This window comes from Francisella sp. 19X1-34 (genome assembly GCF_041102755.1).
Taxonomy (GTDB): domain Bacteria; phylum Pseudomonadota; class Gammaproteobacteria; order Francisellales; family Francisellaceae; genus Francisella.
Map to the genome: position 1 here is coordinate 1 of NZ_JBGCTX010000009.1, position 45,286 is coordinate 45,286.

Sequence of the window (45,286 nt, forward strand, 5' to 3'; positions counted from 1 at the left end):
TTGCACATTTTATGATTAAATTTGAAGATAGGATTGGTAGCCTATGAAAAATTTACACAAAAGTCTGTAAAGGGTCGCTTTTAGCTTTAGGCTTTCTGGAACAGTGAATGTTGATAGTTGATTATTTGTATTAATTGATGCCATTTGTATACTCTCTAAGTTTTATTGCCATATTGAATTTAGTTTATATAGTTTGATAGCTAGGTTCTTCTGATCTGAAGCTATAATCTTCATTGTATCCTTTATGTCAGTAGAGCGTTCAAATCTCATAGTTATAGACTCTTGACCTTTATTAACGAAAAGCTCAATACTTGTTGTATCTAAAAAGATATCTACAGTTATATTTTGTGAATTTATATCTTTTATAAAGGCTTTATCCATAACTTGATTTAGACTATTTTCTACCGAGATCTGATTGTTTTGATAGCAAATGCTAATCACAAATTCTTGCTTATTTTCTAAAAGGTCTAGTTGCCATTGATTACCCGAAGTAAACTCTAGATTTAACTCAATAAGTTTTGCTGGTAGGATAGTATTTTGATTAAAAACTATTGGTTGTAAGTGTTGTACCCTAAGGTTTTTGTAAGTATCAACAGGGTAGGAAATAAGCTTGTTATCCTTTACTTTGAACTGTCTCATTAGACTCATTGCGCCAGCTGAATCTTCTTTGGCACGATTTTTATGATCTTCCCAAGAGTTCATCCAAGCAATAGCATATCTATTACCGTTTGCTTCAAAAGTCTGCGGAGCATAAAACTCTTTTGCAGAGTCTATGTATGTAGCAGGAGTTTTAGCAGAGAAGTATCTACCATCAAAATCACCAATATAATAGAAAGATTGGTAATCAAAATCTTTTTTATTTTCTGTTGTAAAAATTGATAGCACTAACACATATTTACCATCTAGATAAAATAAATCGGGACATTCTAGTGTTCTACCTGAGATAGCTTTTTCTTGAAATAATATGCTATGATAATGCCAGTTTTTAGCATCATCAGATCTATACAGTGCAACGCTTGGATAGTTATTCGCATAAGTGCCAATCACCATATAATAGCAGTTAAAATTTTTATCAAACCATATTTTAGGATCTCTAAAATCATAAGAGCAAAAATCAGGCTTACGATTAATAATACTTTCAGGTTTTGAAAAATGTATACCATCTTTACTTTTTATTAGATTTTGCTTTTCTATAAAAATATCTGGAGAGTTTTCTAGGTCTTCAAAATGCTCTGTATAGGCAAGAAAAAGTTCGTCATCTACAACCATAGCACTACCTGAGAATGCACCACCTATATATCTATCATCAAGGTCATTTTGCGGATAAATTGTAATAGGTAAATGTTGCCAATGTACCATATCTTTAGATACAGCATGTCCCCAGTGTAAAATTGCTGTATGCTTACCATAAGGATAATGCTGGTAGAACATATGATACTTACCTTTAAAGTAAACTAGGCCATTAGGATCGTTTAACCAAGCGTCTTTAGCTGTAAAGTGATACTGTAGGCGCTCAGTATCTTTTAGATTAGAGTTGTCATGAGAGTGATGTGACTGAAATTGCCCATATTTAAGACTAAAGCATACTCCTCCATACTCAAGTAGCGTATCATCATATACCCAGCCATTTTGAATATCTAGGTTCTTGGTATCACAGATGATTTTAAGAATATATTCTTTATTTGACTCTAATAACCATTCAATATGGTAATACTTTGTTTTTAGTGGTGTAGTTCGTATCTTGCAACACTCGACAACATTACTGCCATCATAAAGTTTAAATTGACCATGATCATTTGTATTGTAGTCAAAACAGATTACAGCATCATTCGTAGCATGGATCCGAAAGGATTTCTCATCAAGCTTATCTATAGCCATTTCTTTAAAATAAAGTATATGTATATAAAAAAGTTTATGTGACTAGGTGATTAGAGTCAATTTTATAAGCAGTAAAATAAAATCTACTTTAGATTTAGCAATATTTAGGTTAAATTATCCCCTTAATCTAAAAAATAATTAATAAAGGAATGATTTTGATAAAAGATCTAAAAGTAAGGCAGTTTTCTGTATTATGGTTTGTGGAGTTATGGGAGAGATATGCTTTTTATAGTTTCCAAGCCCTTTTTATGCTTTTTATAACAGCTAGTCATATTAGTGAGTCACAAGGGTATTTAGTCTTTGGGATATTTGCTTCGCTAATTTACATTACACCGACGATAGGTGGATACTTATCGGATAAGTATATTGGTGTTAAAAATGCTTTGGTTATAGGAGCTGTATTTTTATTATTAGGCTATATAATTTTGGCTAGCTCAACTAGCTTGAGTCATGTTAGTTGGGCGCTATCTCTTATAATTGTTGGTAATGGACTTTTTAAACCTGCGCCAACTTCACTAATTTCAAGAATTTTTGATGATAATCCATCGCAATCACACTCTGCATTTACACTATATTATATGGGTGTAAATATAGGTAGCTTTCTTGCTATTGCATTCACCCCCATAATTGCTAAATATACCAATTATTCATATGCTTTCATAGTATGTGTTATAGGTATGTTTTTGGCAATATCAAACTATCTTTGGAGAGCTAAGCTTTTAAGCAATATAAGTTCAGATTTACCTCCAATGACTATGAAGATTAAATTGTTTATATCTTTAGCATGTTTAGCTCAGTTATTTATCTGTTATGGCTTATTTCAAGTTACAGATATTTCTCTATATCTAATAATATCTTTATGTATTTTAACATTTGTATATATGTTAGTAGACGCAAAAAATACTAATGATGTCAAAGAAACCATTCTACAAATAATAGGTGTAATTTTAGTTATTGAAGCAGTTATTTACTTTATTGTATATAGTCAGATGTTTTAACTTTAGTACTATTTGCTAAACATAATGTTAAGCTTAATTTGATAGGTTTGAGTGTATCTCCAGCAACTTACGCATCGTTAGACTCTTTTTGGCTAGTTGTTTTAAGTCCGATATTAGCTATTTTTTATAAAAATAGCATAAAACATTTATCAATTCCATATAAATACTCTATAGGAACTGTAATTGCAGGGGTAGCTCCTTTAAGTTTATATTTGGTGATAAAGCTGACACAGGTTGATGGTTTTGTTAATGGTAATTGGATGTTTGTTTACTTCTTCTTTGGCGCATTAGCAGAGCTTTTAGTTGCAGCATTAGGTTTTTCTCTAATAGCGATCTATTTTAGAAAAGAAATAGTAACTTTAGGTATGGGATTTTTTATGCTAGCAGTTGCTTTAGGAGGTGCTTTATCTGGTAAATTAGGTCAGCTTGTAGCTATGCCAGATGGTAAGATTAACCCGGTAGTAAGTTTAAGTACTTATGAAAGTTACTTCCTATGGTTAGGTGTAATTACGATTATCTTAGGTGTCCTATATGCTGTAGTAGCCAAGATTGTGACTACTATAGCTAGTAGATATGATATTTCATTAGGATAAATAAGATTATAATCTTTTTATAATCTCATCAGTAAACTCTTCAGTAGAAGATAGTTTAGTTCCTTGAGTATAGATATCTTGAGTTCTAAATTTATCTTCAAGAGTTAAATTAATTGCATTTGCAATAGCTTCAGCTTCAGCTACTAATCCAAATGAATAAGAAAGCATTAGAGAGGCTGATAATATTTGTGCGATAGGGTTCGCCTTGCCTTGGCCTTTAATATCATATGCAGAACCACCAGAAGGCTCATAAAGACCAAAGCCATCTTTATTTAAGCTAATAGATGGAACTAGGCCAATAGATCCTGGTAGAACAGAAGCAAGATCAGAGATAATATCACCAAACAGATTGCCTGTAACCATTACATCAAATTGACTTGGGTTTAGAACCATCTGCATAGCACAGTTGTCTACATACATATGGTTAACAGTAACACTTGGATAGTCTTTTGCTACTTCATTAACTATATTTCTCCATAGTCGTGATGTATCTAAAACATTTGCTTTATCCACAGATGTTAATCTATTTGATCGTTGTGTAGCTCTTTCGAATGCTTGAGTAACAATATTTCTAATAGTGTGCTCATCATATTCAGCAATATCTGTAGCACATCTTGTACCATTTTCATCAGTAAAAGTTTTATGTTCGCCAAAGTAGATATCTCTAGAAAGCTCTCTAAAGATTTCAATATCAGCTCCATTTGCAATACGGCTATCTTTTAAAGGACATGTTTCTTTTAACGATGGAAATATTTGGCTAGGGCGAATGTTTATATTAAAACCAAAGTGTTTTCTAAGAGCTAAAATACTATTAGCTTCACAGCCTTGCCATTTTTCGTCATTTTGAGCTTCAACAGGGCCTCCAACTGAGCCAAAAAGTATGGCATCAGAGTTTTTACAGACCTCTAATGTTTCTTCTGGGCAGTGGCTTTTATATTTATCGTAAGCTGCACCACCAACTAAAGCTTCAGTATAATTAAATTTGTGATTATATTTTTTAGCTATAGCATCAAGAGCCTTAATTGCTGACCCCATAACTTCAGGGCCGATTCCATCACCAGCTAATATAGCAATATTTTTTTCCATTTTAATCTCTTCTTGATTGTTCAAATTGTTTGATTATATCTAAGTTGTCGATAAGGTAAGTCATGTCATCAAGTCCTTTGATAAGGCAATTCTTACGGAAAGGATCATAATCAAAATTATAAGTATGTCCATCAGCAGAAACTGCTTGGTTTTCAAGGTCAATAGTTACATTAAACTTTGGATCCTCTGCTTTGTCACATAAACCTTTAACAATATCCTTATCTAGCGATATTAATAATAGGCCATTTTTAGCCGCGTTATTGAAAAATATATCAGAAAAAGAAGGTGCTATTATTGCTCTGATACCAGCTTGAGTAAGGGCCCAAACAGCATGTTCTCTAGATGATCCACAACCAAAATTACTACCAGCTATTAATATTTGTGAGTTAGAGTAATTAGGATTGTTAAAAATAAAATCACTATCTTTTTCTTTTAGATTGTGAAATAAACTCTTACCATAACCATCTTTTGTTATTTGCGTTAGGAAGTTAGCAGGGATAATCATATCTGTATCAATATCACTTAGCCATAAAGGAATTGCATTAGATGTTAATTTTTTAAAAGCTTGCATTTTCTTATAACTCCTTATTTATAGTTTATCAACACTGCATATTTTGCCCATAACAGCACTGGCAGCTACTGTTTGAGGTGATGCAAGATGAGTTATACTTCCTTTACCTTGACGTCCGATAAAGTTTCTATTTGATGTGCTTATACATCTTTGACCTTCTGGAACTTTATCATCATTCATTGCTAGACACATTGAGCAACCTGGCATTCTAAATTCAGCACCAGCATCTATAAAGATTTTATCTAAGCCTTCTGATATTGCTATTTTTCTAACTTGTTCAGAGCCAGGAACTATATACATAGTTACATTTTTAGCGACTTTTCTTCCCTTTAGTATTTCAGCTACAGCACGCATATCTTCAATACGGCCATTTGTACAACTACCTACAAATGCCCATTGAATCTCTTTACCAAGGATATCCTCATCAGCATTAAATTTAGTATAATCATAAGCTTGCTGAGCTAACTTATGTTGGTGAGTTGGAATGTCTTTAAGATTTGGAATCTTGGCAGATATACTAATTGCATGTTGAGGGTTTATTCCCCAAGTTACCATAGGCTCTAGGTTGTTTATATCTACTTCTATGCACTTATCGAAGTATGCATTTTCATCACTTTCTAGATTTTTCCATTTTTCAATAGCTTTATCAAAATCAGAGCCTTGAGGGGCGTATTTTTTGCCTTTTAAATAGCTAAAAGTTTTATCATCTGGAGAGATTAGACCAGCTCTTGCACCACATTCTATAGACATGTTACATAGAGTCATACGCTCTTCCATAGTCATATCCTTAACTACGTCACCTGCATACTCAATTACATAGCCCCCAGCACCACCAATACCAATATTAGCAATTAGTTTCATTACAATATCTTTTGCTGTTGCTAGCTTTGAAGGTTTTCCTACAAACTCAACTTTCATTGTCTTTGGTCTATATTGTAGGATACAGTTTGCAGCAAGCACATGCCCAACTTCAGATGTTCCAACTCCAAATGCTAAAGCACCAAATGCGCCATGTGTTGAAGTATGAGAATCACCACATACAAGAGTTGTTCCTGGTAAAGTAAATCCTAACTCTGGGCCCATTACATGAACTACACCTTGATGTTGGCTTTCAAAGTCATAAAAATCAATTCCAAATTCTTTAACATTGCTACGAAGCTTTTCAACTTGAGCTTGAGCAACTTTATCTTCCATCTCTAAACGATTAACTGTAGATGTTGATATACTATGATCTACAGTAGCAATGATTGATTTAGTGTTATTTATAGGTACATTTAATTCCCTAATTCTATCAAATGCTTGAGCTGAAGTTACTTCGTGCATAAGCATTCTATCTATATATAAAATATCTGGAAAATCAGGTATTTGTTTTACAACATGAGCATCCCAGATTTTATCTATAATATTCTTTGCCATATTATATTTCCTACATTTTGTTTTACTTGCTTCGTTTTATGTTATCGTATTTTTTGCTATATCAAGCACTATAGTTTGTTTCTACATATAATTTATTTGTAGCTGTAATTAGAGCTTTAAGTGTCGAGACCTCTATATCTTGATCAGTAGCAACACCTTTAAAAGTAGGACTATTATCACCTGTTTTAATTATGATTGTACTTTCTGATTTAGAGTTAATACCATCATCTTTTAATGATCTTGAGAAGTAGTCTGAAATATTAACCCCAGGAATATACTCTTGTATACCTTTTAGTAAAGCAGATAATGCAGAGTTTTCACCATGGTCAGTGATTCTAAAGACTGTATTACCAAAGAAGCTTCCTTTTAGCTCAACATATGTTTCACCATTAGACTTTCCATAGTCAATACTTGTTACATTTATTGGTGATTTGATTTCTTTATAAGCAGTAATTAGCTCTTCATCGGTAATACCTTTTCTACGTTCATGATAAATATCTTTTATTTGTTGAGCAATTTTTGCTTTTTCTTTGTCATCACAAATGTAGCCATTTTCTTCGATAATCTTTTTAGCATGATTACCTCCTGAAAGAGGACCAAAGACAAAGCTAATTTCGTTACCAACAGATTCTGGGTGAAATGGTTGGTATGCTAGAGGATTACTTAATATAGCATTAGTATGGCCACCAGACGTATGTCTAGCTGAATTTAGCCCTGTAATAGGGTAGTGAGGTTGTCTTGATAACATTCTATCACCAATAAAATCAGAGATATTTTTAAAGCTAGAAATATCAATATCATTGTAGTAGTGACAGTCTTTTTGTTTACCAAAAAGGTTTAGAAACATAATACATTGCTCTAAAGAGGCGTTACCAGCTCTTTCACCGACACCATTAATACAACCTTCAATTTGTCTTGCAGGACCATCAAAAACCGCATTCATAGAATTTTCTAATGCCAAACCTAAATCGTTATGACAATGAGCTGACCAGATTATGTCTTTATCAGGAAATTCTTTTTTAATAATTTCAGCATGCTTAGCCATATTTTTGACAAAATAATTATCGCCTTCTCTTTCACATGCGCCACCAATTGTATCTGGACAGTTAATTACAGAAACTCCAGCTGAAACAGCAGCTCTAAAAACATCCGTTACATAGTCAAATGTATCGCCAAGTTTAGAATATCCTTCAGCACTAAACTCAACCTCAAAGCCCTCATCACTTGCAAGCTTAACTAGTTCGTAAACATTCTTGATATTCTGTTCATTCTCATTTTTGCTACCTAAGCTTGCTTGGGCTAAATTAGGATCTACCGGTAGATACATATGTACTCTTGCTTTGCCTATTTCTAGAGAAGGGCGTAAAGCATCCATTGTGATTTCAACTTGGTTCTTGCGTAACTGACATAATCCAGCAATAGTCATATTTGACTTTCTATCAGTCATTCTCTTTGAAATAGTATTCACTATTTCAAAATCAGTTTTACTTGCCGATGGGAATCCAGCTTCTATGATGTCAATATTTAGTTTATCTGCAAGATCAGCATATGTAATGTTATCCTCAAAAGACATACCTGCACCAGGGGATTGTTGACCATCTCTAAGAGTTGTATCAAAAATATGAATTTTCTTCTTACTCATAATATTTATGACTCCTCTATATATGTTAAAAAATCTTTGTAAGCTTCTCCTTTATTGAGTTTTTCAAAGATTTCTTTTATCTGTACCGTTATTTTATGATCGGAGTCTTTAAGCTGATTATCATCAACACTTCCAACAGGAATTAATTCAGCAGCAGTTCCTGATAAGAAGGCTTCATCAGCATCAATTAGTTCATCTACCTTATATAAGCGTTCTGTGACTTTATAACCTAAGTCTTTAGCAATTTGTATGATGATTTGTCTAGTAATTCCATTTAGTATTGTCCCTGGAGGGGTCGTTATAATTTCTTTATCTTTTACAATGAAAATATTCATAGCACCAGCTTCAGCAATATTTCCATCTATATCAAGCATTACAGATTCATGATAGTTAGTACCTCTAGTTTCTCCTGATGCTAATATGCAATTTACATAAGTTCCACTAAGTTTTGCATCACAGATTGTAGACTGAGGGTGAATACGAATATATTTACTGATTTTAATATTAGCAAGTTTGATATCAGTATACTTATTTAGATCAAGGCACATAATAACAATATCTACAGGATGAGCATTGGATGGTAATACACTTATACCTCCTTCAGCATAATATGCTAAAGGTCTTATATAGCATGATTTTTTGCCACTAGCTTTTACTATATCGATTACACCTTGACATAGAGCATCAACGCTATATTTACTTTCCATTCCAAGAACACTCATTGAGTATATAAATCTTTCCATATGTTCTTTTAATTTTAAGATACCAACACCATTAGGAGTTTCATAGGCTCTTACGCCTTCGAATACAGCAGAACCATAATGTAGAGCATGGGTATCTATTCCAACTTTTGCATCTTCATAAGAGATGATTTCACCATTTTTCCAAATTTTATCTATCATTTTTATCCTCGGTATTTAATTATTTTTTTAAGTTAAATTTTAAATAGTTTTATTTAGTGTCTGCTATTAGAGACATAGAGTATTTTTTGAGAGGGAGAGGAGTGCTTGAGAAGAATTACTTTGAGATTTGCTTTTTTTAAAGAATACAGTAGTAAAGACTTTAAAAAAAGCTTTACTATTACCTGACATCTTAGCTATAGGACCAATATCTATATGTATTGCCGTCGGCATACATGAATTCACTATTTTATGCATTTTCCCTTATCTTTTGAGTATAAGAATACTTTAGGCAAGATACTCTTAGTAAAAGTTAATATAGTTATTGTAGCCATATAATATTTTAGTGTAAACCTAGTTTTAGCATAACAGTTGATTTTTTTGAGAATAGTTAGGAAGTAAAATAATTTAAAAGAACTACTTACGATCTGCATAAATTTTTGCTTGAGCTGCTGATAATCTTGCAATTGGCACTCTAAATGGAGAACAAGATACATAATCAAGATCTAAATCATGGCAGAAACCGACAGAGTATGGCTCACCACCATGCTCACCACAGATACCCATTTTAGCATTAGGATTTACAGCTTTTACGCCTTCTTTAGCTATTTCCATTAGCTTACCAACACCTTTAGGGTCAAGTCTGGCAAATGGATCAAAGCTTAAGATACCATGCTCAAGATAATCTTTTATAAACTTATTGGCATCATCTCTACTAAATCCAAAAGTCATTTGAGTTAGATCATTTGTACCAAATGAGAAAAACTCACTACCGGCTTCAGCAAGCATACCTGCACCAATAGCACCACGAGGAGTCTCAAGCATTACGCCGATTTTATACTCAATTTCCATTTTTTCACGTTTTAAGATATTATCAGCAACTTCCCTAACAATTCCACTTAAAAGTTTAAACTCACCAAGAGTACTTACTAGAGGTATCATTAGCTCAGGCTGAACATCGATGCCCATACGTTTGCTTGAAATTGCAGCATATATAATAGCTTTTGTTTGCATTTCTATGATTTCTGGATATGTAACAGCAAGCCTACAGCCACGATGTCCCATCATAGGATTCATTTCACTGAGAGACTCAATTCGTGCTTCTAGCTCATTGTAGCTAATATTAAGTTCTTTTGCTAAAGCATCTATTTCATCAATTTCATGTGGCAAGAACTCATGAAGTGGAGGGTCGATAAATCTGATTGTTACAGCTAGTTTGTCCATAGCTTCAAATAGCTCTTCAAAGTCTTGTTGCTGTACAGGAAGTAATTTATCTAGAGCTTTTTGTCTTTCTTTTTTATCTTTTGCTAAGATCATTTGTCTAACATATGAGATACGATCTTCTTCAAAGAACATATGCTCAGTACGACATAGTCCAATACCTTCAGCGCCAAATGCTCTAGCTATAGAAGCATCTTTATATGTATCAGCATTACATCTAACGCGAAGCTTACGTACACTATCAACGAACTTCATAAAATCTTCAAAGTCTTGAGTCACTTCAGGATCTACAGTTTTGATAATACCTCTATAGACATTACCTTTTGTTCCATCAAGAGATAAGTAGTCACCTTCTGTAAAAACTTGGCCTCTTTCGAAAGTAATAGTTCTTTTTTCCTCATTGATCCTTGCTGACTCTAGTCCAGAGATACAGCACTTACCCATACCACGAGCAACAACAGCAGCATGTGAAGTCATACCTCCACGTAATGTAAGAATACCATTACAAGCATTCATACCAGCAATATCCTCGGGAGACGTTTCAACCCTAACTAGTATGGTTTTCTCTTGACCACGAGCTTTTGCTGCAAGTAGTGACTCAACATCAAAGTAAATTCTTCCACTAGCTGCACCAGGAGAGGCTCCAAGAGCTGATCCAAGAGGGCGTTTTGATGCTAGGGCTTTTTCATCAAATTTAGGATGAAGGAGTTGTTCTAATAAGTGTGGCTCCACCATCATCACAGCTTCCTCATTGGTGATTAAGCCTTCTTTTGCCATATCAACTGCTATTTTTAATGCCGCTCTTGCTGTTCTTTTACCATTTCTTGTTTGTAGCATGAAAAGCTTACCATCTTCGATAGTAAACTCCATATCTTGCATATCTTTATAGACTCTTTCTAAATTTTTAGCAATTTTTACAAAATCTTCAAATACTTGTGGCATTTTGTCTTTAAGGGTCGATATATGTGCAGGAGTTCTTACACCGGCAACCACATCTTCACCTTGAGCATTGATTAGGTATTCACCAAAGAGTTTGTTTTCACCAGTAGAAGGGTTTCTTGTAAAAGCCACTCCAGTACCAGAGTTATTACCAGAGTTACCATATACCATTTCCTGAACATTAACAGCAGTACCCCAGTTATTTGAGATATTATTGATTTCTCTATATATAATAGCCCTTTCAGCATTCCATGATCTAAATACTGCTTCGACTGCAGCTAGCAGCTGCTGTACTGGATCTGTAGGGAATTCTTTACCGACTAGATCTTTATAAACTTTCTTATATTCAGCAACAATATCTTTGTAATCAGTTGCACTTAAATCACAGTCATTTTTTACTTTTCTTTTTTCTTTTTTATCATCAAGTATTTTATCAAAAGGTTTTTTCTCACAGTCCATGACAACGTCAGCAAACATCATTATAAATCTTCTGTAGCTGTCATAAACAAATTGTTCATTGTTTGTCTTAGCTACCATAGCTCTAGCAACGTCATCATTTAAACCTAGATTTAGAACGGTATCCATCATACCAGGCATAGAAACTCTAGCTCCAGAACGCACTGATACAAGTAGAGGGTTATTGCCACCACCAAAAGTTTTACCTGTTCTTTTTTCTAAATTAGCAATGTGAGCAAATATCTGTTCTCTAACATCTTTACTTAGTTTTTGACGGTCATCGTAGTATTTAAGACAAGCCTCTGTTGTTACGGTAAATCCGTCAGGTACAGGAAGACCACTATTTAGCATTTCACTAAGATTTGCACCTTTTCCACCTAATAAATCACGCATAGACTTATTGCCTTCACTAAAGGCATAAACAAACTTTGACATAAAAACTCCTCTCAAGCTTTTTATAAATTAAATTGATGTTGCTACACCCTCAAGTGCAACTATTTTTCATCGTATCATATTTTTATAGAGAGATTAAAGAGTTTTGTTAAAGAAATTATAAAAAATAAATAGAAGAGGTTGGTTATTTAATTAAGTTAAGAGCATTTAGTGTTACAACTTGAGCATCCTGTAAGGTTAGCAACAAATCTTATCTTAGTTGATAAATACTTCATCGTGAAAACAATAATTAAAGTATAAATAATAGCACCAATAATATAACTTACTGATTTTATAGGAGCATTAATAATATTAGCTGTTTGATAAACTAATAATGCAGCTACATAAGCAATTGAGGTGCTCCAGATTATTGATAAAATAGCCCATCCTCGCGTAGCTTCTCTAACTGTGGCACCTATTACTGATATACAAGGGATATATAATAGTACAAAAAGTAAGTATGAGAAAGCTGCAATACCGGAGCCAAATTTACTAACCATATTACCCATAGCTGCAGTACTCATATTTGCATCGGCCTCATTTGAGGTTATTGGGTTAAAATCAATATGCTTAAAGTTATTGATGGTAGTACTCACAGCCTCCTTAAAGCTATCAATAGCGCTAAAGCTTTTGGGAATACCATCATCATCTGCTTGTGTGTAGATCGTGTTTAAAGTACCCACAACAACCTCTTTTGCAAGTGTTCCTGTTACTAGACCAACTGTCGCTGGCCAGTTATTATCACTAACCCCAATAGGGTTTAATATAGGGGTGATTTTCTTACTACCATAACTAAGAAGTGATTCATTTTTCGCTACGTAAATACTATTTAGACTCCCGACAATAATTGCCACTGGGACAATAACTTTTCCCGCGCGAATAAGGAATGATTTTAATCTATTCCAACTATATATCATGATTGTTTTAGCATGAGGAAGATGATAGTTTGGTATATCTAAAATAAATGGAGAAGTATCTCCTTTTAGAAAGGTAAATTTAATAACATAGCCAGTTATTATGGCACCTATGATACCTGTGATATAGAGTAAGAATATTATCGATGCACCATGGTTTGGGAAGAAAGCAGTCGCAAATACTGAGAATATTGCTAGCCTTGCACCGCAAGACATAAAAGGTGACATCATAATAGTCATAAGTCGGTCTTTTCGTGTCTCTAGAGTTCTAGCAGCCATTACTGAAGCAACATTACAACCAAAACCAACGATTAATGGTACAAAAGCCTTACCAGATAAGCCAATAGACTGCATAAATTTATCCATCACAAATGCTGCCCGTGACATATAACCTGAGTCTTCGAGTATAGATAGAAATATAAATAGGAAGCCTATCTGAGGTATAAATGCTAAAACGGTATTAATACCAGTGCCAAAGCCTTGTGATAATATTTCAGTAATAGGTATTGGTAAGCCAATTAAATTTGAATAGTAAGCGACACCATCAATAAATATAGCACTAGAGAAATCATCAAATAGAGGCTGTACAGCAGCCCCTAAAGTAATGGAAAATAGGAACATCAGGTACATCATCAGTAAAAATACTGGGACTCCTAGATATTTGTTCATACATATTGCATCTAGAGTATTTGTTAGATTAATGCGTGATACTTTTTTACTCTCAGTTGAGGCATTTATAATCTCTGCAACTGCTTGATAACGAGATTTAGCAATATCAAAATTTTGCTTTCTATCTATAGATTTCTCTAAAGCATCTAAGTCTTTAGCTTTAACTTCTTGCGCAATTTGAATATTTCTACCATCAAGTAGCTCTGTTGTTAGCCACAAGTTACCTATATGATTATTACGCAATTCACTAATTTGATTTTCTAAATCAAAGACCTCTTTAGGGTAATGTTTAGTTAGGTCAAAGTTTGGTGTGCTTTGTGCATTTGCTAAAGTTTGTTTTAGGTCTTGAATACCAACATTTTTTGAGCCAACTATAGGTAAAACTTTACATCCTAGAATTTTTTCTAGCTTATCATAGTGTATAACAATACCTTTTTTAGTTGCGACATCTACCATATTGACAGCTAAGATTACTGGCAAGCCAAGCTCTATAAGCTGGACAGTTAAATATAAGCTTCTATTTAGATTTGAGGCATCTACTACATTAATGATTGCATTTGGTTTTTCTTTAACAATAAAAGAGTATGCTATTTGCTCATCGATAGAATTCTCATCAGATACAGATAAAGAGTAAATACCAGGGATATCTATGACTTCTATTTTTTTATTATTTGAATTAAAAGTACCTATTTTCTTATCGACTGTTACACCTGACCAGTTACCAACCTTCTGATTAAGTCCTGTTAAAGAGTTAAATATCGTTGTTTTACCACAGTTTGGGTTGCCAACTAAAGCATATTTCATAGTGATTTCTCAAGAATATATTTTTTAAAGCTAATTTGGTGTAACAAGTATAGCAAAAGATATTTAATTGTGATACACGATAATGAGAATTGTTATCAAATATTTATTGCAGTGTTGTGGTTCATTGCTGCTATTACATTATTTTTATAAATAATATTGTATCTGATAGACCTTTGATGACTCTGTAGTTTCCACTAACTTTAATGGTTTTTCTGCATCAATGTAATTTTCTAGACAGTAATAATGAAAGTAGTGTTGATTTGTTTTTTATATTATCTATTCTTAAAGTGATAATAGTTTTTTTCTATAAAACTTTAGCTCTGCGATAGATTCTTGGATATCATCAAGTGCCTTATGTGTCGCTTTTTTATTAAAAAATTCACCATCACCCCAATATTCATTTAGAAGCTTCAAGCTTGTAACGTCTAGCATTCTATAGTGACAATAGTCATCTATTTTAGGCATATATTTAGCTAAAAACCTTCTGTCTTGCCATATTGAATTGCCACATAAAGGAGAACTTTGGTATGGTACATATTGCTTGATAAACTCAAGAATCTTTAATTCAGCTTCTTCAAGAGTTATTGTACTATCTTTAACTCTTTGAGTAAGTCCAGTTTCGCCATGAGTTTTTATGCACCACTCATTCATGGTTTCTAAAACTTCATCAGGTTGGTAGATAGCTATAGGTTCTGCTTCTGCAACAACATTTAAGTCTTTATCTGTTATAATCGCAGCTATTTCAATTATTTGGCATTGTTCTACATCAAGACCTGTCATTTCTAAGTCGATCCAGACTAAGTTGTTTGAAGATTGCATATTTTATCAGTCCTTAACTCTAGATACGTAGCTAGATGTTCTAGTATCAACTTTAATAACTTCACCAGTTTGTACAAAAAGAGGAACTCTTACAACAGCCCCTGTAGATAATGTTGCAGGTTTGCCACCAGTACCCGCAGTATCACCTTTTAGGCCAGGATCTGTTTCAACAATCTCAAGGCTTACGAAATTTGGTGGGATAATTGATATCGGTTGGCCATTAAATAAAATTACTTGATACTCATCTTGGTCTTTTAACCACTTTTTAGTTTCACCAAGCCCTTCTTCAGAAACCATATATTGTTCGAATGTTTCTGGGTGCATAAAGACATAGCTATCACCATCAAAATATGAGTATACAGCAGTTAACTCTTCTACATCTGCTGCTTCAACAGATTCACCTGATTTAAAAGTTTTTTCTATAACTCTATCGTTAAGTAAATTTTTAAGTTTAACTCTATTAAAAGCTTGTCCTTTACCAGGTTTAACAAATTCATTTTCAACAATAACCATAGGGTTGCCATCTATTAAAACTTTTAAGCCACCTTTGAATTCATTTGTGCTATAGTTTGCCATTTTTGTAGTCCTTGCTTTATTAATTAAGTAATATTAGTTCCAACATGCTACAGGAGTTTTATCAATAATAGCTCCACTAACTTGTAGTTCAATATTTGTACAAGGAGTATCTGCTGTTTGTGCTCCTTGTGCTGTAGCTGTAATTGTATATCCTGAGCCTGAGTTTATGCTAGCATATGCTAATCTATAAAGTCCGCTTTGCGAATTCTCATGATAGAAAGAGTTTATATTGCTACCAGATGGGAATGAGCCGTTACGAATTTCATAGCTATCTGCAGCATTTGATGCTGATAATAGTTCAGAAGTTGCCTCGCTGCGATGACTTCTTAATGTATAGTTGTTATACATGGGTATTCCTATAGATGCAAGAATAGCTATGATTGCTATTACAACCATCAGTTCAACTAAAGAGAACCCTTTAATAAATAAATTTTTCTTAAACATATTAACAAAACTCTAGTAAATTTGTGGTTCGCCGTTTGGTCTGGTTCTATAGCGACGATGTTGCCATAAGTATTGTTCTGGGTATTTACGAATAGCATCTTCAAGAAAACGATTAGTAATTTCGGCATCTTTATAAGCATCTCCGGTAAACTCTAATGGCTCTCCAGTTACAATCTTATATTTTTCTAAACATTTTTCTCTTACATAATAGACAGGTAATACAACAGCTCCTGTTTTTTGAGCAAGCCATGGAGTTACTGTAAGAGTAGAACAAAGTCTACCAAAAAATGGCGCAAAAACCGAGTTTTCAATACCAGAGCTTTCTAAGCCAAAATCTTGATCTGGAGCATACCACATACTGTAGCCTTTTTTTATACTTCTGATCACAGCTATAAAGTTTTTACTATCTAAGCATTTATATAGATTTTTTTCACGATAGCTTTTTATCAGATCCTCTATAAGATCATTACCATTTTTTTGATACATTACCGTGAAAGGGGGAAACTCTTGACCGATATAACGACCAATTATTTCAATACAGTGAAAGTGAAATCCTAATGTAATTAATTTTTGATTAGGGTCTGTGTGGTATTTCTCAAATCTTTCTCTAGATCCTTCGCCCCATTCAAATGTTATTTTATTAAATCTTTTTTTTGATAAAAACCAAGCTGCTGTAGTTTCTGCCCCAGAGAGTACCATAGAGTAGTAACTTTTCTTAACTAACTTTTCTATTTCTTTATCTGATTTCTCTAGATAAGCGATTTTAAGGTTTTCTCTAGCAATCGCATTTCGGCTTTTTAGGAAAGGCTTAATTATAAATCCAATAAATAGGACAATGTATTTATGTGTAAATAAAGGCAGTTTCGAAGCATATCTCATTATGCCGACTATAATCCATATTCCCCAGTTTTCAGGTTTAAGGTTTTTACTGCTCACATTATACTCTTACGGTTAAGATACTATTTTAAAGTTTAACATATACTCCATCAATCATAAATAATTAATAGATTTTTTCTTCGCCAGGAGGTCTTGTCTTATAACGCCTATGTTGCCATAAGTATTGTTCTGGATACTTACGAATAGCACTTTCGAGAAATCTATTGGTCATGTTAGCATCTTTGTATGGATCTCCTGTAAACTCAATTGGCTCACAAGAAATTAATTTATACCCTGAGAGATCTTTTTTTCTAATGTAGTACATCGGTACTACCGTAGCGCCTGTTTTTTGTGCAAGCCACGGTGTAACTGTCAAAGTAGAGCAAAGCTTATTGAAGAAGTCTACGAAAATAATATGTTCCTTGAAATCTTGGTCAGGGGCATACCACATAGTCATACCTCTTTTTAAGCTCTTTATTACAGAAACTATATTTTTACGTTGGAAGCATTTATCAATATACTTCTCACGAGAAGTAGTTATGATGTGTTCCATTAAAGGGCTACTATGTTTTTGATACATTATCGAAAGAGGTTTAATATTGTTGCCGACATATCTTCCAGCAATTTCTAATGAGTGAAAGTGAAACCCTAATGCTAAAAGGGTTTTATTTGGATCATTATGGGTATCAATAAAAGTATCAAACTCTGAGATATCTATATTTAATTTTTTGAAATTTTTATCTGACATAAACCAAGCTATTAGGCTTTCAAAACCTGCCATGCACGCAGATTTATAGCTTTCATCAGCAAGTTTTTTTATTTCTTGGTCTGATTTTTCAGGAAAAGCTATCTTTAAGTTAGTGATGGCAATTTGATTACGCTTTTTTGCAAGAGGCTTCGCTAAGAAACCAATACCAATAGCTAGTCGCATTAAGGCTTTGTATGGCAGGATATTCACAATAGCTTTACATAAGCCAACTAATATCCAAATTCCCCAGTATTTTGGTTTTAGAAAAGTTTTATCCATATGTTAAATAAATACTACTTTTTGTGTGTTGCTTGATAGCGTCTCGTTATCATCCACTGCTGTAGGATACTTATTAGGTTATTTGTTAACCAGTATAACACAAGTCCAGATGGGAATGATGCAAATAGGAATGTGAATATTACAGGTAAGAACATCATTATCTTAGCTTGCATAGGGTCAGCCGGAGCTGGAGAAAGTCTTTGCTGTAAGAACATTGATAGACCCATTAAGACAGGAAGTACAAAGTAAGGGTCTTTCATCGATAAGTCATGAATCCAGAAAATAAAAGGAGCATGTCTTAATTCAACAGACTCTAGTAATACCCAGTATAATGAAATGAATATTGGAATTTGGATTACCATAGGTAAACATCCACCAAGAGGATTTACCTTTTCTTCCTTATACATTTCCATCATTTTCTTACCAAGAACTTGACGGTCATCTTTATAAGTTTCTTGAAGGCGCTTAATTCTTGGTTGTAGCATTCTCATTTTTGCCATAGAACGGTAGCTCTTAGCAGAAAGAGGGTAGAATATTGCTTTAATAAGCACAGTAACCAAGATGATAGATAGACCCCAGTTGCCAACTAATGCATGAATATGACTCATTACCCAGAAAATAATTTCTGAGAAGAATGAAAGCATGCCATAATCTAGAGTTTTTTCTAAGTTAGGGGCTAGGCTAACAAGGTTGTCCTTAATGATTGGTCCTGTATATAAAACAGAAGAAACACTTTGTGTTTGATTAGGTGCTATAGTTACACCTGTGTATTCACCTGCTTCAAAAACATTATCATTTAGATTTTTGTAGTATATTTTTGAGTCTGATGATTGTGGTATCCAAGCAGTCAAGAAATAATGTTCTAAGAATGCGACCCAACCTTGACCATTATTATCAACAACTGTAGGTTTACCATTAGTTTTAGAGATGTCTTTAAAAGATTCTTTTCTAAACTTATCTTGAGGAGTTGAGTAAGCAACTCCAGTAAAAGTATAGCTATGGGCATTTAATAAACTAAAGCTATCTCCAGCAGGATCAAAATCTCTAGCAAGTGAATCATCAACGATAACATTGATAGGATTAGAACTAGTGTTTGTGATTTTTTGATCTATAGAAATATTGTATTTAGAATCATCAAAAGTATACGTTCTTGTTATATTTAGACCATCAACAGATCCAGATAATGTTAGAACTTGCTTGTCACCTTCTTTTTTGATGCCTTGATTTTTAAACTCTACATTGACTGGCTTTCTATCTATGACAATGCTGCTTTTGGCGATATACTCAGAACCTTGTTTTTCTGTTAGAAGGTTCATAGGAGTTTTATCTTTAAGACTAACTGTATAGTCCTTTAACGATGCTGAAGTAATAGCACCATTCAATAAGCTAATTTTTAGATTTTTGAAAACATTTGTGTTTATAGTTACACTGTCAGCTTTATCATATTTTGAGAAGCTTGTTTTAGCTGTTAAGCTAGGAGTCTGATCTTTTATTACATTTTTAGATGTTGAGTCAGTAGATTTTGTGTAATGACTATTATCTTGAGTTTTTGTAGGCTGCTGGGTATTGTCATGAGAAGGGAAGGTTTGCTCCCATTTGCCCATTAGAGATATAAACATTATTGCTATTATGATTAATAGTAATATTCTTACATGATTAGATTTCATTATTTTTTTAAACCTTTTATTTTTGCCGGAACAGGGTCAAAGTAGTCTCTTTTTGCTAATGGATGGCAACGCAAGAGCCTACGTATGGTTAAATACAATCCCTTTAGTATACCATGAGATTTTAGAGCTTCTAGAGCATATTCAGAACAAGTTGGATAATATCTACATCTAGCCGGGAAAAAAGGGCTAATACAATAGCGATAAAACTTGATTAGTAGTATAAAAGGAACTACTGCGATTCTTTTAAAAAATGAGAGAATTTTTCTATAGATTGCCACAACTCTTCCTTAGTAGCTTGAGATGCCGGTTTTTTGCTTAGTACAATCAGGCTTTTCTGGTCTAAGAAAAATTTGTTTAAACGAAAAAACTCTTTAACAAGTCTTCGACAAAGATTCCTTTTGGTAGCTTTTTTTATGCTTTTTTTAGGCAAGATCACACATATGCCAGGATCTTTAATATTTCTTTTGCTTAGTAAAAAGGTAAAGTGTAGCGTGCTTAGTTTATTTTCAACGCTATTAAAAGCCTGTTTTATCTCACTCTTATTAAGTATATTTTGTTTTGTTAAACAAAAATTATGCACTAAGCTTAGCTCTACCTTTAGCTCTTCTGTTTCTGATAACTTTTCTTCCACTTAAAGTTTTCATACGAGCACGGAAACCATGAGTTCTTTTTCTTTTTAAGTTTGAAGGTTGAAATGTTCTTTTCATTTTATTTTCCTCTTTAAATTTTTCTTTATTATATAAATCACAGAAATAGTTTCGGTATTCTATAGAAAAGACAGAAATTAGTCAAATATTATTTATGGGATGATTATTCGGAACAAGGGATTAGGTTCATCTTATTTAGCTGATTCCAAGATGTGTCAGGACATCCTTTAGGTTGTTTTTTAGGCAAACAATATCCTTTCCAACCTCTATACTCTTCTGTACTAAGACACTTTTTGAACTTTTTAACTTTAAGGTATGCTGGAGTCCATGTTGAAGAGCTAGAACCAACAAGTTGTTCTTTTTGTTTAGGTTGATCTATTTGTATTTTATTTTGTTTTACCTGTTGAGCAGTTACATTTATTGGCATTGCGTTCATAGCAGAAGGAGCTTTTTTAATACTAGATCCAGAGCTAATCTTTTGAGTTGAGCCACTAGATACTTGTAAACTAAATCCAATAGATAAAAACACACTTAATCCTAATGTTATTGCTATTTTCTTCATGATAATATTAGAGTTTTCTTAATTTTTATGTGCCTAATGATATTTATTTTTTTTGCTCTATTCAAGTTAATAGTGTTTTTTAGCATGATATAATTTCTATTAATTATAAAATTTTAAAGAAGTTATCAATGTCAGATCTGTATCATGTTATTGGATATCCTGTGAAACATAGTTTATCACCAAAAATTCAAATGGAGCTAGCTAAGCAGTATGATCAAGATATGATTTTTACAGCTGTAGAAGTTAATCCAGAGGACTTAGACAAAAAAATTGCAGAGTTTAAAAAAAATCCTCAAATTAAAGGTTTGAGTGTAACGGTTCCACATAAGGAAAGAGTTTTTGAGTTATCAGATGACTCAGATAATACTGCAAAGGCTGTAGGAGCAGCTAGTAATGTTATTTTTACTCCTAAGCGTGAGATGATAGCTTTAAATTATGATGGTTTAGGAATAGTTAATGATATTAAAAATAATTATAAAGTTGAGCTTGAGAATAAGAAAATTCTCGTGGCTGGTGCAGGGGGAGCTGCAAAGGCTGTTGTGGCTGCGCTAATAAAGGAGTCTCCAAGTTCTTTAACTATTACAAATAGAACTAAGCAGAAAGCTCAAGTAATTGCTGACTTATTTAGATCAGCTTTCGCTATAGAGATTGAAGATTTTAGTAATATCACAGGCAGCTATGATGTTGTTATTAACTCAACATCATCAAGTATTTATAAAGAGATGCTTCCGTTAAAAATCACCAATTTCTCTAAAGATGCATTTGCGTATGATCTTATGTATGCAGATGGGGGGACTGTTTTTACAAACTGGTGTCAGGATAACAGCATACGAGCGGCTGATGGTAAAGGTATGTTGCAGGAGTTAAGTAAGGCGGTATTTAAATACTGGCGAAAGCTGTGACTAGTAAAGTCAATATGATATGATATTAAGTATATGAAATATTGGCGTTTGCTGTACAATCAAATTTGAATAAAAAAATATTATTTCTTGGTGTTGGTGGTATTGGAGTTTCTGCACTTGCAATTGCAGCTAGAAGCCTTGGAGCAACTGTTGCGGGATATGATTGTAAGCCGAATAAGTTGACATTGAAGCTAGAATCCCTTGGAGCTAAAATATATACCTCACTAGATAATATTGTTTTAGATGATTATGATTTGGTCGTTTACTCAAGTGCTATATCATCAGATAACAAATTATTACAAAAAGCAAAAACTCTTGGCATAGAATGTCTGCAGAGAGCAATGTTCTTGGCAATTCTTATGAGAGATTTTAATTATAGCGTTGCTATAACAGGGACTCATGGCAAAACAACAACATCAAGTATCTTGGCAACTTTACTGTGCCATCTTGATGAAAGTAGTAGCTTTATCGTTGGCGGGGTGGTTAAGCATTCTGACTCTAATATTCAAATTAATGGTAAAAATAAGCTAGTTATAGAAGCTGATGAGAGTGATGCGTCATTCTTATACTTAAACCCCCAATGTGCAGTAGTTACAAATATTGACCTTGATCATATGACAACCTATCAAAATAGTTATGAAAACCTTGTAGATAACTTTTTACAGTTTGTATCTAAACAAGCTATTAAAGATATCTACTTATGTGCTGATGATAAAGGTTGTAATGATCTGTTAGAGAAAACAACTCTACTAGATAAAAATATAGTTTCATATGGTTTTTCAAAAGAAGCGGATGCTTTGATAGAGGACTATTTTGTAGAGAGTGGATATACTCACTTTAAGGTTTGTTATAAAGGTGAATGTTTAGATTTTCTTATTCAGCTACCAGGTAAATATAATGTGCAAAATGCTACAGCATGTATTATTTGCTGTTTAGATCTTGGTTTTGAATATCAAGATATAAAACAAGCACTACTAAGAGTTAAGGGTGTAGCTAGAAGATTTGATTTATATACAAGAAATATCTCTGGACACAAAATACAAGTAATTGATGATTATGGCCATCATCCTGTAGAAGTTACTAATTGTTTGGCTGCTGTTAGAGATAGATTTCCAAATAAAAAAGTTATCCATGTGTTTCAGCCACATAGATATACTCGAAATAGAGATTTATTTAAAGATTGGCAACGAGCTCTTTGCTTAGCAGATCAGTTAATTCTATTACCGACTTATGCAGCTAGTGAGAAGGTTATTTTAGGAGCAGAAAGTAAAGATATCGCTAAAAAGCTCACTAATTGTGTATTAGTTGATGATTTTGAAAGTGCTGTACACACCTTAAAACAAGCTGTTGATGAAAATACAGTTATCCTAGTACAAGGTGCGGGAGATGTTACAAATTTAGTGGGGATTTTAGATGAGTAGTGTAGATAAATCGATACTTTATGTTGTAGCAACGCCTATAGGTAATCTTGGAGATGTGACCCTTCGTGCTATAGATGTGCTGAAAGAAGTTGATGTGATCTTAGCAGAAGATACTCGTGTAACAGCAAAGCTCTTAATGAGTCTTAATATAAAATATGAGCAAAAGTTGGTATCGTGTCATGACTTTAATGAAGAGTCCAGGGTGCAACAAGTTAAGCAACTTTTGGATGATGGAAAAAAGGTTGCTTTGGTCAGTGATGCTGGAACTCCATTAATATCAGATCCTGGATATAAGATAGTAGTAAGTTTGCGTAATGATAATTATAAAATAGTTCCAATCCCTGGTGTTAGTGCTGTAACTACGGCTTTATCAGTTGCAGGGCTACCTTCTGATAGTTTTATTTTTAAAGGATTCTTGTCTGCGAAAAAAGCAAAAAGGCAAGAGCAAATACAAGAGCTAAAGAAGCTTAGCACAACGATTATACTCTATGAGTCTGTGCATAGAATAAAGTACTTACTTGAGGACTTAGATAGTCTTCTACCAAATGTAGATATAGCTGTTGCAAAAGAGTTGACTAAACAGTTTGAAACTTTTATTAATGGTAAACCAGCAGATGTAATAGACTTCTTTAAGAATTCTCCAGAAAAGTTAAAGGGTGAGTTTGTTGTTATTATTGATTGTAATGGCTTCGATATATCAGATTCTTCAAAAATTGATCAAGATTTGTTGCTTGCAGCATTGCTTGATGAGTTACCTTTGAAGAAAGCTGTTAAATTAACCTCAGAGCTACTAGGTCTTAAAAAGAATGATATTTATCAAAGAGCTCTAGATTTAAAAAAAGATATGGATATGAAAAAAAATGCTTAGTCGATCTTTATATACAATGAAACAAATGTTTAAGTATAGGAAAAAGCTTAAATCTCTAAGGTATGGCAATTGTTTAGAGAGTATTGTTGATTTGACACCACAGTTTCTATATCAAAAAAAAGTTAAGTATCTAGCATTAGATTTCGATGGAGTGCTAGCAAGTCATGGTAAGCCAGAAATTCTTGAAGAAGTTAAGCTGTGGCTAGATGAATTTGTTACTAAATTTGATGAGGGGAATATATTTATTCTTTCAAATAAGCCAACTCAAGAAAGGCTCGAGTACTTTAAAAGATACTTTCCTAAAATTAGATTTATATCTGGTGTTGCAAAAAAGCCCTATCCGGATGGTCTTAATAAAATAATAGATACTTTGAATTGCCAGTCGCAAGAAGTTGCTCTTGTTGATGATCGGCTTTTGACAGGCTGTTTAGCATGTTTTATTGCTGGATGTTATCCAATACTTATAACAAAACCATATGTCGACAGAGATAACTATACAAAAGAGGAGAGGTTTTTTAGTTTTTTACGTTATGCAGAGCAAAAAATCTTTTTATAGAATTTCACTTGAGAGCTTTTTGATTTATTATTAATTAATAATATTCGAGATTTTGAAAATAACTTTATTTATGAAAAAAATTATAATTTTTCTAACGATTATATTTTTATGTACTAATGCGTTTGCTACCTTTACCCAATCTTTTTTTGATGATCATAATCATTCAACTAGTAATTTTGTACCTAAAAACAACAACTTTCGAGATGATGCGAAGATACAAAAGTATGGCTTTGACTTTGGCAAAGATGATTCACAGAATTATAATTGCAGCTATGATGCTTCAGGCCAAGTAAGGTGTGGAGATTATAAGATTAGAAAGGATACAACTAATAATAGCGGTAAAAAGCTAAGTAAAAAAATGTTGGAACACCTTGAGAAGCTAAAGAAATCTAAGGGTGTTAGTGAAGGTGATGATTTTAACTGTGCATTAGATAGTACTGATGAAGCTTACTGTTGGGGTAGTAATAAAAGAGGTCAATTAGGAACTCCAGATGTGAAAAATAAAGCATCTCTGCCACATAAGGTTGATACTAAGATTAAGTTTAAAAAAGTATACACAAAAGCGCACTATGCTTGTGCTTTAGATGAGAGTGACCATGCTTACTGCTGGGGAGATGGTACTTATGGTGAGGTTGGTAATGGAGAAAAGGGTCTCTTTAATGAACCACAAAAAGTTAAAACGGATATACAGTTTAGTAGATTAATAATGGCAAGAACATATACTTGTGGAGTTGCTAAGCAATCTAATGAGGTGTATTGTTGGGGGAAAAATAATAAAGGTACTGTCAATTTAGACTCACCAGTACCTGTTAAGATTTAAAATATGATATTAAGAAGTTTATTTATGAGAAAAAATGTAATTATAATAGCCCTTATACTTTTATGTGGTAGCGCCTTTGCTCTTGAAACATTTACACAAAGTTTCTTTTCTGCATATGACAGAAACAATAAGTATAACAAGAATATAGCTTACTATGCTTCGGGTGAGCTTAGGGTTGGCCACTACGATATTATTCAACCTGATTCAAAGAATGATAATGCTAAACAAATAGAAGATCATTACAAACAACTTCAGAAAGCTAAAGGTATTAGTGCGAAGAATGGTTCTAAATGCTTCATGGATAAAAACTATAATATTTACTGTATTAATGAGAAGAATACTGATCAGCCTGAAGAGCAGCAGGCTAAAGCTACAGACTCTTTAGGTGTGAGCTTTAGTGATGATAATAAGTTTGAAAAAGTATATGGTCAAAGTAAATATGCTTGTGCCCTAGATAAACAAGGGAATGCTTATTGCTGGGGTGATGGTGAGCAAGGAGAGCTTGGTAATGGAAAACGAGGACACTTTAGTCAGCCACAAAAAGTTAAAACAGATATTAAGTTTAGTAGATTAAGTGTATCTAAAACATATGTTTGTGGTATTGCTAAACATAATAAAGGTATTTATTGTTGGGGTAAAAGCACTGGTAGTACAAACTTAAATTCTGCAGTTCCTGTGCCGATATAATATGAGTAAAGACTCTAAAAGATTTCTTACAAATTCAAAACATTCTAAAATCGTAACAGAGCTAAATGATCAGTTAAATGATTGTGATGAATTTATAATTAGTGTTGCCTTTATCACACTTAGTGGTGTCTTGTGTATCCTAGAGTCTTTACGTCAGCTACAAATTAGAAATATAAAAGGTAAGATTCTAACAGGATGTTATTTAAATTTTACAGAGCCTAAAGCTTTAGATACTCTTGCTGAATTTAAGAATATAGAGCTTAAGATTCTTGCTAGTGATAACTTTCATGCTAAAGGATTCTTTTTTAGGTCTAAGCAAAGCTGGAAGGTGATGTTGGGTAGTTCAAATCTAACGCAATCAGCTTTAACAGTAAATAGTGAGTGGAATATCCTTTTTGAGGCTAATCATAATGACGAAATTATTATACAAGCGTTATTAGAATTTAATAAACTTTTTAGTCAAGCTAAGTTGGTTAGTGACTTTATCGATGAATATAGAGAGGTATATCATAAGCAACAAAGCTTACAGACTATTAAAGATATACATTTACAAAATAGTCAAATAAGCCCGAATAAAATCCAAAGAGAAGCTTTAGATAGTTTAGCGGCTTTAAGAAACGATAATAAAGATAAGGCTTTAATAATAAGTGCTACAGGTACAGGTAAGACCTTCTTAAGCGCGTTTGATGTTGCAAAAGTTAAACCTAAAAGTTGTCTTTTTATAGTTCATCGAACAAATATAGCAATAAAGGCCAAAGAGACCTTTGCTAAAATTATTAAAGATAAAGCTTTAGGCTTATATACAGGAGATAGGAAAGACTCTGCAGAGTATTTATTTGCAACTATACAAACACTCAAAAATCCCAAAGTTTTAGAGAGTTTTTCAGGAAATGAGTTTGACTATATAATTGTTGATGAAGTGCATCATGCTGAGGCAAAAAGCTACAAAAGAGTACTTGATTATTTTAAACCTAACTTTTTACTTGGAATGACAGCTACTCCAGAGCGTACAGATGATGCCGATATTTTTAAATTGTTTGACTATAATATTGCTTATGAGGTTAGGTTACATCAAGCTTTAGAAGAGGATTTACTCTGTCCATTTCATTATTTTGCCATAGAGGACTTTTATATTGAATCTGAAAAATCTTTAGCCAAAGATTTCTCAAAATTAGTTAGTGATATTCGAGTTGAGCATATTATTGACAAAATGAGTATTTATAAATTTAGCGGAAGTTCTCGAAGTGCACTAATGTTTGTTAGTAATGTTAATGAGGCAAAGCAGTTAGCTACTAAACTAACTCAAAGAGGAGTAAGTGCCAAAGCATTAACTAGTGAAGATTCTGAAAAGTCTCGAGCAGATGTTATAAGCCAACTTGAGTCAAATCAGTTAGAAGTAATAGTGACAGTTGATATTTTTAACGAAGGTATTGATATCCCATGTGTAAATCAAGTAATACTGCTTCGTCCAACACAAAGTGCCATTGTATATATTCAGCAATTAGGGCGAGGATTACGCAAGTATAAAGATAAACATTTTGTTGTAGTTTTAGATTTTATTGCGAACTATGATAACAACTTTCTTATCCCTGTGGCATTAAGTCAAAATAATAGTTATGACAAAGATGAACTTAAGAAATTTGTTGTCTCACCAAATAGTTATATAGCTGGACAAAGTACAATCACGTTTACAAATATTGCTAAAGAGATTATTTATAGCAATATCCAAGTGACAAATTTTTCACAGTTAAAGAATATAAAGAGAGACTATAAGCAGCTAAAAAAAGAGCTTGGAAGAATCCCTACATTAGTTGATTTCCAAAAGTATAATTTTATATCTCCAGAAGTTATTTTATCTGCGAAAGATACATACTATGATGTATTAAAATCATTTAAGGAAGATATTGTAGAGCTTGATAGAAGGCAATATTTGGTTTTAAAATTTATATCTAAAGAATTTACTCCAGCGAAAAGACTATATGAGATATTAATTTTAGAGAATTTATTAGCTTTTAATAGCTTGTCAATATCTCAGCTTGAATCAAAACTTCGAGAAAGCTTAAGTGACTTTGATATGAGCAGTTTTGAGAATGCTCTAAAACATTTGTCGCTAGATATATTTACAGTAAATGCAGCAAGACAAGATTATGAGCCTTTGATATTGGTAAATGATAGTAAGGTTTTATTTTTAATTGGTGATTTAATAAAACAAAGTCATTTGTTTGAGTCTCAACTTGGAGATTTGATTGAATATAATAAACTAGTTTACTTAGAAAAATATAGTCATCATAAATCTGGGGGCTTAGCAATGTATAGTAAGTATTCGAAAAAGGATATTGCTCATTTACTAAATCAAGATTATACCAATGGGGGAGTTAACCTAGCTGGATATAGAGCTTTTGATAATAAAGCGCTGCTTTTTATGACTTTTGATGAAAATAAAAAGTTTTCACAGCATGATAATAAGTTTATTTCTCCGAGAGTATTTACTTACTATTCTAAAGCTGGAAAAGACTTAAATGATCAGTTTGAGAATGATTTAACTAAAAATACTTATATGAGATATTTATTTGCTAGAACAAATAAAAACGATGAATATTTTTATTTAGGTACAGTCTTGAAATGCTTAGGTGCTAGAGAGATTTTAGAACCGACGAAAATGATAGAATATACATTTGAATTAGAGTACGAACTATCCAATGAAATATGGAAATATTTTGAGGTTATTTATAAAAATAAAATTTGAGCTGTAATTAAATGCTTTTTTATTTTTGTTTGTTATAATGAATTTAAAGGAAGACGTATTACGGAGATTTGTCATGGCGTATAAAAAGGTTTTGTTAGCGGTAAATGTTTATGAAAATGCAGCTGTTGTAATTGACTCTGCGGTTGATTTCGCTAAAAAAAATAATACAGAAGTTTTAAAAGTGGTTACTGTTATTGATTGTGTCGCTCCATTTGCACCATCAATAGTAGACTTTCAACATTCTATAGAAGAAGAAGCGAAAGAAGAGCTAGATAATTTGGTGGCTAAAATCTCTGGGATAAAGGTTGAGCATGAAGTGCTAGTTGGTAATCCTGCGGCAGAGATTGTTACTTATGCAGAAGAAAGTCAGTGTGATGTGATTGTGTTGGGTTCTCATGCAACTCATGGTTTAAACTTGCTGTTAGGATCTGTTGCTAATGCTGTTTTACATAAAGCTAAATGTGATGTGTTAACTGTAAGAGTTAGTGAAGATGAGTCTGTTGTAAGCAAAGCGCATAGTTATACGAAATTACTAGTACCTACTGATCTTGAAGATGATTCATGTGATGTTCTAGATAAGGCGAAAGAAGTTGCTAAGCTTTATGATGCTAAATTAGATACAGCATTTGTTATTCCAAATGATAGTATTTCTTTGATGACTTATGAAACTGCAAAAGTTGAAGCAGCACTAGAAGAATTTGCTAAGAAAAATAATATAGATGGTGATAAATCAGTAATGATTGGTGCAATATCTAATAGTTTATTAGAAAAGGCAGAAGAAAATAATAATGATTTAATCGTTGTTGGTAGTCATAGAAGAAGTGCGGTAGGTAGATTTTTCTTAGGCTCGACTGCAAATAGTATCCTACATGAAGCAAATGTAGATGTCTTAGTTGTAAGACTAAAATAAACACTTATTATTCTTTCTTTATATTTATTTTCGATTAATTAAAACTATATAATTTCTACTTTTTCCAACTAAAAAGTGTATTTTTACCAAAAAATATACTTAAATAGAAGTATAAAGTTTAAGCCTTTGGTTAAATAATGAAGAAATTTTTAGTACTTTTAGCAAGTACCGCTGAGTGGTATGAATTTACAGTGTATTCGTTTTGTGCTGTGTATATCGGTGAAGCATTCTTTCCAAATCTAGCAACACCGTTTGCTAGCTTTTTAGCAGCTTTTGGAGCTTTTGCCGCAGGCTTTTTAGCTAGGCCGTTTGGTGGTATTATTTTTGGATATATCGGCGATAAAAAATCAAGAACAACGGCTCTTGCATGGGCAGCATTCTTTATGGGGTTTCCAACAGTAGGTATTGCACTATTACCATCTTACGCAACGATAGGTATCTTAGCACCGGTTTTATTGGTTCTATTTAGGATCCTTCAAGGTATTGCTTTAGGAGGTCAGTATAGTGGCTCCATAGTTATACTTGTTGAAGAGGAAGATACTATATTAGGCAAAGCAAAGGCTACAGCGAATGTTATAGCGACGGCTTTTGGAGGAATGTTGTTTGCTATTATTAGTTTTCAAATTATTAGATACTTTATTCCTAGTGAGTTGATGTCAAATGGTGGATGGAGAATACTGTTTGCTATAGCAATTATTCTTATAGTTATGTCATTTTTTATTAAGCATACAGGTGATAGCAAATCAGAAGTTTCATCAAGTCAGCAAGTTAAGCTATGGCATTTAATTGTGAAGTATTGGAAAAGTATCGTTTTTATGATGTTATTATGTTTTCCAGGAGCGGTCGTAGCATATTTTCAAATAACCATCCTACCCAATATTATAAAACAGATATTGGGTCACAAAGATGTTAATGTTGCAATTCTTACTACTATAAGTTTGATTGTTTTTATCGGCTCATGTGCTTTGGCAGCTAGATTAACGAAGTTTTTTAATATTAAGTCAATAACCGCTACAGGTTTAGTTCTAATGTTATTACTACCGCTGCCAATGTATGCTCTTTATAAATATGATAATAGCCTGCTAATTTTATTTTTTGTAATAATATCTGCTATTTTCGGCTTATTCTATGGCAATATTATGGTGATCTTTACAGAGAGTTTCCCTAAACAAATACGTTATACGGGGTTCGCTTTAGCTTATAATATAGGCTTTGGAATTTATGGAGGACTTCTACCATTTGTATGCTTCTATTTAGCCGATCATGTTTCTGACTATATGGCTGTTGGGATGATATGTATAAGTGCGATAGTTGGATTAGTTACTTTATATAAACTCGAACCTGACGGGTGTAAAAAGCTTACCAGTGGAGTAATTGGATAATTAACTATGATGGGATATTTCTTAGGTCAAAATTGCTTTGTGTATAACTTAAGCGATGAGCTATCTTTAGATGATAATTTGAAAGTTCTTAAAATATATAAAGACATCTTAGCAGATCAACAGTTTTGTGATAAATTTAATGTTTATGATATCGTGCCATCATATAACTCTGTTGCTTTTCATTTTGAGTATGCAAATCCATTTGAGTTAAAGGAAGCTATCTCAAATAGAATACATCATGTTGATTATAATCAAATGATACAGTCACAAACACATAAAATAGATGTTAAATACAATGGTCAAGATTTAGAGTTAGCAGCAGAAAAACTTGGTATTGAAGTTGCAGAAATTATAAAAAGACATACTCAAAATGAGTACCATATAGCTATGCTAGGGTTTAAACCATATCTGCCATATTTACTTGGGCTTGATAAAAGCTTGACACTGCCTCGGCTTGAGACTCCTAGAAATAGGATTGCTGCAGGGTCTATAGGTATTGGAGGATCTCAAACGACAATCTTTCCAGAACAAACACCTAGTGGTTGGAATATTATTGGTATATCAGATTTTAATAACTTCTCTAGTCTTAAACCTGGAGATAAAATAGTCTTTAAGGAGATATAATATGCTTCTGATAAATTGTGATTTAGGTGAAAGAGGTGTCGCTCATACTATTGATGATCAATTAGTAAAATATATTGATATTGCAAATATTGCCTGTGGAGGACATGCTGGAGATAAGCAAAGTGTTGATTACTATGTAAAGCTTTGTAAAAAAAATAATGTAAAAGTTACAGCTCATATATCTTATCCTGATAAAGAGAATTTTGGTAGAAAAGTTATTAATATAGCTGATAAAGATTTATGTAAATCTTTTGATGAACAGTTTGCTCTTTTTTATGGTGAGATTAAAGCAATAAAACCTCACGGTGCTCTATATAATGAACTTAATGTCAATGAGGAGTTGGTTAAAACATTTGTGTCTTGGTGTTTAAAAAACGATGTTCAAGAACTGTTGGTTAGCCCTTTTGGTATATTGAGAGATTATGCCGAGAAAAATGGTATAAAGATAACTAAAGAAAGTTTTGCTGAGAGAGGTTATCTTTTAGATCAGAATAATAATCCCATGCTTGTGCCAAGAGGCCAACCAAGTGCAGAAATTAAAGAAGTCGATAAGGCTGTTGAGCAGTATCGTGAGTTAGCAAGAGGCTTTATAAATGTTAATGGTAAGGAAATAGCCTTTGACTCACAAACAATATGTATACATTCTGATAGTGCAATAGCTTTAGAGCTAGCTAAAGAACTTGATCAAGCAAAAGGTTAATTATGTTAGACTTTTTTTCAGTTAATGGTGGACTATCATTCCCTGTTTCAATAAGAGAGTTTGGATCTCAAGATAAAGGAGTGTCTCCTAAAGGAGCTCAAGATCAGTTAAGTTTTGTTACAGCATATAATCTATTGGATAAGCCTAGTAATTTTCAATCAATAGAGATGATTTATCCAGCTAAGATAAAAGCAAATAAGGATTTGCTAGTAGTTATATGTGGGGCTTCTTATGAAAGAACAGAAACTCAATCACAAAATATTCCATATAATCGAATTTGTAAACTTAATAAGGGCGAAACTTTAGAGTTTAAGGGAGCAAAAAAAGGATTTAGAACAATTATCTTGGCTATAGAATTTGAGCAGAACTTACAACGATTGATTGGTAAGAAAAGGTCTGAGGAACTAGGAGAGTTTATAAACTCTAATTACCAGAGTAACTTAATAAGAGTAATAAAAGGTCCAGAGCATTTTATTTTAAATGATAATGCCTTTTTTGATCAGTTGTGGAGTATTTCACCAAACTCTAGCCAAATGGGATTACTTTTAGATGGACCAAGCTCAGATACACAGAAAATAGAGATGATATCTCAACCTGTTTCTGATGGAACTGTGCAACTATCACCAGGAGGACCTATAGTCTTAATGAGGCACCGTCAAACAGTTGGTGGCTATCCAAGAGTTGCAAACGTTATTGAGCCAGATATAAGCAAGCTTGCACAATTTGCTCCTGGATCTACGATTAGGTTTAGGCTTATTGAACTTGATGAAGCTTTTAATATTGTGAATGATCTAAAAAAGATGATTTAAACTTTATGTGATAAAAGACAGAGTCCTATGAGCTTACGCAGTGGTATTGATCTCATTTCGTATTTTAATAACCTCTTTATAAAGTAATTCTAGTTCTTCATCATATACGTTATTTTTATCAAGATATTCTAAAGTCTTATATAAATACTCTCTATTAGTACCTCTGGAGCCTTCTGCAAAGGCAATTCTTTTTGCTTTTTGAACAAGTGGTAGGTTTATATAGAATGGACTTTCATTATCCATTACGAATGCTAATGCTTTTATTTTCTGGCCTTGATAAATAGTATCAACCCATTGCGCGTTATATCCTTTAACAACCATTTCACGAGCCCAAATGGTCGGAAGTTGGTCTTCAATATCTATATTAGCTATTCTATAAACTTTACCATAGCATTCAGTATTTAAGTTTTCTTCCTCCAATGCTAGCATTAATCCAGGATGTTCTTTGCTAGCTCTACCACTTTTTAAATCTATACAAAAACTGCGTCTAAATCCATTAATCTTAGATAAAGTAGAAGATTTTACTTTAATATCACACTTCCAAATTAAGGAGCCATATGCAAATAAATATAGATCTTCTTTGTTATAAATTTTAGACAAGACTTGGTTATAATACTCTTCAATTTGCTCATAAGTCCTTGTCTTTATCCCTAGTTTACTTATTTCTTGAATCTTTGTTGTAATTAGTTTTTTAAAATCATTTGTCATTTAAGTTTTATAGAATATTATCTTAATAATAATTTAACATATGTTGAGCTGTTTTATGAGCATATAACCTGGGTAATTATAAAATAAATAGACTTTTAATTTTTAAGGAAGTGATTTAAAATATATATCCTCTTTTATCAAAATGAGTATTTTCTACCAAAAAGCAGAATATAATATATTAGTTTTTATATTAAAACAACAAAAAAAATAATATAAAAAAAATGATACTTTCTTGTTGTTTTTGCTTATTTCTTTGTTATAAACTTTGAGTGTCAAGCATGCAAAAACATAGTTAGGAGATTGTATATATGTTGCGCAAACTGGTTAAGACTCTAATCCCAAGCCAAGATAAGGTATTTTTTGAATTAATGATAGAGGCAACAGAGGCAGTAGAGGACTCAGCTAGAATTTTAGATCTAATAGTTAAAGAGAAGGATAGCTTAACTTTATCAGAACTTACTGAAGAGCTAAGGTTAACTAGAACAGTAACTGTTGAAGTAGCCAACAAGATGGATCATGAATTAGCAAGACATTTTGTAACACCAGTAGATAGGGTTGAATTACATAATATAATAACTTTGCTACTAAAGCTTAATAAAAGAATCGTTAAAATACATAGATATATGCAGATCTTAATGGAAGAAGAAAGAGGTGATGTAAATCTATATCTAGCAAACTGTGTTGAAACATTGCGTAAAATGACAAAAGTTCTTGATGATATGATGAAAGCTTTTACCAAGGGTGAAAAGAAAGATCTAAAAAGTTTATATATTAGGCTAACAGCTTTAGATGAGAATGTTTTGGAAGATTTAGCACATGCTCTTAAACGTTTTTCTCATTTTGAAGAAGGTGATGTGATATTTATTATGAAGGTTAAAGATATCTATAAAGCTATTGAAAATGCTATCTCAACTTGTACTTCAATAGCAGAGTCAATAATGAGAATTCATGTCAAAGAAGTTTAGCAGGGTATTTGCCATATGATTTCAACAGTTTTGGTCGCGATTATTATAATTGCTTTGTTTTTTGAGTTCACTAATGGTTTTCATGATGCAGCAAATGTCGTTGCAACACCAATTGCGACAAAATCTCTAACTCCTGGTCAAGCGATAGGATTAGCAGCATTTTTTAATTTCTTAGGGGCATTCTTTGGAACTGCAGTCGCAGCAACTATTTCTAAAGGCCTTGTGGATACTAGTGTTGTTACAGATATTGTATTGATCTCAGCTTTGTTAGGAGCAATTAGTTGGAACTTTTTTACATGGAGCTTTGGTATTCCATCTAGCTCATCTCATGCGTTAATAGGTTCATTAGTTGGAGCTGTGATTATTGGCTCTAGCTATCAAGATGTTAACTATATGACAGTAGTTAATAAGGTTTTGATACCTATGGTTAGTTCACCAATTATGGCGTTTTTCTTAGCATTAATTATTTGTATAGTTCTACTGAATATTTTTATTAGGATAAGCGGAGTTAGAAGGACAAATAAATATATAAGAGAGATGCAGGTTGTATCAACTAGCTTATTATCTTTTTCACATGGCTCTAACGATGCTCAAAAAACGATGTCAATAATTACCTTAGCCTTATTTAGTGCAGGGCTTGTGCATACTACAGCAGTACCTACTTGGGTGATAGTATTATGTGGTATTGCCATGGGATTAGGCACTCTTTCTGGCGGTAAAAAGATCATTAAAACATTAAGCTCTAAATTATCTAAGCTTGAGCCAGTAAATGCAGTATCAGCAGAACTAAGCTCTGGAGCTTTAGTTTTAGCTGCTTCTCATATAGGTTTACCTGTTAGTACAACACAAGTTGCATCTGGCTCAATAATGGGAGCAGGTTATGCAGACTCTGGAGTGAATTGGAAAGTCGTTAAAAAAATGGCTATAGCATGGATATTAACTATTCCTGCTTGTATAGCAGTTACTAGCATTATTTATATAATATTATTTAATTTATTCGGGGCTTTTTAATATACTTTTTTGATTAAATTCTTTTTCCTTTTGTTCTCGAAAATTATTATAATCATAGATTATTTATAATTATTGTAACTAATTGTATGCAGGTAAAGATTAATCGGTTAATGGTTTATATACATTGGCTTACAGTTTTTTTGATACTTTTAGCTTTTATATCGATAGAGTTTCGAAGTATTTTTGGCAAACATACATTGTTTCACGATTTTATGAAAGGCTCACATTTATATATAGGTTTTTTAGTATTATTTTTGACTATTCTAAGGCTTTGTATTAGAAACTTTGTAGAGTTTCCAATTATAGGACAAAGAATTTATTACAACTTATTTAGGAGTATTGTTTCAAAACTTGTTCATGTGTTTTTATATGTTTGGCTAATAATTATGCCTATTTTAGGTTGGTACCTAATTAGTGCAAAGGGAACTTATATAATTCCTTTTGGCTTACCATCAATTCTTGATGTACTAGCAAAACCAGATGTCGTTGAAATTAAGCAAATACATGAGTATTTTGCTTATATTGGCTTAGCTGTGATATTTGTTCATGCAAGTGTAGCTATTGTTGAAAGTATTATTCTAAAGAGGAGTAATATATAAGTGATAGTTTATTAGTCGGTGTATTTCTGTTTTATTTTATCAATACCTGCTCTAACTATATTTATTAGTTCATCTTTGTACTTTGAGTGTTTGTATACTAATACTAGGTGCGGTTCTAGAGGGAACTCTACTTCAATCCCTTCTATTTTAGCTATATTATCAAAATCTCTTAATACTGCGTTGTGATAAAATTTTGGCATATATCCAATAACATTTTCACTCTTAATAATATTTGCTTTTTGTATTTCATTGTCAACTGTGTATTTGACATTATCAAGGTTAAATTTATAAGTCTCAGAGTTATGTTTAAACTCAGTTACGCCTAGGGAAAAATCGTACTTATTAAATACAATGGGAGCCTCAACAACTCGCTCTGGATTATTATGCATATCTTTGATGAACTCTTTATTACCATAGATATGTGCAGGTAGATTCATGGAATCTACCGATGAGCAAACTATCCAGTCATCTAAGTCAAGAAACTCAAGGTGCTTAGTAAAGATCTGGATAACACTATAAGAGTCAAACTGATATTGACTACCGTTTAAGTTATCAATCTGATAGCTATCTAAAGCAAAATTAAAAGATTCATCATTATTGATTTCCTGAATTTGTGGTAATACGAAATCAATTACAATTTTTAGAAATAGTGGTGCCCCAAGGATCTTTATAGATTTACGCTCTCTAAAGCCACTTTGTTTAACATTTTGTATAGTGTCTTCTAAATCTTTAAAAGTTTTATTACAAGAGTGATAGTACTTCATACCATCAGTTGTTGGAGAAATACGGTTTTGCACGTTTCTAATGAGTTTTATATCAAGAAATCTTTCTAAACTTTCAATTTTGTTTTTTATAGTATTAAGCTCAACGCCATAATATTTTTTGACTGAACTATAAGAGCCTAGCTCAACTAATTTTATGAAATAACGAGTTGCTTCGATAATATCTTTGCTAATAACACTCATATTCAATATTAAACTTAATTTTAATACCTTAATAATATCATTATATTTAGGTTTACTAAAGCGCTTAGAAAAAGCTGATTAGGCTTTTAACCTCTTCTCTTTCTGTTCTATAGTTATTTACATTAGCGGATGTATCCTCATAGCCAATAGCTATGCCACATATTAGTGTATATTCTTTAAACTCGGGAAATTCATTTTTAACTATATCAGGATAATGCCCTAATGAAGCTTGGGGACATGTCGCAAGACCTAAATCTGTGGCTGCGAGTAATATTGATTGGATTAGCATGCCACAGTCCATATAGCTGCTAATACTATCAGTAGGATATTTAAATATGAAAATCGCAGATGGAGAGTCAAATGAAATATAGTTCTTTTTCCATTGTTTAATGCGTTTCTCTTTATCTTCTCGAGAAATATCTAAAGCATTGTATAGATCATGGCCACATTTGACGGCTCTCTCTTTTAATATGCCATCTAGAGGTGTGTCACCATCATAGTTATATTCCATTCTTGGCTTTTCACCATCCTCACAAGCTTTTAAAATTTTATTCATTAAGTCTATTTTTTTTTGTCCACTAACTACAACTATTTTCCATGGCTGAGTGTTTTTGCTTGAAGGAGTCCATTTTGCAGCCTCAAAAAGTTTTTCAAGTATTTCCTGGGGAATTTCTTTGGTAATAAATTCTCTAACGCATTTGCGATTCTTTAACACTTCTAAAGTTTGCATAATTTATCCAATTGAAAATTTTTATAGTGTTTATTTTAGCTAGAAGACATTTAAAAATATATAGCTCTTTTGAGCACATTATAAAAATGTTAAATTTGAAATATAAACTTATATATGAGGAGATGCTAAATGCGTATAGAGACAGATAGTATGGGTGAGATCAAAGTTGCTAATGATAAGTATTGGGGGCTCAGACCCAACGGTCATTAAAATACTTTTCAATTGGTAATGATAAGATGCCATTAGAGATTGTCAAAGCTATGGTTATTATTAAAAAAGCATCTGCTATGACAAATTATGAGCTAGGTGTATTAACTGAACAAAAGAGAGACTTAATAGTTAGAACCTCTGAGGAAGTATTAAAAGGGAAGTTTGATGATAATTTTCCTTTACACGTTTGGATGACTGGTAGTGGTACTCAATTAAATATGAATGTTAATGAAGTAATAGCTAACAGAGCAAATGAGATATATGGTAATAAAAAAGGAACTAAAACTCCTATTCATCCTAATGATGATGTTAATAAATCTCAATCATCAAATGATAGCTTCCCAACTGCAATGAATATCTCAGCAGTAATAGCAGTTTCCCAAAAGCTACTTCCTGTGGCTAAATATATGCAAAAGCATTTGCAAGAGAAAGCCCAAGCATGGATACATATAACTAAGATTGGTAGAACTCATATGCAAGATGCTGTACCTATGAAACTAGGCGATGAGTTTGGTGGTTATACAGCCTTGCTTGAAAAAAACATTAAACGAATAGAGTTAGCCTTAGAGGATGTCTATGAGTTAGCATTAGGAGGTACAGCTGTTGGCACAGGTATAAATGCTCCACAAGGATTTGCTGAACTTGTCGCTAAAAATATTGCCACAATAACTAAGATGCCATTTATTACAGCATCTAATAAGTTTGAGGTACAAGGCTCCCATGATGCTTTAGTTGCTTTAATGAGTGCTATAAAAGTCTTAGCTAATTCTTTATTTAAGATAGCTAATGATATTCGAATCCTTAGTTGTGGCCCTAGGGCAGGATTATTTGAGCTGATATTGCCTGAGAATGAACCAGGATCATCTATTATGCCAGGTAAAGTTAATCCAACCCAGTGTGAAGCTATGGCAATGGTAGCAACTCAAGTTATGGGGTTAGATGCAGCTGTTGCTATGGCAGGATCCGCAGGATATTTAGAGATGAATGTCTATAAGCCGTTAATAATATTTAATATTATACAATCGATTCAAATGCTCTCTGATAGTATGCTTAATTTCTCAGATTATCTGATTAAAGGAATGATGCCTAATAAAAAGAAAATAGATCATTATCTACATAATTCTTTAATGCTAGTGACAGCACTTGCTCCTGTGGTTGGGTATGACAAGGCTTCAAAATTAGCACACTATGCCTATCAAGAAGATATTTCTTTAAAAGAGGCAAATTCACAATTAGATCTGTTATCTCAAGAGAAATTTGATGAACTAATAAGTAATAGTTATTTATGATGTTGATATATATGAGATAGAGATATTTTATGTTTATAATTTACTTTAAGTATCAAATCTAAAATAAAAAGGGGAGTGCTATGAAAATAGTTAGTAGATTACTTATAAGTCTATTTGTTGTGTTTAGTTTTTGCTATGCAGATACTAATGAATATAACCAAATAGGAAGATATATGATTTCTGCAGGTGGTGATTTTATTATAGATACTAAAACTGGTGTAGTTAAGCGGAATAATTCCATAGAAATGTCAAAGAAGTTTTATCAAAAGGATGGTCGCTAAAGCATAGGCTCTTATTTTGAAAGAGAATATGTATATTATCTAAGTTTTTGCTGATGTGTACTGCTAAAGCAATTGATATTTATTTTCGTTGACAATTAAGTTATTTTTTTGTATGTTTCTCCTCTTCTAAGAAATTAAAAGAGAAAATTAGTTAATCAAAAAATTAAAGGGAGGGTAAATATGCGATTAACACAACAATTATTTACAAAAAGAATTTCTTTGGTTCGATCTTTTTCTACGAAAACTCAAGGCCTAAAGAGTTTAATAAAAGCTCAAGTTAAGGAAACTAAAATAAAAAAATGATTTTTATTATAAAGCCTATATAATATTTCTTAAACGCTAATAAAAAGGAGTTAGAAAGTGTTTACGAAAAAAATGGCTTTTACTTATTTTATTACGGTTATATTAATTTTTAACTCTGGTTGGATTGATAGTGTAGTTTTATATAATTCTTTTGGTGCCAGTGTGGCTGTAATGTCAGGAAACTTAAGGATTCTTGGACATAGTATTGCTGGAGAGGACTGGGTCTTTGTATATAAGGTTGCGGTTCTTGTTTTTGGTTTTGTTGTTGGTGCTGCTGTAAATGGTGTCATAATGAAAACCGATGCATATGTTATTTCAGAAGATCATACTAAGACTTTAGTTTTACAAAGTGCTGTAATGCTTACAGGAACTTTGCTAATAGATATTTTTAGTAACCATCGTATTATTGATGATTTGTTTTTAGCTGTTGCTATGGGGATGCAAAATAGTTTTACAACGATATTTTTTGGAGGTTTTGCTCGTACAACTCATATGACAGGCACGACTACAGACCTAGGTATTGAGATAGGACGAGTTTTGCGAGGTGATAAATCAAATATTTGGAAAATTCCTTTTTTTGCCACCTGTATGACAATGTTTGTTATTGGAAATGCTGTGGGCTTTGCTTGGGTGAGAATCTCAGGTGAGCACTTTACTTTGATGCTGTTCCCTTCAGTCATCTTACCAATATTTGTCGGTATTGTAATTTTACTAGCGTATAATATGAAAATCAGGAATCATACTCTTTAGCCTAATACAGGTAGTAGCTTTAAAGAGCTAAGAATTTGTAAAGAAATTATAGATACTGCAATAGTTACTATGATTATAGTTATAGCTGATGTACTCACAAAACTTTTTTTATTACGGTAATTAATCACCCAAAGCATCATTACTGGTAGAGCAACTTGTAGTATTGCAACGAAAATACTGGCATAGCCTAATGCTGACTTGAAGCCATCAGGATATATAATTGCATAAAGATATGCTGGCAAAAATGTAATTATAAAAGCAAGAACTTTGTGCTTATGTAAATTTTTCGAGATCTTGTATGTACTACGATTAAAATCAAATAATCCTAATGCTACACCTAAAAATGAAGTTGCTAAAGCAAAGAACCCAAATAAAAAAGATATTGTAGAAATGTAACTAGAAGTTCCCTCAAAATGTGTGACTATTACAGATGTTATCTCTCCTGATTCTTTACCTAATATACCTGTAGGGGTAGCTACAGGTAAAGATCCAAGAGTTGCAAAAATCCAGAGTAAATATATTACTAAAGGGACTGAGCTACCTAATATAATTGCTTGACGCAGAGAGCTTCTACTTGAGCCAACATATGTTCTAAGTGTTGGGACTATATGATGGAATCCAAAAGAGGTTAAAAGGATGGGGAAAGCGGCCCAAATAAAGTTTGGATTTTTAATTTGGTAAGTTAAGTGGCTAGTTGAAATATGAGGAATCAAGACTGCTATTAGTAAGAAGAATGCCAGAAGCTTTCCTGTTAATATTAGCTTATTGACATGATCAACAACTCTAGTACTGATATAGATAAATACGCCTAATATTAATATAAAAATAATACCTGTAGATTTTTCGGAAAGGTTAATGCTAAAGCTGCTTAAAGTTGTAGATAGTAATGATCCTCCACCAACTGTATAAGCAGCTACAAGGGAGTAAAGTAGCAAAACATAACATATCCAGACAATACCTACACCAATAGGCCCAAGAGTTTTACTTGTCATCTCTATAAAGTTTGAACCATCATCCATTTTTAGGTTCACTTCCGCTAGTACTAATGCTGTGAATGTCATTAATGCCCAAATACAAATGATCAATATAGAACCAATAAAAAAACCACAGCTGGCAACTGTCGCTGGGATAGCCAACATTCCAGCTCCGATACAAGTGCCAGATATAATCATTGCGGCACCAAATTTTCTTGATAAAATCATATTATATGTGTCACCTTTGAGATTTATAAAATTTTAAATCCCAACTATTTTTTTTAAGGCTTATAATATAACTTATTATAGCTTATATAAAAATTATATTTCTAGAAAATGGATATGAATAACAAAATTAGACAGGCTTTGGCTGAGCTAGATATTCAAGCAACCAAAACACAAATTGACCTATGGATAGACTACCTAAAATTATTAGAAAAATGGAATAAAGTCTATAATATGACAGCGATCAAGAATATTGAAGATATGCTAGTTAAGCATTTGTTTGATAGTTTAGCTGTTGCTAAGTATATAAAAGGTTCATCAACTATAGATGTTGGAACGGGTGGTGGTTTGCCTGGGGTAGTGCTTGCTATTTTATATCCGGATCATCAATTTACATTAGTTGATAGTGTTGGTAAAAAGATTATGTTTCTTAAGAATGTCAAAAAATCTTTAAATTTGAACAATATAATTCCTATCAACTGTAGAGTTGAAAGCTTAGAGGGAAACTTTGATAATATTATTTCGCGAGCATTTAGCTCTGTTGATACATTTTATGAGTTATGTAAGCAGTTTTTAACAAAGAATAATCAAATGCTCGCAATGAAAGGCCCTGACTTAGAAGAGCAAAATTTAGTGAAATTACCGTTAGATGCACAAAAAATTCAAATAAAAGTTCCTTTTTTAAAAGCGGAAAGAAATCTAATCATAATGAGAAAAAAATGCTTAATAAAGATTATATAAAGGATGCTTTTACAGCGATTAATCAGACTATAGCAAATCATGCAAACTTACTTGCGGTAAGTAAATATCAATCACTAGAAAAAATAAAATATCTAGCAGAATTAGGGCAAAAAGATTTTGGTGAAAACTATTTTCAAGAGCTTGAGCAAAAAGCTCAACAGCTTCCTGATTTAAGATGGCACTTTATAGGGTCTTTGCAGTCTCGCAAAATAAAGCATATAGTCAAATATGCTAACTCGATACAAAGTGTTGAGAAAGTTGAGCATCTTGAGAAGATTAGTGCATCAGCTTGTAAGTTAGGTAAGGTGATAGATGTATATTTGCAAATAAATATTGATGATGATTCTAATAAGTCAGGATTTAAATCTTCTCAATACAAAGAAGTTGTTGAGTGTGTCGAAAGATCAAAGCACTTAGCTGGAGTAAGAATAATTGGTCTAATGTGCATCCCAGCTAAATCAGCATCGCCACAAGAGAGCTTTAAAAGAATGAAAAGTTTTTTTGATTTAGTTAATTCAAAACTCTCACAAGATTTAGTACTAAATAGGCTATCGATGGGGATGAGTGCTGATTATAAGCTAGCTATACAGTATGGAAGTACGGATGTCAGAATTGGAAGTAGTTTGTTTGGTAAAAGGTTAAATAACTAATAGTTTATTTTCATGCTTTTAAGGGCTATCATAATTGCACTAATTATATTTATTTGAGAGTTTAGTGTGAAAAATATAGTAATTATTGAGCCAATTGGCATGACGAGTGAACAAGAGTCTAAACTATCAGGAATATTTAAGGGTCATAGTTTAACTATTTTTGACAGTCGCGGATATGATGACCAGAAGCTTTTAGAGAGTTTAAGCTTAGCAAATATTATTATCTTAACAAATAGAGTGCTCTCATATGATGTTATTAGTCAACTTGATCATTTAGAGTTTATTTCTGTGGCCTTTTCTGGGACTGATCATATAAATGCGGAGGCTATTCAAGAAAAGGGGATTGTTGTTAAGAATTCTGCAGGATATGCAAATAGTGCTGTTGCCGAGCTAACAATTGGCTTTATGGTTTGTCTTGCTAGAGATATTGTAAACAACAATAATAACATGGCTAATGGTATAGCAACAAATACTGGAACTGAGTTAAAAGGTAAAAAGCTTGGGATAGTAGGCTATGGTAATATTGGTAAAAAATTAGAAAGTTTAGCTGATGCTTTTGGGATGCAAACGATTAAATATAATTCTAAAAGCACTTTAGATGATCTTGAGAGTTTATTTAAGCAAAGTGATTTTATTAGTTTAAATATACCATTAAATAGTGATACTAGAGGTATGATTAATAAACATTATTTTAATTTGATGAAACCATCTGCTTATTTGATTAATTGTGCAAGAGGACCAATTGTTAATCAACATGATTTAATAGAAGCTTTGGATAATAAAAAACTCAAAAGTGCTGCCATTGATGTATTTGATATAGAGCCACCTTTGCAGTCAAACCACATACTTTTAAATAGAGATGATATTATTGCTACGCCACATATTGGCTTTAACACTCAAGAAGCTCTGGTATCTAAAGCAAATATGGCTATTGAGCATGTTATTAATTATCTAAATGACTAGGAATAGATTCCTTATCAATACATCTAAGTATTTTAATTATAAATTAGCCTTAAATATCCTGTTCGAGTTCTAGTATGTTATGCATTGTTTATCAATTTCTGATAGTTCTTGTTAAGAATAGATAAACATATTAACTCCAAAGAAATGATAATGTTATATATAACCTCAGTTCGGAATTAAAAGTATAGTAGATTAAAGGTTTGAGAGTATTATTAGGTTAAAATAAGCGAAAAACCGTTAAAAAACCACTAATAATGATAGATCAACTTATTTCAACCTTTTGCCGTATAGACGACTTTTGTATTATTTATCATAAAGAATTACAAAGCAAGTCAATTGATTACAAAAAGAAAAAAGCTGG

The 45,286-nt window shown here is 32.6% G+C and carries 44 protein-coding genes and 2 pseudogenes; 24 read left to right on the forward strand and 22 right to left on the reverse strand.

The window, feature by feature from the left end; genetic code table 11:
• Positions 1–162: 162 nt before the first annotated feature.
• On the reverse strand, positions 163–1,878 hold the full coding sequence (locus AB8E56_RS02395; protein ID WP_329477588.1) for a glycoside hydrolase family 32 protein: 1,716 nt from the start codon (positions 1,876–1,878) through the stop codon (positions 163–165).
• 155 nt (positions 1,879–2,033) lie between these two features.
• Between AB8E56_RS02395 and AB8E56_RS02400 the strand changes: the two genes are divergently transcribed.
• Together AB8E56_RS02400 and AB8E56_RS02405 are read left to right on the forward strand one after the other, a co-directional pair.
• Complete coding sequence (locus AB8E56_RS02400) at positions 2,034–2,876, forward strand: oligopeptide:H+ symporter (protein ID WP_329477590.1); 843 nt, start codon at positions 2,034–2,036, stop codon at positions 2,874–2,876.
• Positions 2,877–2,923: 47 nt separating this feature from the next.
• Positions 2,924–3,469, forward strand: a complete 546-nt coding sequence (locus tag AB8E56_RS02405; protein ID WP_329477592.1) for a hypothetical protein — start codon at positions 2,924–2,926, stop codon at positions 3,467–3,469.
• 6 nt (positions 3,470–3,475) lie between these two features.
• Here the strand turns inward: AB8E56_RS02405 and leuB are convergent, their stop codons facing one another.
• The 17 genes from leuB to AB8E56_RS02490 form a co-directional block, all read right to left on the reverse strand.
• Positions 3,476–4,555: a 3-isopropylmalate dehydrogenase gene (gene leuB, locus AB8E56_RS02410; protein WP_329477594.1), complete on the reverse strand. Its 1,080-nt coding sequence runs from the start codon at positions 4,553–4,555 to the stop codon at positions 3,476–3,478.
• A gap of 1 nt (position 4,556) precedes the next feature.
• Positions 4,557–5,126 carry a 3-isopropylmalate dehydratase small subunit gene (gene leuD, locus AB8E56_RS02415; RefSeq protein ID WP_329477596.1) on the reverse strand — a complete coding sequence of 190 codons (570 nt, stop codon included), beginning with the start codon at positions 5,124–5,126 and terminating at the stop codon, positions 4,557–4,559.
• Positions 5,127–5,144: 18 nt separating this feature from the next.
• Positions 5,145–6,542: a 3-isopropylmalate dehydratase large subunit gene (gene leuC, locus AB8E56_RS02420; protein ID WP_329477598.1), complete on the reverse strand. Its 1,398-nt coding sequence runs from the start codon at positions 6,540–6,542 to the stop codon at positions 5,145–5,147.
• A gap of 61 nt (positions 6,543–6,603) precedes the next feature.
• The gene (locus AB8E56_RS02425) at positions 6,604–8,184 is read right to left on the reverse strand and encodes an alpha-isopropylmalate synthase regulatory domain-containing protein (protein WP_329477600.1); all 1,581 of its coding nucleotides are present in this window, start codon (positions 8,182–8,184) and stop codon (positions 6,604–6,606) included.
• A gap of 5 nt (positions 8,185–8,189) precedes the next feature.
• A complete protein-coding gene (locus AB8E56_RS02430) occupies positions 8,190–9,086 on the reverse strand; it encodes a branched-chain amino acid transaminase (protein WP_329477602.1) in 897 nt (298 codons plus the stop codon).
• Positions 9,087–9,500: 414 nt separating this feature from the next.
• A complete protein-coding gene (gene ppdK, locus AB8E56_RS02435; protein ID WP_329477604.1) occupies positions 9,501–12,134 on the reverse strand; it encodes a pyruvate, phosphate dikinase in 2,634 nt (877 codons plus the stop codon).
• A gap of 155 nt (positions 12,135–12,289) precedes the next feature.
• A complete protein-coding gene (gene feoB, locus AB8E56_RS02440) occupies positions 12,290–14,518 on the reverse strand; it encodes a Fe(2+) transporter permease subunit FeoB (protein WP_329477607.1) in 2,229 nt (742 codons plus the stop codon).
• A 282-nt stretch (positions 14,519–14,800) separates the two neighbouring features.
• Positions 14,801–15,337 carry an oligoribonuclease gene (gene orn, locus AB8E56_RS02445; RefSeq protein ID WP_329477609.1) on the reverse strand — a complete coding sequence of 179 codons (537 nt, stop codon included), beginning with the start codon at positions 15,335–15,337 and terminating at the stop codon, positions 14,801–14,803.
• Between the two features lie 6 nt (positions 15,338–15,343).
• Positions 15,344–15,913, reverse strand: a complete 570-nt coding sequence (efp, locus tag AB8E56_RS02450; RefSeq protein WP_329477611.1) for an elongation factor P — start codon at positions 15,911–15,913, stop codon at positions 15,344–15,346.
• Between the two features lie 33 nt (positions 15,914–15,946).
• Positions 15,947–16,357 carry a type IV pilin protein gene (locus tag AB8E56_RS02455; RefSeq protein WP_329477613.1) on the reverse strand — a complete coding sequence of 137 codons (411 nt, stop codon included), beginning with the start codon at positions 16,355–16,357 and terminating at the stop codon, positions 15,947–15,949.
• 12 nt (positions 16,358–16,369) lie between these two features.
• Positions 16,370–17,293: a lysophospholipid acyltransferase family protein gene (locus AB8E56_RS02460; protein WP_329477615.1), complete on the reverse strand. Its 924-nt coding sequence runs from the start codon at positions 17,291–17,293 to the stop codon at positions 16,370–16,372.
• 64 nt (positions 17,294–17,357) lie between these two features.
• Positions 17,358–18,260, reverse strand: coding sequence for an LPS biosynthesis protein (locus AB8E56_RS02465; RefSeq protein ID WP_329477617.1), 903 nt, complete (start codon positions 18,258–18,260; stop codon positions 17,358–17,360).
• Positions 18,261–18,274: 14 nt separating this feature from the next.
• Positions 18,275–19,927 (reverse strand): membrane protein insertase YidC, encoded by a 1,653-nt coding sequence (gene yidC, locus AB8E56_RS02470; RefSeq protein ID WP_329477619.1) that lies wholly within the window; start codon positions 19,925–19,927, stop codon positions 18,275–18,277.
• The gene (gene yidD, locus AB8E56_RS02475; RefSeq protein WP_329477621.1) at positions 19,927–20,205 is read right to left on the reverse strand and encodes a membrane protein insertion efficiency factor YidD; all 279 of its coding nucleotides are present in this window, start codon (positions 20,203–20,205) and stop codon (positions 19,927–19,929) included. The genes yidC and yidD overlap by 1 nt, the downstream gene beginning before the upstream one ends.
• The gene (rnpA, locus tag AB8E56_RS02480; protein ID WP_329477623.1) at positions 20,157–20,558 is read right to left on the reverse strand and encodes a ribonuclease P protein component; all 402 of its coding nucleotides are present in this window, start codon (positions 20,556–20,558) and stop codon (positions 20,157–20,159) included. Before rnpA ends, yidD begins: the two co-directional genes overlap by 49 nt.
• Positions 20,500–20,634 (reverse strand): 50S ribosomal protein L34, encoded by a 135-nt coding sequence (rpmH, locus tag AB8E56_RS02485; RefSeq protein WP_329477625.1) that lies wholly within the window; start codon positions 20,632–20,634, stop codon positions 20,500–20,502. Before rpmH ends, rnpA begins: the two co-directional genes overlap by 59 nt.
• Positions 20,635–20,737: 103 nt before the next feature.
• A complete protein-coding gene (locus AB8E56_RS02490; RefSeq protein WP_329477627.1) occupies positions 20,738–21,136 on the reverse strand; it encodes a hypothetical protein in 399 nt (132 codons plus the stop codon).
• A gap of 128 nt (positions 21,137–21,264) precedes the next feature.
• On the opposite strand from AB8E56_RS02490, the gene AB8E56_RS02495 reads away from it, so the two are divergent.
• From AB8E56_RS02495 to AB8E56_RS02550, 12 genes are all read left to right on the forward strand, one after another.
• The gene (locus AB8E56_RS02495) at positions 21,265–22,038 is read left to right on the forward strand and encodes a shikimate dehydrogenase (protein WP_329477629.1); all 774 of its coding nucleotides are present in this window, start codon (positions 21,265–21,267) and stop codon (positions 22,036–22,038) included.
• Between the two features lie 65 nt (positions 22,039–22,103).
• Positions 22,104–23,459 carry a UDP-N-acetylmuramate--L-alanine ligase gene (murC, locus tag AB8E56_RS02500; protein ID WP_329477631.1) on the forward strand — a complete coding sequence of 452 codons (1,356 nt, stop codon included), beginning with the start codon at positions 22,104–22,106 and terminating at the stop codon, positions 23,457–23,459.
• Complete coding sequence (gene rsmI / locus AB8E56_RS02505) at positions 23,452–24,327, forward strand: 16S rRNA (cytidine(1402)-2'-O)-methyltransferase (RefSeq protein WP_329477633.1); 876 nt, start codon at positions 23,452–23,454, stop codon at positions 24,325–24,327. Before murC ends, rsmI begins: the two co-directional genes overlap by 8 nt.
• Positions 24,320–24,883 (forward strand): HAD family hydrolase, encoded by a 564-nt coding sequence (locus tag AB8E56_RS02510; protein ID WP_329477635.1) that lies wholly within the window; start codon positions 24,320–24,322, stop codon positions 24,881–24,883. Before rsmI ends, AB8E56_RS02510 begins: the two co-directional genes overlap by 8 nt.
• A gap of 70 nt (positions 24,884–24,953) precedes the next feature.
• On the forward strand, positions 24,954–25,703 hold the full coding sequence (locus AB8E56_RS02515; protein WP_329477638.1) for a regulator: 750 nt from the start codon (positions 24,954–24,956) through the stop codon (positions 25,701–25,703).
• Positions 25,704–25,727: 24 nt separating this feature from the next.
• Complete coding sequence (locus AB8E56_RS02520; RefSeq protein ID WP_329477640.1) at positions 25,728–26,390, forward strand: RCC1 domain-containing protein; 663 nt, start codon at positions 25,728–25,730, stop codon at positions 26,388–26,390.
• A 1-nt stretch (position 26,391) separates the two neighbouring features.
• Positions 26,392–29,136, forward strand: coding sequence for a DUF3427 domain-containing protein (locus tag AB8E56_RS02525; protein ID WP_329477642.1), 2,745 nt, complete (start codon positions 26,392–26,394; stop codon positions 29,134–29,136).
• 73 nt (positions 29,137–29,209) lie between these two features.
• Complete coding sequence (locus AB8E56_RS02530; protein WP_329477645.1) at positions 29,210–30,046, forward strand: universal stress protein; 837 nt, start codon at positions 29,210–29,212, stop codon at positions 30,044–30,046.
• A gap of 137 nt (positions 30,047–30,183) precedes the next feature.
• Positions 30,184–31,428, forward strand: coding sequence for an MFS transporter (locus AB8E56_RS02535; protein WP_329477647.1), 1,245 nt, complete (start codon positions 30,184–30,186; stop codon positions 31,426–31,428).
• 9 nt (positions 31,429–31,437) lie between these two features.
• On the forward strand, positions 31,438–32,052 hold the full coding sequence (locus AB8E56_RS02540; protein ID WP_329477678.1) for a carboxyltransferase domain-containing protein: 615 nt from the start codon (positions 31,438–31,440) through the stop codon (positions 32,050–32,052).
• Between the two features lies 1 nt (position 32,053).
• Positions 32,054–32,752: a 5-oxoprolinase subunit PxpA gene (locus AB8E56_RS02545; protein ID WP_329477649.1), complete on the forward strand. Its 699-nt coding sequence runs from the start codon at positions 32,054–32,056 to the stop codon at positions 32,750–32,752.
• A 2-nt stretch (positions 32,753–32,754) separates the two neighbouring features.
• Positions 32,755–33,561, forward strand: a complete 807-nt coding sequence (locus AB8E56_RS02550; RefSeq protein WP_329477651.1) for a hydrolase — start codon at positions 32,755–32,757, stop codon at positions 33,559–33,561.
• A 33-nt stretch (positions 33,562–33,594) separates the two neighbouring features.
• Here AB8E56_RS02550 and AB8E56_RS02555 read toward each other — a convergent pair whose 3' ends face one another.
• Positions 33,595–34,269, reverse strand: coding sequence for a gamma-glutamylcyclotransferase (locus tag AB8E56_RS02555; protein ID WP_329477653.1), 675 nt, complete (start codon positions 34,267–34,269; stop codon positions 33,595–33,597).
• Between the two features lie 308 nt (positions 34,270–34,577).
• Here AB8E56_RS02555 and AB8E56_RS02560 point away from each other — a divergent pair, with 308 nt between their 5' ends.
• From AB8E56_RS02560 to AB8E56_RS02570, 3 genes are all read left to right on the forward strand, one after another.
• The gene (locus tag AB8E56_RS02560; protein WP_329477655.1) at positions 34,578–35,234 is read left to right on the forward strand and encodes a PhoU family transcriptional regulator; all 657 of its coding nucleotides are present in this window, start codon (positions 34,578–34,580) and stop codon (positions 35,232–35,234) included.
• A gap of 15 nt (positions 35,235–35,249) precedes the next feature.
• Positions 35,250–36,245 (forward strand): inorganic phosphate transporter, encoded by a 996-nt coding sequence (locus tag AB8E56_RS02565; protein ID WP_329477657.1) that lies wholly within the window; start codon positions 35,250–35,252, stop codon positions 36,243–36,245.
• 86 nt (positions 36,246–36,331) lie between these two features.
• A complete protein-coding gene (locus AB8E56_RS02570) occupies positions 36,332–36,844 on the forward strand; it encodes a cytochrome b/b6 domain-containing protein (RefSeq protein WP_329477659.1) in 513 nt (170 codons plus the stop codon).
• Between the two features lie 11 nt (positions 36,845–36,855).
• On the opposite strand, the gene AB8E56_RS02575 is transcribed toward AB8E56_RS02570, so the two are convergent.
• Entirely contained in the window at positions 36,856–37,809 is a 954-nt protein-coding gene (locus AB8E56_RS02575; RefSeq protein ID WP_329477661.1) for a LysR family transcriptional regulator, read from the reverse strand.
• Positions 37,810–37,873: 64 nt separating this feature from the next.
• Positions 37,874–38,539: a nitroreductase gene (locus tag AB8E56_RS02580; protein ID WP_329477663.1), complete on the reverse strand. Its 666-nt coding sequence runs from the start codon at positions 38,537–38,539 to the stop codon at positions 37,874–37,876.
• A 129-nt stretch (positions 38,540–38,668) separates the two neighbouring features.
• On the opposite strand from AB8E56_RS02580, the pseudogene fumC reads away from it, so the two are divergent.
• The 3 genes and pseudogenes from fumC (at position 38,669) to AB8E56_RS02595 (ending at position 41,372) form a co-directional block, all read left to right on the forward strand.
• Positions 38,669–40,038, forward strand: a pseudogene (gene fumC / locus AB8E56_RS02585) (class II fumarate hydratase).
• An 80-nt stretch (positions 40,039–40,118) separates the two neighbouring features.
• The gene (locus AB8E56_RS02590) at positions 40,119–40,319 is read left to right on the forward strand and encodes a hypothetical protein (protein ID WP_329477665.1); all 201 of its coding nucleotides are present in this window, start codon (positions 40,119–40,121) and stop codon (positions 40,317–40,319) included.
• A 360-nt stretch (positions 40,320–40,679) separates the two neighbouring features.
• On the forward strand, positions 40,680–41,372 hold the full coding sequence (locus AB8E56_RS02595; RefSeq protein ID WP_329477667.1) for a YoaK family protein: 693 nt from the start codon (positions 40,680–40,682) through the stop codon (positions 41,370–41,372).
• Here AB8E56_RS02595 and AB8E56_RS02600 read toward each other — a convergent pair.
• Positions 41,369–42,574 (reverse strand): aromatic amino acid transport family protein, encoded by a 1,206-nt coding sequence (locus AB8E56_RS02600; protein ID WP_329477669.1) that lies wholly within the window; start codon positions 42,572–42,574, stop codon positions 41,369–41,371. The two genes, AB8E56_RS02595 and AB8E56_RS02600, sit on opposite strands and share 4 nt — an antisense overlap.
• A gap of 108 nt (positions 42,575–42,682) precedes the next feature.
• Here AB8E56_RS02600 and rsmG point away from each other — a divergent pair, with 108 nt between their 5' ends.
• From rsmG to AB8E56_RS02620, 4 genes and pseudogenes are all read left to right on the forward strand, one after another.
• Entirely contained in the window at positions 42,683–43,312 is a 630-nt protein-coding gene (rsmG, locus tag AB8E56_RS02605; protein WP_329477671.1) for a 16S rRNA (guanine(527)-N(7))-methyltransferase RsmG, read from the forward strand.
• Complete coding sequence (locus AB8E56_RS02610; protein ID WP_329477674.1) at positions 43,291–43,962, forward strand: YggS family pyridoxal phosphate-dependent enzyme; 672 nt, start codon at positions 43,291–43,293, stop codon at positions 43,960–43,962. The genes rsmG and AB8E56_RS02610 overlap by 22 nt, the downstream gene beginning before the upstream one ends.
• A gap of 66 nt (positions 43,963–44,028) precedes the next feature.
• Positions 44,029–44,925, forward strand: coding sequence for an NAD(P)-dependent oxidoreductase (locus tag AB8E56_RS02615; RefSeq protein ID WP_329477676.1), 897 nt, complete (start codon positions 44,029–44,031; stop codon positions 44,923–44,925).
• 254 nt (positions 44,926–45,179) lie between these two features.
• Positions 45,180–45,286 (forward strand): annotated as a pseudogene (locus tag AB8E56_RS02620) (IS982 family transposase); the annotation flags it as partial.

Coding starts and splice junctions, on each gene's coding strand:
- AB8E56_RS02580 (WP_329477663.1), bottom strand. CDS start 38,539: ATGCAAACTTTAGAAGTGTTAAAGAATCGCAAATGCGTTAGAGAATTT.
- AB8E56_RS02550 (WP_329477651.1), top strand. CDS start 32,755: ATGTTAGACTTTTTTTCAGTTAATGGTGGACTATCATTCCCTGTTTCA.
- AB8E56_RS02455 (WP_329477613.1), bottom strand. CDS start 16,357: ATGTTTAAGAAAAATTTATTTATTAAAGGGTTCTCTTTAGTTGAACTG.
- ppdK (WP_329477604.1), bottom strand. CDS start 12,134: ATGTCAAAGTTTGTTTATGCCTTTAGTGAAGGCAATAAGTCTATGCGT.
- AB8E56_RS02545 (WP_329477649.1), top strand. CDS start 32,054: ATGCTTCTGATAAATTGTGATTTAGGTGAAAGAGGTGTCGCTCATACT.
- AB8E56_RS02540 (WP_329477678.1), top strand. CDS start 31,438: ATGGGATATTTCTTAGGTCAAAATTGCTTTGTGTATAACTTAAGCGAT.
- leuD (WP_329477596.1), bottom strand. CDS start 5,126: ATGCAAGCTTTTAAAAAATTAACATCTAATGCAATTCCTTTATGGCTA.
- yidC (WP_329477619.1), bottom strand. CDS start 19,927: ATGAAATCTAATCATGTAAGAATATTACTATTAATCATAATAGCAATA.
- feoB (WP_329477607.1), bottom strand. CDS start 14,518: ATGAAATATGCTTTAGTTGGCAACCCAAACTGTGGTAAAACAACGATA.
- leuB (WP_329477594.1), bottom strand. CDS start 4,555: ATGGAAAAAAATATTGCTATATTAGCTGGTGATGGAATCGGCCCTGAA.
- rpmH (WP_329477625.1), bottom strand. CDS start 20,634: ATGAAAAGAACATTTCAACCTTCAAACTTAAAAAGAAAAAGAACTCAT.
- AB8E56_RS02560 (WP_329477655.1), top strand. CDS start 34,578: ATGTTGCGCAAACTGGTTAAGACTCTAATCCCAAGCCAAGATAAGGTA.
- AB8E56_RS02430 (WP_329477602.1), bottom strand. CDS start 9,086: ATGATAGATAAAATTTGGAAAAATGGTGAAATCATCTCTTATGAAGAT.
- AB8E56_RS02530 (WP_329477645.1), top strand. CDS start 29,210: ATGGCGTATAAAAAGGTTTTGTTAGCGGTAAATGTTTATGAAAATGCA.
- efp (WP_329477611.1), bottom strand. CDS start 15,913: ATGGCAAACTATAGCACAAATGAATTCAAAGGTGGCTTAAAAGTTTTA.
- rsmG (WP_329477671.1), top strand. CDS start 42,683: ATGGATATGAATAACAAAATTAGACAGGCTTTGGCTGAGCTAGATATT.
- AB8E56_RS02525 (WP_329477642.1), top strand. CDS start 26,392: ATGAGTAAAGACTCTAAAAGATTTCTTACAAATTCAAAACATTCTAAA.
- AB8E56_RS02520 (WP_329477640.1), top strand. CDS start 25,728: ATGAGAAAAAATGTAATTATAATAGCCCTTATACTTTTATGTGGTAGC.
- AB8E56_RS02395 (WP_329477588.1), bottom strand. CDS start 1,878: ATGGCTATAGATAAGCTTGATGAGAAATCCTTTCGGATCCATGCTACG.
- AB8E56_RS02590 (WP_329477665.1), top strand. CDS start 40,119: ATGAAAATAGTTAGTAGATTACTTATAAGTCTATTTGTTGTGTTTAGT.
- AB8E56_RS02495 (WP_329477629.1), top strand. CDS start 21,265: ATGTCAGATCTGTATCATGTTATTGGATATCCTGTGAAACATAGTTTA.
- AB8E56_RS02515 (WP_329477638.1), top strand. CDS start 24,954: ATGAAAAAAATTATAATTTTTCTAACGATTATATTTTTATGTACTAAT.
- AB8E56_RS02535 (WP_329477647.1), top strand. CDS start 30,184: ATGAAGAAATTTTTAGTACTTTTAGCAAGTACCGCTGAGTGGTATGAA.
- AB8E56_RS02555 (WP_329477653.1), bottom strand. CDS start 34,269: ATGACAAATGATTTTAAAAAACTAATTACAACAAAGATTCAAGAAATA.
- AB8E56_RS02565 (WP_329477657.1), top strand. CDS start 35,250: ATGATTTCAACAGTTTTGGTCGCGATTATTATAATTGCTTTGTTTTTT.
- AB8E56_RS02510 (WP_329477635.1), top strand. CDS start 24,320: ATGCTTAGTCGATCTTTATATACAATGAAACAAATGTTTAAGTATAGG.
- orn (WP_329477609.1), bottom strand. CDS start 15,337: ATGCAATCTTCAAACAACTTAGTCTGGATCGACTTAGAAATGACAGGT.
- rsmI (WP_329477633.1), top strand. CDS start 23,452: ATGAGTAGTGTAGATAAATCGATACTTTATGTTGTAGCAACGCCTATA.
- leuC (WP_329477598.1), bottom strand. CDS start 6,542: ATGGCAAAGAATATTATAGATAAAATCTGGGATGCTCATGTTGTAAAA.
- AB8E56_RS02600 (WP_329477669.1), bottom strand. CDS start 42,574: ATGATTTTATCAAGAAAATTTGGTGCCGCAATGATTATATCTGGCACT.
- AB8E56_RS02425 (WP_329477600.1), bottom strand. CDS start 8,184: ATGAGTAAGAAGAAAATTCATATTTTTGATACAACTCTTAGAGATGGT.
- AB8E56_RS02570 (WP_329477659.1), top strand. CDS start 36,332: ATGCAGGTAAAGATTAATCGGTTAATGGTTTATATACATTGGCTTACA.
- AB8E56_RS02465 (WP_329477617.1), bottom strand. CDS start 18,260: ATGGATAAAACTTTTCTAAAACCAAAATACTGGGGAATTTGGATATTA.
- AB8E56_RS02610 (WP_329477674.1), top strand. CDS start 43,291: ATGCTTAATAAAGATTATATAAAGGATGCTTTTACAGCGATTAATCAG.
- AB8E56_RS02490 (WP_329477627.1), bottom strand. CDS start 21,136: ATGAAGAAAATAGCAATAACATTAGGATTAAGTGTGTTTTTATCTATT.
- AB8E56_RS02575 (WP_329477661.1), bottom strand. CDS start 37,809: ATGAGTGTTATTAGCAAAGATATTATCGAAGCAACTCGTTATTTCATA.